Source organism: Acidovorax sp. ACV02, assembly GCF_014851475.1.
Taxonomy (GTDB): Bacteria; Pseudomonadota; Gammaproteobacteria; order Burkholderiales; family Burkholderiaceae_C; genus Acidovorax; species Acidovorax delafieldii.
Genome location: NZ_JACUZU010000001.1, coordinates 281,613 through 338,336, shown reverse-complemented (window position 1 = coordinate 338,336; position 56,724 = coordinate 281,613). Strand labels below are relative to the sequence as shown.

Annotated in this window: 52 protein-coding genes and 1 tRNA gene (2 of these 53 running past the window's edge); 22 read left to right on the top strand and 31 right to left on the bottom strand. The window is 65.7% G+C overall.

All coding sequences use genetic code 11. The annotated features are described in order from the left end of the window. Together IB236_RS01625 and IB236_RS01620 are read right to left on the bottom strand one after the other, a co-directional pair. Positions 1–1,346: the 5' portion of a methyl-accepting chemotaxis protein gene (locus tag IB236_RS01625; RefSeq protein WP_192418463.1), read on the bottom strand. It extends 421 nt beyond the left edge of the window; the window shows 1,346 of its 1,767 coding nt (coding positions 1–1,346); it begins with the start codon at positions 1,344–1,346; the stop codon falls past the left edge of the window. Between the two features lie 323 nt (positions 1,347–1,669). Then, entirely contained in the window at positions 1,670–3,457 is a 1,788-nt protein-coding gene (locus IB236_RS01620) for a methyl-accepting chemotaxis protein (RefSeq protein WP_192418461.1), read from the bottom strand. Positions 3,458–3,640: 183 nt separating this feature from the next. Between IB236_RS01620 and IB236_RS01615 the strand changes: the two genes are divergently transcribed. Beyond that, complete coding sequence (locus tag IB236_RS01615; protein ID WP_056060904.1) at positions 3,641–4,498, top strand: 3',5'-nucleoside bisphosphate phosphatase; 858 nt, start codon at positions 3,641–3,643, stop codon at positions 4,496–4,498. 97 nt (positions 4,499–4,595) lie between these two features. Then, positions 4,596–5,231 (top strand): L-threonylcarbamoyladenylate synthase, encoded by a 636-nt coding sequence (locus IB236_RS01610; RefSeq protein WP_056060901.1) that lies wholly within the window; start codon positions 4,596–4,598, stop codon positions 5,229–5,231. A 113-nt stretch (positions 5,232–5,344) separates the two neighbouring features. Here the strand turns inward: IB236_RS01610 and IB236_RS01605 are convergent, their stop codons facing one another. Then, positions 5,345–6,493, bottom strand: coding sequence for a methyl-accepting chemotaxis protein (locus IB236_RS01605; RefSeq protein WP_192418460.1), 1,149 nt, complete (start codon positions 6,491–6,493; stop codon positions 5,345–5,347). A 246-nt stretch (positions 6,494–6,739) separates the two neighbouring features. On the opposite strand from IB236_RS01605, the gene IB236_RS01600 reads away from it, so the two are divergent. The 7 genes from IB236_RS01600 to IB236_RS01570 all read left to right on the top strand — a co-directional run bounded on the left by IB236_RS01600 (position 6,740) and on the right by IB236_RS01570 (position 15,356). Continuing rightward, on the top strand, positions 6,740–7,408 hold the full coding sequence (locus IB236_RS01600) for a site-2 protease family protein (RefSeq protein WP_056060897.1): 669 nt from the start codon (positions 6,740–6,742) through the stop codon (positions 7,406–7,408). A gap of 63 nt (positions 7,409–7,471) precedes the next feature. Then, on the top strand, positions 7,472–8,770 hold the full coding sequence (locus IB236_RS01595; RefSeq protein WP_192418458.1) for a tryptophan--tRNA ligase: 1,299 nt from the start codon (positions 7,472–7,474) through the stop codon (positions 8,768–8,770). Between the two features lie 196 nt (positions 8,771–8,966). Continuing rightward, on the top strand, positions 8,967–9,227 hold the full coding sequence (locus IB236_RS01590) for a hypothetical protein (RefSeq protein WP_121943550.1): 261 nt from the start codon (positions 8,967–8,969) through the stop codon (positions 9,225–9,227). A gap of 47 nt (positions 9,228–9,274) precedes the next feature. Beyond that, positions 9,275–10,282 (top strand): formylglycine-generating enzyme family protein, encoded by a 1,008-nt coding sequence (locus tag IB236_RS01585; protein ID WP_192418948.1) that lies wholly within the window; start codon positions 9,275–9,277, stop codon positions 10,280–10,282. A 118-nt stretch (positions 10,283–10,400) separates the two neighbouring features. Further along, on the top strand, positions 10,401–11,099 hold the full coding sequence (locus tag IB236_RS01580; protein ID WP_192418456.1) for a response regulator transcription factor: 699 nt from the start codon (positions 10,401–10,403) through the stop codon (positions 11,097–11,099). A 74-nt stretch (positions 11,100–11,173) separates the two neighbouring features. Beyond that, positions 11,174–12,916, top strand: a complete 1,743-nt coding sequence (locus IB236_RS01575) for a FecR domain-containing protein (protein WP_146872155.1) — start codon at positions 11,174–11,176, stop codon at positions 12,914–12,916. 103 nt (positions 12,917–13,019) lie between these two features. Further along, on the top strand, positions 13,020–15,356 hold the full coding sequence (locus tag IB236_RS01570) for a CHASE2 domain-containing protein (protein WP_192418454.1): 2,337 nt from the start codon (positions 13,020–13,022) through the stop codon (positions 15,354–15,356). Here the strand turns inward: IB236_RS01570 and mnmH are convergent, their stop codons facing one another. Further along, positions 15,357–16,463, bottom strand: a complete 1,107-nt coding sequence (gene mnmH, locus IB236_RS01565; protein ID WP_192418453.1) for a tRNA 2-selenouridine(34) synthase MnmH — start codon at positions 16,461–16,463, stop codon at positions 15,357–15,359. Further along, entirely contained in the window at positions 16,448–17,515 is a 1,068-nt protein-coding gene (gene selD, locus IB236_RS01560; protein WP_146872158.1) for a selenide, water dikinase SelD, read from the bottom strand. The genes mnmH and selD overlap by 16 nt, the downstream gene beginning before the upstream one ends. 499 nt (positions 17,516–18,014) lie before the next feature. Between selD and IB236_RS01555 the strand changes: the two genes are divergently transcribed. The 6 genes from IB236_RS01555 to IB236_RS01530 all read left to right on the top strand — a co-directional run bounded on the left by IB236_RS01555 (position 18,015) and on the right by IB236_RS01530 (position 22,673). Then, positions 18,015–19,376 (top strand): integrase family protein, encoded by a 1,362-nt coding sequence (locus tag IB236_RS01555; RefSeq protein WP_192418451.1) that lies wholly within the window; start codon positions 18,015–18,017, stop codon positions 19,374–19,376. Between the two features lie 95 nt (positions 19,377–19,471). After that, positions 19,472–19,972 carry a hypothetical protein gene (locus IB236_RS01550; protein ID WP_192418449.1) on the top strand — a complete coding sequence of 167 codons (501 nt, stop codon included), beginning with the start codon at positions 19,472–19,474 and terminating at the stop codon, positions 19,970–19,972. 490 nt (positions 19,973–20,462) lie between these two features. Continuing rightward, complete coding sequence (locus tag IB236_RS01545) at positions 20,463–20,843, top strand: hypothetical protein (RefSeq protein WP_225580899.1); 381 nt, start codon at positions 20,463–20,465, stop codon at positions 20,841–20,843. Next, positions 20,836–21,942, top strand: coding sequence for a plasmid recombination protein (locus IB236_RS01540; RefSeq protein WP_192418447.1), 1,107 nt, complete (start codon positions 20,836–20,838; stop codon positions 21,940–21,942). Before IB236_RS01545 ends, IB236_RS01540 begins: the two co-directional genes overlap by 8 nt. Then, on the top strand, positions 21,933–22,397 hold the full coding sequence (locus IB236_RS01535; RefSeq protein ID WP_370539869.1) for a hypothetical protein: 465 nt from the start codon (positions 21,933–21,935) through the stop codon (positions 22,395–22,397). Before IB236_RS01540 ends, IB236_RS01535 begins: the two co-directional genes overlap by 10 nt. A 6-nt stretch (positions 22,398–22,403) precedes the next feature. Then, positions 22,404–22,673 (top strand): hypothetical protein, encoded by a 270-nt coding sequence (locus IB236_RS01530; protein ID WP_192418444.1) that lies wholly within the window; start codon positions 22,404–22,406, stop codon positions 22,671–22,673. A gap of 273 nt (positions 22,674–22,946) precedes the next feature. On the opposite strand, the gene IB236_RS01525 is transcribed toward IB236_RS01530, so the two are convergent. From IB236_RS01525 to IB236_RS01515, 3 genes are all read right to left on the bottom strand, one after another. Beyond that, positions 22,947–23,036: transfer RNA gene (locus IB236_RS01525), tRNA-Ser, on the bottom strand. 33 nt (positions 23,037–23,069) lie between these two features. Next, positions 23,070–24,386, bottom strand: a complete 1,317-nt coding sequence (gene serS / locus IB236_RS01520; RefSeq protein WP_192418442.1) for a serine--tRNA ligase — start codon at positions 24,384–24,386, stop codon at positions 23,070–23,072. 170 nt (positions 24,387–24,556) lie between these two features. Further along, on the bottom strand, positions 24,557–25,495 hold the full coding sequence (locus IB236_RS01515; RefSeq protein ID WP_192418440.1) for a threonine/serine dehydratase: 939 nt from the start codon (positions 25,493–25,495) through the stop codon (positions 24,557–24,559). Positions 25,496–25,663: 168 nt separating this feature from the next. Here IB236_RS01515 and IB236_RS01510 point away from each other — a divergent pair, with 168 nt between their 5' ends. Then, on the top strand, positions 25,664–26,392 hold the full coding sequence (locus tag IB236_RS01510) for an HPP family protein (RefSeq protein WP_056060861.1): 729 nt from the start codon (positions 25,664–25,666) through the stop codon (positions 26,390–26,392). A 129-nt stretch (positions 26,393–26,521) separates the two neighbouring features. On the opposite strand, the gene ispH is transcribed toward IB236_RS01510, so the two are convergent. Both ispH and IB236_RS01500 read right to left on the bottom strand, forming a co-directional pair. After that, a complete protein-coding gene (gene ispH / locus IB236_RS01505; RefSeq protein WP_192418438.1) occupies positions 26,522–27,517 on the bottom strand; it encodes a 4-hydroxy-3-methylbut-2-enyl diphosphate reductase in 996 nt (331 codons plus the stop codon). Then, positions 27,517–27,981, bottom strand: a complete 465-nt coding sequence (locus IB236_RS01500) for a peptidylprolyl isomerase (protein WP_056060856.1) — start codon at positions 27,979–27,981, stop codon at positions 27,517–27,519. Before IB236_RS01500 ends, ispH begins: the two co-directional genes overlap by 1 nt. Positions 27,982–28,069: 88 nt before the next feature. Here IB236_RS01500 and radC point away from each other — a divergent pair, with 88 nt between their 5' ends. Both radC and IB236_RS01490 read left to right on the top strand, forming a co-directional pair. Next, entirely contained in the window at positions 28,070–28,783 is a 714-nt protein-coding gene (gene radC, locus IB236_RS01495) for a DNA repair protein RadC (RefSeq protein ID WP_056060853.1), read from the top strand. Further along, complete coding sequence (locus IB236_RS01490) at positions 28,780–29,496, top strand: Smr/MutS family protein (RefSeq protein WP_121943561.1); 717 nt, start codon at positions 28,780–28,782, stop codon at positions 29,494–29,496. The genes radC and IB236_RS01490 overlap by 4 nt, the downstream gene beginning before the upstream one ends. Positions 29,497–29,593: 97 nt before the next feature. Here the strand turns inward: IB236_RS01490 and IB236_RS01485 are convergent, their stop codons facing one another. The 6 genes from IB236_RS01485 to IB236_RS01460 all read right to left on the bottom strand — a co-directional run bounded on the left by IB236_RS01485 (position 29,594) and on the right by IB236_RS01460 (position 35,231). Then, a complete protein-coding gene (locus IB236_RS01485) occupies positions 29,594–30,121 on the bottom strand; it encodes a midcut-by-XrtH protein (protein WP_158605779.1) in 528 nt (175 codons plus the stop codon). Positions 30,122–30,383: 262 nt separating this feature from the next. Then, positions 30,384–32,396: a bifunctional 2',3'-cyclic-nucleotide 2'-phosphodiesterase/3'-nucleotidase gene (locus tag IB236_RS01480; RefSeq protein WP_225580935.1), complete on the bottom strand. Its 2,013-nt coding sequence runs from the start codon at positions 32,394–32,396 to the stop codon at positions 30,384–30,386. 174 nt (positions 32,397–32,570) lie between these two features. After that, positions 32,571–32,804, bottom strand: a complete 234-nt coding sequence (locus IB236_RS01475; protein WP_015012904.1) for a hypothetical protein — start codon at positions 32,802–32,804, stop codon at positions 32,571–32,573. An 11-nt stretch (positions 32,805–32,815) separates the two neighbouring features. Next, complete coding sequence (locus tag IB236_RS01470) at positions 32,816–33,229, bottom strand: GFA family protein (protein ID WP_167514381.1); 414 nt, start codon at positions 33,227–33,229, stop codon at positions 32,816–32,818. Continuing rightward, the gene (locus IB236_RS01465) at positions 33,226–33,699 is read right to left on the bottom strand and encodes a RidA family protein (protein WP_192418434.1); all 474 of its coding nucleotides are present in this window, start codon (positions 33,697–33,699) and stop codon (positions 33,226–33,228) included. Before IB236_RS01465 ends, IB236_RS01470 begins: the two co-directional genes overlap by 4 nt. A gap of 110 nt (positions 33,700–33,809) precedes the next feature. Next, complete coding sequence (locus tag IB236_RS01460; protein ID WP_192418432.1) at positions 33,810–35,231, bottom strand: MFS transporter; 1,422 nt, start codon at positions 35,229–35,231, stop codon at positions 33,810–33,812. A gap of 103 nt (positions 35,232–35,334) precedes the next feature. Here IB236_RS01460 and IB236_RS01455 point away from each other — a divergent pair, with 103 nt between their 5' ends. Beyond that, positions 35,335–36,192: a helix-turn-helix domain-containing protein gene (locus IB236_RS01455; RefSeq protein WP_192418430.1), complete on the top strand. Its 858-nt coding sequence runs from the start codon at positions 35,335–35,337 to the stop codon at positions 36,190–36,192. 52 nt (positions 36,193–36,244) lie between these two features. Here the strand turns inward: IB236_RS01455 and IB236_RS01450 are convergent, their stop codons facing one another. The 3 genes from IB236_RS01450 to IB236_RS01440 all read right to left on the bottom strand — a co-directional run bounded on the left by IB236_RS01450 (position 36,245) and on the right by IB236_RS01440 (position 39,900). Continuing rightward, positions 36,245–36,667, bottom strand: coding sequence for a group II truncated hemoglobin (locus IB236_RS01450; RefSeq protein WP_121943567.1), 423 nt, complete (start codon positions 36,665–36,667; stop codon positions 36,245–36,247). A gap of 124 nt (positions 36,668–36,791) precedes the next feature. Continuing rightward, positions 36,792–38,981: a cyclic nucleotide-binding domain-containing protein gene (locus tag IB236_RS01445; RefSeq protein ID WP_192418428.1), complete on the bottom strand. Its 2,190-nt coding sequence runs from the start codon at positions 38,979–38,981 to the stop codon at positions 36,792–36,794. A gap of 34 nt (positions 38,982–39,015) precedes the next feature. Next, positions 39,016–39,900, bottom strand: coding sequence for a neutral zinc metallopeptidase (locus IB236_RS01440; protein ID WP_056747416.1), 885 nt, complete (start codon positions 39,898–39,900; stop codon positions 39,016–39,018). Between the two features lie 112 nt (positions 39,901–40,012). On the opposite strand from IB236_RS01440, the gene pcp reads away from it, so the two are divergent. The 3 genes from pcp (at position 40,013) to IB236_RS01425 (ending at position 43,494) form a co-directional block, all read left to right on the top strand. After that, complete coding sequence (pcp, locus tag IB236_RS01435) at positions 40,013–40,687, top strand: pyroglutamyl-peptidase I (RefSeq protein WP_192418426.1); 675 nt, start codon at positions 40,013–40,015, stop codon at positions 40,685–40,687. A 120-nt stretch (positions 40,688–40,807) separates the two neighbouring features. Beyond that, positions 40,808–41,797 (top strand): delta(1)-pyrroline-2-carboxylate reductase family protein, encoded by a 990-nt coding sequence (locus tag IB236_RS01430; RefSeq protein WP_192418424.1) that lies wholly within the window; start codon positions 40,808–40,810, stop codon positions 41,795–41,797. Next, positions 41,794–43,494 (top strand): diguanylate cyclase, encoded by a 1,701-nt coding sequence (locus IB236_RS01425; RefSeq protein WP_192418423.1) that lies wholly within the window; start codon positions 41,794–41,796, stop codon positions 43,492–43,494. The genes IB236_RS01430 and IB236_RS01425 overlap by 4 nt, the downstream gene beginning before the upstream one ends. Here IB236_RS01425 and IB236_RS01420 read toward each other — a convergent pair. The 12 genes from IB236_RS01420 to IB236_RS01365 all read right to left on the bottom strand — a co-directional run. After that, entirely contained in the window at positions 43,446–43,922 is a 477-nt protein-coding gene (locus IB236_RS01420; protein WP_192418421.1) for a hypothetical protein, read from the bottom strand. The genes IB236_RS01425 and IB236_RS01420 overlap by 49 nt on opposite strands. A gap of 136 nt (positions 43,923–44,058) precedes the next feature. After that, positions 44,059–44,631, bottom strand: coding sequence for a dCTP deaminase (dcd, locus tag IB236_RS01415; RefSeq protein WP_015012892.1), 573 nt, complete (start codon positions 44,629–44,631; stop codon positions 44,059–44,061). A gap of 80 nt (positions 44,632–44,711) precedes the next feature. Continuing rightward, complete coding sequence (guaD, locus tag IB236_RS01410) at positions 44,712–46,010, bottom strand: guanine deaminase (protein ID WP_056060818.1); 1,299 nt, start codon at positions 46,008–46,010, stop codon at positions 44,712–44,714. 112 nt (positions 46,011–46,122) lie between these two features. After that, the gene (locus IB236_RS01405) at positions 46,123–47,223 is read right to left on the bottom strand and encodes a BMP family ABC transporter substrate-binding protein (protein ID WP_056060815.1); all 1,101 of its coding nucleotides are present in this window, start codon (positions 47,221–47,223) and stop codon (positions 46,123–46,125) included. A 179-nt stretch (positions 47,224–47,402) separates the two neighbouring features. Next, entirely contained in the window at positions 47,403–48,977 is a 1,575-nt protein-coding gene (locus IB236_RS01400; protein WP_056060812.1) for a methyl-accepting chemotaxis protein, read from the bottom strand. Positions 48,978–49,194: 217 nt separating this feature from the next. Continuing rightward, positions 49,195–50,247 (bottom strand): adenosine deaminase, encoded by a 1,053-nt coding sequence (locus tag IB236_RS01395; RefSeq protein ID WP_192418419.1) that lies wholly within the window; start codon positions 50,245–50,247, stop codon positions 49,195–49,197. Continuing rightward, entirely contained in the window at positions 50,247–51,230 is a 984-nt protein-coding gene (locus IB236_RS01390) for an aromatic ring-hydroxylating dioxygenase subunit alpha (RefSeq protein ID WP_192418417.1), read from the bottom strand. Before IB236_RS01390 ends, IB236_RS01395 begins: the two co-directional genes overlap by 1 nt. Before the next feature lie 401 nt (positions 51,231–51,631). After that, positions 51,632–52,798: a BMP family ABC transporter substrate-binding protein gene (locus IB236_RS01385; protein ID WP_056060802.1), complete on the bottom strand. Its 1,167-nt coding sequence runs from the start codon at positions 52,796–52,798 to the stop codon at positions 51,632–51,634. Between the two features lie 109 nt (positions 52,799–52,907). Further along, positions 52,908–53,828, bottom strand: a complete 921-nt coding sequence (locus IB236_RS01380) for an ABC transporter permease (protein ID WP_056060799.1) — start codon at positions 53,826–53,828, stop codon at positions 52,908–52,910. Beyond that, positions 53,828–54,901 (bottom strand): ABC transporter permease, encoded by a 1,074-nt coding sequence (locus IB236_RS01375; RefSeq protein ID WP_056747405.1) that lies wholly within the window; start codon positions 54,899–54,901, stop codon positions 53,828–53,830. The genes IB236_RS01380 and IB236_RS01375 overlap by 1 nt, the downstream gene beginning before the upstream one ends. Continuing rightward, positions 54,894–56,489 carry an ABC transporter ATP-binding protein gene (locus IB236_RS01370; protein ID WP_056747404.1) on the bottom strand — a complete coding sequence of 532 codons (1,596 nt, stop codon included), beginning with the start codon at positions 56,487–56,489 and terminating at the stop codon, positions 54,894–54,896. Before IB236_RS01370 ends, IB236_RS01375 begins: the two co-directional genes overlap by 8 nt. A gap of 79 nt (positions 56,490–56,568) precedes the next feature. Further along, positions 56,569–56,724 carry the end of a LysR family transcriptional regulator gene (locus IB236_RS01365; protein ID WP_082522392.1) on the bottom strand. Its footprint extends 777 nt past the window's final position, so only the last 156 of its 933 coding nucleotides appear in the window; the start codon falls outside the window, past its right edge; its stop codon occupies positions 56,569–56,571.

Below are 56,724 nucleotides of genomic sequence, written 5' to 3'. Positions count from 1 at the left end.
CTCACCCGCTGTACGCTGGCAACGATCTCTTGCATGCTTTGCCCTGCCTGCGCCACCTGGGCCGAGCCCGATTCCACGTTCTCCACGCTGGCGCTGATCAGGGTCTTGATCTCTTTGGCCGCCTCGGCGCTGCGCTGCGCCAGGCTGCGCACTTCGCTGGCCACCACCGCAAACCCACGGCCTTGCTCGCCGGCCCGGGCGGCTTCCACCGCTGCGTTCAGCGCCAGGATGTTGGTCTGGAAGGCGATGCCGTCGATGGTGCCGATGATGTCGCTGATCTTGCGGCTGCTGTCGGTGATCTGCTGCATGCTGGTGACCACCTGGCCCACCACTTCGCCACCCCGCGCTGCGGCCTGGGCTGCCGTGCCGGCGAGCTGGTTGGCCTGGCGGGCCGTGTCGGCCGACTGGCTCACGGTGGCCGTGAGCTGTTCCATGCTCGCTGCCGTCTCTTCCAGGTTGGAGGCCGTCTGCTCGGTGCGCGCCGACAGGTCGTGGTTGCCGTTGGCAATCTCCACCGACGCCGACGAGACCGAATCCACCCCCTGGCGCACTTCGCTCACCACACCACGCAGCCGTGACGACATGGCCGACAGCGAACGCAGCATGTGGCCAAACTCGTCCTTGCGGGTGGATTGCAGCTCGCGCGTCAGATCGCCTGCTGCAATGGCATCGATGGTCTCGACCGCTTCGTTCAGCGGCAGGGTGATGGAGCGCACCAGCTTCCAGGCCAGGAACAGGCCCGCCGCCATCAGCACCATGGAGCTGATGATGCCGGTGATGGCGTATTCGATGCGGCGCTGGGTGGCTTCGGCACGGATCACGTCGCGGCGCTTTTCGAGCGTGGCCACAAACTCATCCTGCGCCTTGAGGTACTTGGTGACCAGGGGGGCAAACTCGTCGTCCGCATAGCGTTGGGTGGCGACGGCATCGCCTGCGCCCTTGAGCTCCCAGGTCTTGGCGGTGGCCGCCAGCACGGCCTTGCGCGCCTCCAGCACCTTGTCGAGCGAGGCTTTCTCCTCGGGCGCGGTGGCCGAGGCCACGATGCCTTCCTGCACCTTGTTGATGTTGCCAATGATCTCCTTGACCTTGGCGCCGTATTGCTCGGCCAGCACAGAATCGGTGGTCACCGCGCCGCCCATGACCATGGTGACAGCCGTTTCGGTGGCGCCCCGCCAGCGCACAGCAGCCGAGATGCGGGCCTCGATCTCGACCACGGCGTCCATGGCCGCCGACATCGAAGAGTTGCCCCGGTTCTGCGCAAACGCAGACAGCAGCAACATGGCAATCATGAGCCCCAGAAAGGCGCCCCACAGCTTGCGGGAGACGCGGATATTGTCAAATTGCATGGTTGGTTTTTCCTCGTGGATCGGTGATGTCTCCATGGTCTGCGCATGGCGTGCAAGACACATTCGATTACATCAACAACAGGCCATAGCCTACGCCAGCCCAAGGCACCGGCGGACTCATGCCCCACCGGGAAAAACCCGCATCCAAAATCCGCCAGGAATGCGCGAACGAAGACAGATCGAACAGGCGCTAGAACCCACGGCCTGACGGGGCCAGACCGGCACACAAGTCCCAGCCCGCCACACCCAAGCCTCTGGTCCCAGTATTGCGGGCCCTGACAGGCCTACGCCCCTGAGCCTTCAGGGCACGCAAGGGCCAGGAATCAGAAGCTTTCCCAGTCGTCGTCCCCGCCCTTGGCCGCAGCCTTGGGCGCAGGGGCTGCCGACTGTGTGACTGCGGGTGCAACTGGCGGCGCCAGCCGCGATGGGGCCTTGGGCGCGCTGGCGGCCGCCTTACTGGCGGTGGCAGGCTTGTTGCCCAGTGGGGCCTTGGCGGCCGGCGCAGGCCGTGGCGCAGGCGCCGGTGCTGCAGCGCGGGGTGCCGCTGCCGGCGCCCGGGTGGCCACCGCTCCCACGTTGAATACCGACACCACCTGCGCCAGGTGCTGTGCCTGGTCACGCATCGAGGCGGCTGCGGCCGTGGACTCCTCCACCAGCGCCGCGTTCTGTTGCGTCATCTGATCGAGGTGTGTGACGGCCTGGTTGACCTGCGCGATGCCGTCGCGCTGTTCTGTCGAGGAGGCCGTGATCTCGCCGATGAGGTCGCTCACCCGCTGTACGCTGGCAACGATCTCTTGCATGCTTTGCCCTGCCTGCGCCACCTGGGCCGAGCCCGATTCCACGTTCTCCACGCTGGCGCTGATCAGGGTCTTGATCTCTTTGGCCGCCTCGGCGCTGCGCTGCGCCAGGCTGCGCACTTCGCTGGCCACCACCGCAAACCCACGGCCTTGCTCGCCGGCCCGGGCGGCTTCCACCGCTGCGTTCAGCGCCAGGATGTTGGTCTGGAAGGCGATGCCGTCGATGGTGCCGATGATGTCGCTGATCTTGCGGCTGCTGTCGGTGATCTGCTGCATGCTGGTGACCACCTGGCCCACCACTTCGCCACCCCGCGCTGCGGCCTGGGCTGCCGTGCCGGCGAGCTGGTTGGCCTGGCGGGCCGTGTCGGCCGACTGGCTCACGGTGGCCGTGAGCTGTTCCATGCTCGCTGCCGTCTCTTCCAGGTTGGAGGCCGTCTGCTCGGTGCGCGCCGACAGGTCGTGGTTGCCGTTGGCAATCTCCACCGACGCCGACGAGACCGAATCCACCCCCTGGCGCACTTCGCTCACCACACCACGCAGCCGTGACGACATGGCCGACAGCGCCCGGGTGAGCACGCCCAACTCATCCTTGCGGTCATCTTGAATGTCTTGGGTGAGGTCCCCGGCCGAAATGGCTTCGGCCAGCACCACGGCCCGATCCAGCGGCCGCGTGATGGAGCGCACCAGCAGGGCCGCCAGCAGCATGCCCAGGGCCACCACCGCGATGGCTGCGGCAGCCCCGATCAGCACCAGGTTGCCGCGCGTGGCACGTGCGGCCTGCACCGCATCGTCACGCTGGCGCTCCTGCACGGCCACGAACTTGTCGATCGACTCCAGATAAGCCAACACCTTGGGCCGGTAAACCTTGTCCACATAGGCCTGCTTGGCGGCGGCATCGCCCGCATCGGTCAGCTCCTTGAGCTTGTCGGTCTGGCCCCGGACATCGGCACGCGCAGCGGCCACCGCGGCCAATGCCGCCTTGTCCTCGGGGGACACCGCCGCCTTGTTGATCTTTTCCTGCACCGGGGTGATGCGTGCGGTGAGCGCAGCCACCCGGGTATCAAAATCTGCCTTGAGCGCCTGGTCGGTGGTCACAAACCCGGCCATCGACATGGTGACCGCCACTTCCGCCAGGCCACGCCAGCTGACCGCCGTGGTGATGGCGGACTCGTATTTGTTGACGGACTCTTCGGTCGCAGCAGTGACCTGCCGCCCATACCACTGAGTCCAGACGGCGGCCACCAGCATCAGCGCCAGCAGGCCAAGAATCACGCTCCACATCTTGTGGGCGACGCGCAGGTCATTGAATTTCATGGTTGCTCCTGATGCTCTGCAAAAACCCCAAGGTTCCGCGTTGTTGTATCTTGCCCAAGGAAAACCACCACACTGCCGGCGTTCGACCCGGCTGAACACCCGCCAGCCAGGCGAAGTGTGCATGTAACAAGTGTTAATGGATTCCGTGGGGCGCGTTATCAGTACAAGCCCTAAAATGAATCGGTGACCTCCATACTCAACGCCGACCTGCACTGCCATTCCGTCGTTTCCGACGGAACCCTGACGCCCGAAGACCTGGCCGCGCGGGCCAAGGCCAACGGGGTGGAGCTGTGGGCGTTGACGGACCATGATGAGATCGGCGGCCAGCACCGTGCGGCCGCTGCCGCCCGCGCCCAAGGCATGGCCTACCTCACCGGCACTGAGATTTCGGTCACCTTTGCCGACACCACTGTCCACATCGTGGGTCTGGGCTTTGACCCTGACGACACCCAGCTGGCCCAGGGCCTGGCCGCCACACGCGGCGGGCGCGGCGAGCGGGCGCAGGAGATGGCGGCCCAGCTGGCCCAGGTCGGCATCAAGGGCGCCTACGAAGGGGCGCTGCAGTTTGTGGGCAACCCGGCACTCATCTCGCGCACCCATTTCGCGCGTTTTCTGGTGGAAACCGGCGTGTGCAAGGACACCTCCGAGGTGTTTCGCAAATTCCTGACCGAAGGCAAACCGGGCTACGTGCCCCACCGGTGGGCCAGCCTGGGGGATGCCGTGCGCTGGATCACACAGGCCGGGGGCATGGCGGTGATCGCCCACCCGGCGCGCTACAAGTTCAGCGCCAATGAAGAATTCGCGCTGTTCTCCGAATTCAAGCAGCACGGTGGCCGGGCGGTCGAGGTCGTCACGGGCAGCCACAGCGCAGCCGAGTACGTGACCTACGCCGACATGGCGCAGGAGTTTGGCCTGGCCGCATCGCGTGGCAGCGACTTCCACAGCCCCGACGAGTCGCACACCGACCTGGGCACGCTGCCCCTGCTGCCCGGCGCATTGACCCCCGTGTGGGAACTGCTGTCCGACCGAATTTTGCGCTGACCCCGCGCTGCCGCAGCCGCGCCAGCCGCCCCCTGGACGATCTGCCACCAGGCAAGGCACCCAAGCGCAGCGCCACGCATCACTGAGAACCTGCCCCATGGCCCAGTATTTCGAAGCCCATCCCGACAACCCGCAGCCCCGGCTGCTCAAGCAAGCCGCACTGCTGCTGCAAAAGGGCGGCATCGTGGCCGTGCCCACGGATTCGAGCTACGCGCTGGTCTGCCACCTGGACGACAAGGACGCGGTGGACCGCCTGCGCCGCATCCGCCAGGTGGACGAAAAGCACCACCTCACGCTGCTGTGCCGCGACCTGTCGGAGCTGGCCAACTACGCACGGGTGGACAACCGGCAGTACCGCCTGCTCAAGCTGGGCACGCCAGGCCCGTACACCTTCATCCTCGAAGCCACCAAGGAAGTGCCCCGCCGCGTGAGCCACCCCTCGCGCAAGACCATTGGGCTGCGGGTGCCCGACCGCAAAGGCCTGCAGCTGCTGCTGGAGCTGCACGGCGCCCCGCTGCTGGCGACCACGCTGATCCCTGCGGGTGAGACCGAGCCCCTGAACGACCCGCAGGAAATCCGCGAACGTTATGAAAAGCTGGTGGATGCCATCGTCGATGCCGGGGCCTGCCCGCTGGAGCCCACCACGGTGGTGGACCTGACCCCCATGGGCACCGGCGGCGACCCGGTGGTGGTGCGCGAAGGCCGGGGCAGCCTGCAGGCGCTGGGGCTGTAAGAGCCCGCCGAAGCGGCGCCACCCCCAATACATTCGCTGCGGTGCAGCGGGCTTCGCTCAGCCGCCGGTAGCGCACCTTGGAGGGGAGAGCCGCGCAGCGGCTCAGGAATTCGTCAGAGCTTGAACGCCCCCACCGCCTGCTCCAGGTCGCGGGCTTGTGCCGACAATGCCGACGCCGTGCTCACCGCATGCTGCACCAGCGAGGCCGTCTCCTGCGTGCTGCCGTCCATGTGCGACACGGCCACGTTGACATGGCTGATGGCTTCGCTCTGCTCGCGCAGGGCAGTGGAGATTTCGCCCAGCAGCGCGCTCACCTGGCCCACGGCGCCGACGATCTCTTCCATGGTCTTGCCCGCCTTGCCCACCTGACCGGCGCCGCTTTCCACCTGTTCGACCGACGCGCTGATCAGTGCCTTGATCTCGCGCGCCGCCACCGCGCTGCGCTGGGCCAGGTTGCGCACCTCGCTGGCCACCACGGCAAAACCCCGGCCCTGTTCGCCGGCACGCGCGGCCTCCACGGCAGCATTGAGTGCCAGGATATTGGTCTGGAAGGCGATGCCCTCGATCACCTGGATGATGTCCACGATCTTGCGCGAGCTGCCGCTGATGGCCTGCATGGTCTGCACCACCTCGCCCACCACCGACCCGCCCTGCTCGGCAATCGCCGACGCCTGCACGGCCAGGCCGCTGGCCGAATGGGCGCGCTCGGCGTTCTGGCGCACGGTGGCTGTCAGCTGCTCCATGCTGGCTGCCGTCTCGGTCAGGGACGACACCTGGTCTTCCGCCCTGCGCGACAGGTCGGTGTTGCCATGGTCAATGTCTGCCGCAGAGGCGGTGATCGAATCGGTGCTTTGCTTGATGCGGGACACCAGGTCGGTCAGCGTGTCCTCCATGGTGCCCAGCGCGCCCAGCAGGCGGCCAAAGTCGCCCTCCAGGTCGGAGTTGAACTCCTGGCTCAGGTCGCCGGACGCCACGGTTTCGGCAATCAGGATGGCCTGGTTGAGCGGCGCCACGACGCTGGCGCGCAGGCTGAGCGTGGCCACCACAGCCAGCAAAAACACAACCACACTGCAACCGATCACCCAGGTGCGCGCGCTTTGCAACTGCGCCAGCGCCGCCTGGGCCGGGGGTGTGGTGCCCTGCAGCGCCTGCTCGGCACCGCCGATGCCGGACAGTGCCATCACCATCAGCAGCAGCACGACGAGTGCGAGGCCACCAAACGCCAGCAACAGGCGCGTTCCGATCTTCAAGTTGTTCCACATGGCTTCAATGTCTCCAGGCCTGTTGTATGTCGTTGTGGGAGGGGCCGCCGCGCAGCACTGCGCGCCAAAGGGCACGAACTGGCACGGGCCGCAGGCAAGAGGCCGATGCTAGCAACGAACACCCCCGCATGGAGGCCCATCGGCATACGTATAACCCACAACACCCGCCAACCCCTGGGCGCATGAACACCCGCCGGGTCACCCTGGCAACGCCGGGGACAGCGGAGCGTCTGAGACAATCCCGGCGTGGACACCTCCAATCTCATCCAAACCGTTCTGATCTACGCCCTGCCGGTGCTGTTTGCCATCACCGTGCACGAGGCGGCCCATGGCTACGCGGCGCGCCACTTTGGCGACAACACCGCGTACATGATGGGGCGCATCACGCTCAACCCTTTCAAGCACATTGACCCGGTCGGCACCATCCTGATGCCGCTGCTGCTGTACTTTGCGACCTCGGGCGCCTTCCTGTTTGGCTACGCCAAGCCGGTGCCGGTCAACTTCGGCAATCTGCGCAACCCCAAGAAGCACATGGTGTGGGTGGCCCTGGCGGGGCCCGCGTCCAACTTCATCCAGGCCATCGCCTGGGCCGTGCTGCTGGTGGTGCTGGTGGGCACGGGGATCGAGGAGCGCTTCTTCCTGGAAATGGCACGCGCCGGGGTCATGGTCAACCTGGTGATGTGGGCCTTCAACCTGTTTCCGCTGCCGCCGCTCGATGGCGGGCGCATTCTGGTGGGCCTGCTGCCCTGGAAACAGGCCCATATGGTGTCGCGCATCGAGCCCTGGGGCTTTTTCATCGTGATGGGCCTGGTGATCGCCGGGGTGGTGGGCACGCTGTGGCTGCGTCCCCTGATGGCCGTGGGTTACACCGCCATCAACCTGTTGCTCACCCCGCTGACGGCCTTGCTGCGCTGAGCGCAGCACAGCTTGTGAGCCCGCCACTACCTGTTCATTTGATCTGCTGAGTTTTTGTTTCCCATGAGCACCACCCGTTTTCTCACCGGCATCACCACCACCGGCACCCCCCACCTGGGCAACTTCGTCGGCTCCATCCGCCCGTCGGTGGCGGCCAGCCTCACGCCCGGCGTGCAGAGCTTTTATTTTCTGGCCGACTACCACGCGCTCATCAAATGCGAAGATCCGGTGCGCATCCAGCGCTCCACGCTGGAGATCGCGGCCAGCTGGCTGGCTGCAGGGCTCAACCCTGAAAAGGTCACCTTCTACCGCCAGTCCGACATCCCCGAGATCCCCGAGCTGACCTGGCTGCTGACCTGCGTGACCGGCAAGGGCGTGCTGAACCGTGCCCACGCCTACAAGGCCAGCGTGGACAAGAACACCGCCGCCGGGCGCGAGCACGACGATGGTGTCACCGCAGGCCTGTTCATGTACCCAGTGCTGATGGGCGCGGACATTCTGATGTTCAAGGCCCACAAGGTACCGGTGGGCCGCGACCAGATCCAGCACATCGAGATGGCCCGCGACATGGCGGCCAGCTTCAACCACCTGTACGGCGAGCACTTTGTGCTGCCCGAGGCGGCCATCGACGACCACGTGGCCACACTGCCCGGGCTGGACGGCCGCAAGATGAGCAAGAGCTACGACAACACCATCCCGCTGTTCAGCTCGCGCGCCCAGCTGCAAAAGCTCATCGGCGGCATCCTGACCGACTCGCGGGCGCCCGGCGAGGCCAAAGAGGTCGAAGGCTCGGCCCTGTTCCAGATCTACCAGGCCTTTGCCACGCCCGAAGAGACCGAGGCCCTGCGCAAGGCCTATGCCGACGGCATTGCCTGGGGCGACGCCAAGCACCTGCTGCTGGAGCGCGTGGACCAGGTGATCGCCCCCATGCGCGCGCAGTACGAAGAACTCATCCACAACCCCGCCCGCATCGAACAGACCCTGCTGGCCGGTGCCGAGCGCGCCCGCGCGCTGGCCACGCCGTTCATCCGCGAACTGCGCAGCGCCGTGGGCCTGCGCAGCCTGGTGCAGGCCAGCACAGCCGCCAAACCGGCCAAGGCCGCCAAGGCCGCCCTGCCCGCTTTCAAGCAGTACCGCGAGGCCGACGGCAAGTTCTACTTCAAGCTCGTGGCCGCCGACGGCCGCCTGCTGCTGCAGAGCACGGGCTTTGACGCCCCCAAGGAGGCTGGCCAGGCGATTGCCCAGTTGCAGAAGGACAGCGCAGCCCTGCAGACCCTGGCCCCGCGTTTGGCGCCCGTGGACGGCGTGGAAGCTGCCGAAGTGACGGCCGCCCTGCAGGCGCTGGCCGAGGCAGCGGCATAAACCAGGCAGGTGGCCCGCGCCAGCGCCCTGCACGCACACGCTCATTTTTCGATAGCAAAGAAGACATATACTGATTGCGCCTTTGGCCTGAAATGGCAAAAATCGCGTCGTACATCGACTCTGAAGGGCGCGCAGCATGCCCGGCGTGCAGGGCATGTGCGTAAACTGGGTTCCCTGATCTGCTCGGGAGACTCCCATGAAACTGCTGTGTGCCTCGATGTCAGTGCTGGCCCTGCTGGCCGGCTGCAATGCCACCAACCCCTACGGCCCATCGGGCCCCATGGCCTCGGGCCGCGACCGCACCTTCAGCGTGCCGGTCTACGGGCCCGACACTTCCCAGGCGTATGCGGCGGCCAGCCGCGAATGCCAGCGCATGGCCTTGCACGCCAAACTGTTGCGCAACGATGGCTCGCGTCTGGTGTTTGAATGCGTGAGCGAGTTGCAGGACAAGCCTTGAGGCCAGCCGCCCCACCAGCGTGCCGCAGCTGGGCGAGCGGTGCGGCCTTGCTGGCGCTGTCCGCGCTGCTGGCAGGCTGCCAGCACACACCGTCCACCCAGGCGGGCACGGTGACGTCGCCCTGGGTCAACAGCCTGGGCATGGCCTTTGTCCGTGTGCCTGCGGGCACCTTCTGGATGGGGGGCGTGCCCCCCGTCGAAACGCTGGAAAAGAACTTCCCGCTGCTGGAGCGCAAGCGCCTGACCGACCTGGCAGATGAATCGCCAGCGCACGAGGTGCGGATCACCCGCGATTTCTACCTTGGCCAGCACGAGGTCACGGTGGGGCAGTTCCAGCGCTTCCTGGAGGCGTCCGGCTACCGGCCAGAGTCTGAGGCTGACGGCACTGGGGGTTATGGCTACAACCCCGCCTACGACCCGGCCACCACGCGGCGCGGCGATGCGTTCGAGGGGCGCGACCCGCGCTACTCGTGGCGCAACCCGGGATTTGCGCAAGGGCCGGATCATCCGGTGGTGAACGTGACCTGGAACGACGCGCAGGCCATGGCCCAGTGGCTCAGCCGCACCGAGGGCCACCGCTACCGGCTGCCCACCGAGGCGGAGTGGGAATACGCCTGCCGCGCGGGCGGCCGCAGCCTGTACCCGCATGGTGACAACCCGCAAGAACTGGTCTCCGCAGGCAACACCTTCGACCAGGCCGCGGCACCTCAGTGGTCACGCTGGCGCCAGCATGCGCTGGCGGGCAACGACGGATACGCGTTTACCGCGCCGGTAGGCCGCTTTGCCCCCAATGCCTTCGGGCTGTACGACATGCTGGGCAACGCCTGGGAGTGGACGGGCGACTGGCATGGCGACACCTACTACGCCGAGTCTCCACGCAATGACCCCACCGGTCCGGCCGAGGGCAGTGTGCGTGTGCGCCGGGGCGGCTCGTGGCACACCTGGGCGCTCTATGCACGCTGCGGCTACCGCAACTGGAACAGCCCGGAGACCCGCTACACGCTGGTCGGCATGCGGCTGGTGCGTGAGACTACGGCAGAGCCCCCCGCGCAGTGACCACCACAGGCCGGGAGGGTTAACAAATGTCAAATCCCCTCGCGCTCCGCTCGGCGCGAGCCCGCGCCGTGGTAGTTATGGCCAATAATCCGCAGTTCGATTTTGGATGGGGAGAACCATGCGCATAGCCGCTTTGGACGACGATGCGCTTCAGCTGGATCTGATCATGCAGGCCACGGAGGCGATGGGCCATGTGTGCCATACCCACCTGACGGGTGCGGAGCTGATGCGCACGCTGCGCCGCGAAACCTTTGACCTGCTGATCGTGGACTGGCACCTGCCCGACACCACCGGGCCCGAGGTGGTGCGCTGGGTGCGCCAGAACGTTGCAGCCCGCGTGCCCATCCTGTTCGTCACGCACCGCCAGGAGGAGCGCGATATTGTGGAAGGCCTGGGCAGCGGGGCGGATGACTTCATGGTCAAGCCCGTGCGCATCGGCGAACTCAATGCCCGCGTGGCCGCCCTGCTGCGCCGCGCCTACCCCGACAACACCGGCGGCGTGATGGAGTTTGGCCGCTACCGCTTCCTGCCCGAAACCCGGTCCATCGAAATGGACGGAGTGGCGGTGGAGCTGAAGAACCGCGAATACGACCTCGCATTGTTCCTGTTCCAGAACATGGGGCGACTGCTGTCGCGCGACCACCTCAAGGAAGTCGTCTGGGGCCAGGTAGCCGATGTGATGTCGCGCTCGCTGGACACCCACATCTCGCGCCTGCGCACCCTGCTCGACCTGCGCCCCGCCAACGGTTTCATCGTGACAGCGGTGTATGGCGTGGGCTACCGTTTTGAAGCCGTCGAAGCCCTGCACAAAGGCTGAAGGCCGCGATAGAGTCCGGCGGGCTCTGCCACCAGCACGCCTGCCCGTACCGTGCCCCATGAAGGAGACATGACTTGATCACCCCCCTGCCGTTTCGCATGCACTCGCTTGCTGCAGCCCTGTTGTGCCTGGCGGCGAGCACGGCCTTCTCGGCCCAGCCGGTCGCTACCCCGGCAGCCCCCCAACAAGGCGATGAAATTGCCCACGCCGTGAAAGAGGGCGACACCCTGGAAGGACTGGCCCGCAGCTACCTCGCCAACCCACGCCAGTGGCCGTTGCTGCAAGCTCGCAACAAGGTGGCCGACCCCAAGCGTCTGCAGCCAGGCTCGTTGATCTTCATCCCCGTGCGGCTGCAGCCCAGCGAATCGGCCACCGTACAGTTTGTGCAGGGCGAGGTCACGGCGCAGGCGCGGGGCAGCGGCACGCCCGCCCCCATTGCGACCGGCAGCAAGCTGGAAGAAGGCACCGAGCTGAAGGTGGGCCCCGAGTCGTTCGTGGCAGTGCAGCTGGCCGATGGCACCGTGGTGCGGGTGCAGGCGCAGTCCGAGCTGCAGCTGCGCCAGCTGCGTCGGCGGGGGCGCGCTGGCAGCGTGCAGTCAGTGCTGGAGATGCACAAGGGCGGCGTGGAATCGACCGTGCCCCCCAGCGCCGAGCCCCTGCGCCGCATGGAGATCCGCACACCGCTGGCGGTGACCAGCGTGCGGGGCACGCAGTTCAGCGTGGCACTGGCCGATTCGGGCCAGACCACGGCGTCGGTAGAGCATGGCTCTGTCGCGGTGCAATCGCGGCGTGACACTGACAGCGAGCCCGGCGCTGCACTCAAGGCACCGACCGCGCTGCTGGCTCCGGGCCAGGGTCTGGCAGTGGCCACGGATGGCACGGTGGGCGCCCCCCGTCCTTTGCTGCCCGCCCCCGATACCTCCGGCATGCCCACCACACTGGGCGATGCGGGACTGCTGGCCATCGACCTGCCCATGGCCTCCGGGGCCACCCGGTATGTGGCGCAGGTGGCGCAGGACCCGGCGTTCACCCAGGTGCTGCGCCATGGCAGCTTCCCCGACGGCCGCCTGCGCTGGAAGGCGCTGGACGATGGCCGCTACTACCTGGCCGTGCGGGCGCTGGACGATGCAGGCATCGCGGGCCTGCCTGCCGTGCAGCCGTTCACCGTCAAGACACGCCCGGTCGCACCGCTGTACCAGCACCCTGCGCCCGGCGCCGTCGTACCCAGTGGCGCGGCCGAGCTGCGCTGCACGGAAGTCCCCGGCGTGCGCTGGTACCGCGTGCAGGTGGCCGCCGACGCCCAGTTCACCCAGCCCCTGCGCGACGAGCAGCGCCTGACCGAATGCCGCCTGCCCCTGGGGGCGCTGCCCGCAGGCAGCTACTTCTGGCGCATCGCCAGCCTGCTGGCACTGTCCGACGGGCAGGCAGACCAGGGGCCGTTTGCACCGCCACAGCCGTTCACGGTGGCCGACCGGCCGACCGCCTTGTCCCTGCAAGCCCTGCAGGCGGAGGACGGAGACCCGACGGTGCGCCTGCACTGGCCCGCCCAGGCCGGCCAGCGCTTCCGGCTGCAGCGCACTGTGGCTACCGATCTGGACTTTGCCAAGGTCGCAGAGGACACCGTGCTCGACGCCCCGACCTGGACGGCCAGCAACCTCGCTGCCGGCGAGTACCTGGTGCGCATCCAGGTGCTGGACGCCAGCGGGCTGGAGAGCGATTTCTCCCCCCCGCGCAAGATCCGCGTGGGCACTGGCATCCGCACCGGTGCGGGTTTGCCGGTGTCCACCAGCAGCGGCACGCCCGTGGGGCGCCCTTGAGCGGGGCATGGAGCCCGTCCAGCCCAGCCGTGCGGGTCGCACCAGCACGCGCAGCGGCCCTGGCATGCGCTGAGCAGACGCCCCGCATCCCACCACCCCTTTCATGCTGACCATCGCCCACCTGCGCCGCCGCCGACGCCGCCTGGAATGGGCGCTGCTGGCCTGCGCGCTGATGGCGCTGGTGGCCTGGCTCAGCACCGCGGATAGTCTGAGCCGCGTCAACCACCTGGTGCAGGATGCAGGCATGCGACTGGTCTCGCGGCCCGCACACCCCGACATCGTGATCGTGGCCATCGACGACGCCAGCATTGCCGCCATCGGCCGCTGGCCCTGGCGCCGGGCGCTGCATGCCGAGCTGATCTCGCGCCTCACCGCCCAGAACCCCCGTGCCATCGGCATGGACGTGCTGTTCAACGAAGCCGACCTGGACTATCCCGAGGACGACGTGCTGCTCACCGACGCCATCCGGCGCAGCGCCCGTGTGGTGCTGCCCGTGCTGCGACGCGGCTATGGCCCGGTCAGCAACCAGACCGACCTGCCCTGGCCCGCCTTTGCCGAGGCCGCCGCAGGCCTGGGCCATGTGCATGTGGCGCCCGACAGCGATGGCGTGGTGCGCAGCCTGTACCTGCAGGAAGGCCCGGCAGCCGCCCCCTGGCACCACTTCAGCATGGCGCTGCAGTGCGTGGCAGACCGTCAATCTGTGGCCGCCTGCGCGCCCTCGCCTGCCAGCGCATCGGATACCAGCCCCTGGCAACGCAATGACCCCACGCTCATCGCCTACGCCGCCGGGCCATCGCCCTTCACCACCTACTCCTACATTGATGTGCTGCGTGGCCAGGTGCCAGCCGGAGCACTGGAGGGCAAGTACGTGCTGGTCGGCGCTGCAGCCTCGGGTCTGGGCGACATGTTTGCCACGCCCGTCAGCCAGCAGTCGCGCCTGATGCCGGGCGTGGAGGTGGTTGCCCATGTGCTGGATGCCCGCCTGGCCGGCGAACACATCGTGCGCGCACCGCAGGCCTTGAACATCGCCTTCAACCTGGTGCCTGTGGCCTGTGCGCTGGTGGCCTTGCTGCTCATCGGCCCCCTGGCCGCCTTGCTGACCAGCGCCGGGCTGGCCCTGGCCACCTTGCTGCTGAGCATGGCCCTGCCCTGGTGGGCAGGTCTGCAGTTCGCTCCGGCCGCCGCCTTGCTGGGCCTGGCGCTGGCCTACCCGCTGTGGAGCTGGCGGCGCCTGAGCGCGGCTGCGCACTTTCTGCGGCTGGAGATGGAGAACCTGCAGCGCCAAGGCCTGGCCATGCGGTTGCGTAGACGGCCCGGAGACTCCGCCGACTTTCTGGAACGCCGCATCAACGCCGTGGAGCGCGCATCCCGCCAGCTGCGTGACCTGCACCAGTTCGTGAGCGAGAGCCTGCAGCAGTTGCCCTCACCCACCATCGTCTGCGCCCCCGACGGTGAAATCCTGCTGGCCAACCAGGCGGCCCGCCAACACCTGGGTGGGCCCGCCCAGCCCTCCTTGCAGGGCCTGTCCGTGGTGGACCTGCTGGCCGACCTGGTGCAGACAGGGACTCAAGAGCCGATCGTTACCCAGGCAGCCTTGCACCATGCTGTCTTGCCAGAACAGACCGAGGGCACCGACGCCCGGGGCCGCAGTCTGCTGGTGCAGTGCAAGCCTTTCACCAACCTGGCCAATGCAGGCTGGCTGCTGACCCTGGTGGACCTGACCGAGATGCGCCGTGCGCTGCAACAACGCGACCAGGCGATGCACTTCATCTCGCACGACATCCGCGCGCCCAACGCGTCCATCCTGACGCTGCTGGAGATGCAGCGTGCCTACCCCGGCCGCCTGTCGGACCAGGAGTTGCTGGAGCGCATCGAACGTTATGCACAGGCTTCGCTGGGCATGGCCGAAAGTTTTGTGCAACTGGCCAGCGCGCAGACGCAGGAATACCGCATGGCGCCGCTGGACCTGGCTGCCCTGCTCTCTGAAACCACCGACGACCTCTGGACCCTGGCCCGCGACCGCAACGTGGACGTGCGCACGGTGTCCACCCCAGACACTGCGCCCTGCCTGGGCGACCGCGCCCTGCTGTCCCGCGCGCTGACCAACGTGATCCACAACGCCATCAAGTTCAGCCCCGATGGCGGCACGGTGCAGTGCGCCATCGTGGCGCGGGGTACGCACTGGGTGGTGTCGGTACGGGACCAGGGCCCGGGCATTGCCCCCGAGCAGCAAGGCCGCCTGTTCACGCCCTACCAGCGGTTGCACGACCACAGCCACCCGGCCATAGCAGGGGTCGGCCTGGGCCTGGCACTGGTGCAGACCGTCGTGCTGCGCCACGGCGGGGCGCTGGAGGTGGACAGCGACGTAGGGCGGGGGGCCGAGTTCCGGCTGGTGCTGCCGCAGCGGCTGGATGCGCCGCCGGACGACGACGAGCAATAGCTAGCGGCGAGGGGCTGACTGCGACTGCAGAAAATCGAGCACCGCCCGGTGGTCGCCCTGGAAAACGATGCGATCAGCCCGGCTTTGCCGCTGGTAGGCATACATCGGGTCGTAATAGTCGCGCATGAGTGCAGCAATCCAGCCGCGGTGCAGCGACAGGTCACCCTGATTGCGTTGCTGTACCAGCGCTGCCTGCATCGACCCACGAAGCGCCTGGTAGCGGTCGCCCCCAAGGCGCTTGGCGAGTTTGCCCAGGCTGTCGAGCAGCCGCGCTGCAAACAGGTTGAGACCCGCTACCTCGCCATGGAAGGCCACAAAATCTGCGCACTGCTGCCACACATAGTCGCGCAAGATGCGCTCCACACGGGCATCGAAAGCGTCCTCCAGGCAGACGATGGGCACCTGCTCCAGCCGCTGCCGCAGCTCCAGGGGCACCGAGCAGCTGCCCACATGGCGCCCCTCGTCCTCCAGCACAAAAGTCGCATGGCCCTGTGCTCGTTTCTTCAGCACGTCGATGGCCAGCCGGTTCTCAAAATCGATCTGCGTCGGCTGGCCGCTCACGCGCTGGCCAAAACTGGAGCCACGGTGGTTGGCATGGCCTTCCAGGTCCAAGCCGTTGGCCAGCTGCGCAATCACCTCGGTCTTGCCGGTGCCGGTCAGGCCACTGAGCACCACAAACCCACACTCCGCCGCCGCAGCCTGCGTGGTGCCGATGAGGAAACCCCGCATGGCCTTGTAGCCCCCCACCACGCGGGGGTAGTCCATGCCCGCTTCGTTCAGCAACCATTGCTGCACGATCTGCGAGCGCAGCCCGCCACGAAAGCAATACAGCACGCCTTGTGGATGCGCTTGCGCAAACTGCGCCCACGCCTCAATGCGCTGGCGCTTGATGCCGCCAGACACCAGCTGGTGCCCCAGCGCAATCGCGGCCTCCTGGCCCTTGTGCTTGTAGCAGGTGCCCACCTGCTGACGCTCGCCATCGTCCATCAGGGGAAGGTTGGCAACCCCAGGAAACGCGCCCTGCCCAAATTCCACCGGCGCGCGCACATCCATCATGGGCACATCGTTCAGGAAGATGTGCCGGTAGTCCGTCAGGTTGTCGGGCATGAGCGCAACTCGACGGCAAAGGCCTGTCGCGGGGTGAGCTGGCCGATGGGCTGCAGCGCCAGGCCCAGTTCCGCGGCCACCTGCAGGAACTCGGCCTCGCCCTCCGGACTCACGGCCACCAGCAGCCCCCCACTGGTCTGGGGGTCGCACAGCAGGTGCTTTTGCACCTCCGTCAGGGGCGCAATCTTGGCGCCATAACTGTCAAAGTTGCGCACCGTGCCGCCGGGCACACAGCCCTGATCCATGTAGTAGTCCACCCCCTCCAGGCGGGGCACGGCTGCGTAGTCAATCACGGCGCTCAAGCCGCTGCCCTCGGCCATCTCGACCAGGTGCCCCAACAGGCCGAAGCCGGTCACATCCGTCATCGCTTGCACGCCGGCCAGCCGGCCGAATCGGCTCCCTGGCCGGTTGAGCGTGCACATCAGGTCGCGCGCCACGCCCACATCCTCGGGCCGCAGCTTGGCCTTTTTTTCTGCGGTGGTCAGGATGCCGATTCCGAGGGGCTTGGTCAGATACAGCCGGCAACCCGCCGTGGCCGTGTCGTTGCGTTTGAGATGGCGCTTTTCGACGATGCCCGTCACCGCCAGACCGAAAATGGGCTCCGGCGCATCGATGGAGTGACCGCCTGCCAGGGGAATGCCTGCTGCGTCGCACACCGCACGCCCCCCGCGCACCACCTCACGCGCCACCTCGGGCGGCAGCACATTCACCGGCCACCCCAGGATGGCAATGGCCATCAGCGGATCGGCACCCATGGCGTAGATGTCGCTGATCGCATTGGTGGCAGCAATGCGCCCGAAGTCGTACGGGTCATCCACGATGGGCATGAAGAAATCGGTGGTGGACACCACGCCGCGCTCGGCATCCAGGGCATACACCGCCGCATCGTCCCGCGAGGTGTTGCCCACCCAGAGCCGGGGGTCCAGGTGCTGCGCTCCACTGCCCGCCAGGATCACGTCCAGCACCTTGGGGCTAATCTTGCAGCCACAGCCCGCGCCGTGGCTGTACTGGGTCAGGCGGATGGGGGATGTTGTCAGGGTCTCAGGAAGCATGCGAGGTTCTTTCGTGGCGTCACGCGCGGGGCGCGCTACCCGTATTCTGGCGCTGCGCGGAACGCGGCCATGCATTGCAACGAATACCCTACCCCTCCTGCGCCCGCACAGCGATATGAACACCATGGCGAATCTGCGAGCCGCTTCACCTGGGACATCCGAAGCGGGCCAGCGAGCCGCCTGAGTTGTTCCAACGGACCCAAAGAAAAAGGCCCTGTGCTATTAATTAGATAGCTACAGGGCCTTGATGCTGGCGGAGAGGGTGGGATTCGAACCCACGGTAGTGTTGCCACTACGCCTGATTTCGAGTCAGGCCTTCGAATCATTTAGCAGTGTTGATTGGCGCTGATAGAATCATTACAAATCAACATCTTACCAAATAATCACTGGAAAAAATCACAGTGACTGTGTTGATTGAAATTCCCCAAAATTGGGATTTTTTGGCTACATGGTGGCTACATGAGTGATCCGTGTAGCCAGAAATGCCGGAGACATCAGCATGGCCCGCCCTAAAAAAGCCGACACGCCCGACCTGTCCGAACGGGTGAACTTGACCGCCGGGGCAATCGAGCGCCTGACCTGCCCCAACGGCAAGCAACAGGCCTTCATGCGCGACACCGAAGCGCCGGGCCTGCGCGTGCGTGTGACTGCGGCAGGTGCCAAGTCGTTTGTCTATGAGGCGAAGCTGAACCGCCAAACAATTCGCCGCACCCTTGGGGATGTAAAGCTGTGGAGCATTGAAGAGGCACGCATCGAAGCCCGCCGCCTTGCCGTGGTGCTGGATAACGGACAAGACCCCCGAGAGATAGAGCGCAAGCAACGCGCCGATAAGGACGCAGCCAAGGCCGCCGCCGCTGCCAAGGCTGTGACCGTTGGCGAGGTATGGGCCATTTACTTGGACGCCCGCCGCCTGCGCTGGGGAGAGCGCCACTACAGCGAGCACCTTTTGCTGGTGAAGCCCGGCGGAGTTGCATCTAAGCGGGCTGCTGGTGGCGTGACTGCACCCGGCATCCTGCATCCGCTGGTGGGGCTTGCGCTCCGTGACTTGACCGCGCCCGTTATTGAGGCCTGGGCCGCGCGCGAGACACAAACCCGCCCGGCGGCTGCCCGCCTTGCGTGGCGATGTCTGAAAGCATTTCTAAGCTGGTGCGCGGAACAGCCGGAATATGCGCCAGTGCTGCCCAGCTCAAACCCTGCCAAAACAAAGAAGGCCCGCGAGTCACTGGGTAAGGCAGGAGTGAAGCAAGACGCATTGCTCAAAGAGCAATTGCCCGCATGGTTTGACGCCGTTCGACAGCAACAAAACCCAGTAGTGGCCGCATATCTGCAAACGCTGCTTTTGACGGGTGCCCGCGCTGGTGAAGTGCTGGGCCTGCGCTGGGAGGATGTGAACACCAAATGGCGCGGCTTGACCATCCGCGATAAGGACGCCAGCAAAGGAGGTGTGGACGGCGTGCGCGTCATTCCCTTGACGTCTTACGTTTGGCATCTGCTGCAAGCCCTGCCGCGCCGCAATGAATGGGTTTTCTCAAGCGCCAGCGCCAAAGGTGGCCGCATTGTCATCGCCCGAAATAACCACCATGACGCCTGTGCTGTAGCCGGTATTGAAGGGCTGACCATCCACGGCTTGCGCCGGTCGTTCAAGAGCCTGACCGAGTGGCTAGAAATCCCCGCTGGTGTCGTGGCTCAAATCATGGGCCACAAGCCCAGCGCGACCGCTGAAAAGCACTACACGGTGCGTCCGCTGGACCTTCTGCGCGTACACCATGAGCGCATCGAGACGTGGATTCTGGAACAGGCGGGCATCCATTTCGATGTCCAAGCCCAACCCGGTGGGCTGCGTGTAGTCGCCGCCGCGTAGATCAGTTTGCCCCAGCTAGGCCCGCGAACCGAAAAGCGGGTTTCCCTGCCCGCCTGCTGGGGCTCCTATTCAGGGTTGCACTGAGGGGGTGCCCATTGGACATTGATAAAGAAGGATGGAGCCTCAGCGATTGGAAAACATTCGCGCTGGCCGTCCGGGATGCACACCAACACGCGCTGGATGGATGGGGCACCACGGTTGCTGAACTTGAAGCGCACTCAAAGCTGGTTGCAGAACTGCGCGAGAGCAACGCAATGCTGCGCAACCACATCGACCTTTTGCATAACGCGTTGACCATGATTCCCACGCAGCCGACCATAAAGCGCGGGAGAGGTCGCCCGAAAAAGCACGGGGAATTCAATTTGGCGGAATGGTACGAGCGCGAGTGCCTACCGAAATTCAAGGAACGCAATCAAGGCCGCTCGCCTGGGGTACAAAAAGTTCTTACATGGCACTTTCAACAACTCTTCCGGGAGCTTGGACTTAATCCCTTAAAAGTTACGTCGAAGGAGTACCAACAAAAGCTCAAAACAATGAGGAACGTGATTAGCGACCAGAAGCCCCAGAAGTGGGGCAGAAAACTTCCTGAAAAATAGCCCATTTTTCGGGACAGATGCGAATCTACATTTAAGACAACGGTTCAACGCAGCGATGCGCCAACCGTACCCCGCGCCATGGTGGCCGGGGCAACCCTAACGCCGAGATGGCGCAGGAGATTAGCAATGCAATCTACGACCACGCGACAGCCGCATGTACTGGACGCACCAGAGCACAGCGGCACTACCCAAACCGCCGCACCCATTCAAAAGCAGTTCCCACCGTTGGAACAAGTCAACCGCCCCACGGTTCCGACTGAGCAAGCCGCCTATTACCTCCTGCGTCGCCCGCAGACACTGAGGGGCTGGGCCTGCTCTGAGACTTTCCCCGAAGGCTTGCGGCCTGTGCGCATCAATGGCCGCCTGGGCTGGCCTGTGGCTGGGATCAAATCAGCGTTGGGGGTGCTGTAATGATCACCGCAATCAACCGCCTGCTGCTGGCGCTGTGGTGCGCTACCCCTTCCCGCTGGTTTCGGAAAGGGGGGCGCAAATGAAAAAGCCTGCCGTTCCGTCAAAGATTCAAGTGGGCTTTTTCCCCGAGGCCGCAGCCCACGATTCCAGTGAGCACCCCGCAACGTTCCGGGGCACGGATAACCCGCGCGAGTTGCGCGCGCTGGACTTCCTTTTGCGCCGTCCATCCGTACCCCGTGAGGCTTTTGATCGGGAGGTGGGTTGCGCAAACGGCCCCGACCTGATCCGGCGACTGCGTGAATATGGTTTGGGTAAAGCGCACTTGCCTTGCACACGCATCGAGGTCATCGACCGTGACGGCTGCATTGCACGCCCTGGCATTTACTGGCTGACGCCGCAAGGCCGTCGCGCAGTTCTCCAGTGGCTCGCCAAGCGCGAGCAAGGGGGCGCACATGGCTGAAAGCATCGCCCACTTTGCCGTGAAGAGCATCGGCCTGTCCCGCGTGAATGGCCGCAAGCCCTGCACCCTGATGGAAGCCGCCCGGCACAACCTGCGCGAGATACAGGCAGAGCAAGGCGCTACGGGCCACATAGACCCGGCGCGCAGCCACGGCAACACCGTTTTGCATGGGCCTGCTACGGCTGCCGAGGTATGCGCCCAGGCGGAGGCATTAAAGGCCGGTGCGGGAATCGTGCGCGGCAGTCTGCGCCGTGACCATTGCCAAGCCATAGAGGCGGTCTTTAGCCTGCCGCAACTGGCCGCAGTTCCCGACCCTGCCGACTACTTCGCAAGGTGCCTTGCCTGGCTGGCTGGTGCGCTGGCCCTGCCAGTGCTGAGTGCGGTAGTCCACCGCGACGAGGCCGCGATGCACCTGCATGTACTGCTGCTGCCTGTGAAGGATGGCGCACACGTAGGCAGCGCACCTATCGACCGCGCAGCCTTGAAGCGCCTGCGTGAGAGGTTCTTCGCAAAGGTGGCCGGGCCTGCTGGCCTGAAACACACGGGTGCAAAGCTGCGCGGAGTTGCGAAGCAATGGGCCATTGCCGCCGTGCATCGGCGCTGTGAGGTGCTGGGGCTGCCCGCCGCGAACGGGCTGCTGTGGCCCTATGTGGTGGCCTGCATCGAGCGTGACCCGACCGCAGCAATGTTGGCATTGGGAATCGACGCGAACACCATCCGCCCATCGGACAAGCCGCCGCACAGCGAACCCCCGCGAAGCCCCATAGGGATTGAATCAATCCCCATAGGGTTTCAAAACGAGGGGGAGAAATATCAAACCCTATCCTGTGTAGGGTTCGCCCATTCCCCATCCTCAAATGAGCCCCTGCCTGCCATCACATCGCCGGGGAAGCTTTGGAACATCGTGGGCCGCCGTTCGCAATGGACGGCACCACATCAAGACCGCCTGCGTGTTGCCCGCGCTGCGCAGCAACAGGCCATTGCACGGCACTCGCACAAGTCGCCCAGGCAAGGACCGGCGCCCGCCCTGCGCATTGGTGACGACGGCCTGACCCGAGAGCGCGACGAGTACAGCCACGACCTGAGCGCGTGGGACTGACGCCCATGCAATCGACCGCAACCAAACAAGCCACGACCATGCAAAACAAACTCACCCACCACCACCTGACCGCCGAAGCTGTGAACGACCAACACGGGCGGGCCATCCTGCTGACGCAACAAGACGGCATCGACGAGCCACACCATGTGCTGGTGCATCCGTTCCAGCTTCGCGCAGTCTGCGAGCAGTTCGGAATCATCGCCAGCGACCCGCAAGCGGCAAAGAGCATCGCTACCCTGCAAAGGAGGATTCAGGGCCTGCATGAGCGGATAGAGGCCCTTGCCGATTGGATGATGCAGCACAGCGACCAGCGACACGCAGACCTGACCTATGAAATCACGCAGCTACAGGCCCTGCAAGACATTGCACGCGAGTGGTGCGCAGACTTCACAAGCGAGGAGGCTGCGCCGGGCATGGGGGCTGATGCGACCGCCGTGCAAGGTTCGTTGCTCTGAAAAACAATGAAAGCAATCAAAGCGAATCAAACGACCGCAAGGGCTGGCCGGATGCGGGTGGACTACATGCCGGGCGCGGCTGCCGTGCAGGCGCTACAGGCCGCGCAGGGGCTTTACCCGAACAGCAACACACAGGCACTGATAGACCGGCTGATCATCACGGGGCTGTCTGCGCTGGTGCAAGGCCACTGGAGGCCGCCGCCGCTGTATGGCCGCGACCGCGATGCCTGGAAGCTGCCGGACGACCTGCGCAAAGGGCCGGGGAATGGGGCTTAAAGAAACCGCCTGAAAGCCCAAGGTTCCGGGAGAGCCGACCTAAAGTACCGCGAAGTACGGAGGTAAACCCGGAACGTTCCGCGCGCGTGCGCGAGCCCCCTGTTATGTCAGACCCTAAAGAGCCCCCGCTGTGGGGCTTTTTTGTTGCTTTATCCGGTGGCTACATGCTGGCTACACGGTACGAAACTGCGCACCACTGGCTACATGGTGGCTACACGGCCACACCAAAAGAAAAACCCCGCTACCAAATTGCTAGCGGGGTTTCCTTTGTACTGGCGGAGAGGGTGGGATTCGAACCCACGGTAGTGTTGCCACTACGCCTGATTTCGAGTCAGGTACATTCGACCACTCTGCCACCTCTCCTATGTGTCGAAGCCTTAGATTATAGCCAGATTTTCAAGGCTTGAGCACCGCGGCGCCGCCCAGGTAGGGGCGCAGCACCTCGGGCACCATCACACTGCCATCCGCCTGCTGGTAGTTTTCGAGCACTGCCACCAGCGTGCGACCCACGGCCAGGCCCGAGCCGTTCAGGGTGTGCAGCAGCTCGTTCTTGCCTTGGGCATTCTTGAAGCGGGCTTGCAGGCGGCGGGCCTGGAAGGCTTCGCAGTTGCTCACCGAGCTGATCTCGCGGTAGGTGTTCTGCGCGGGCAGCCACACTTCCAGGTCGTAGGTCTTGGCGGCGCCAAAGCCCATGTCGCCGGTGCACAGGCTCATCACGCGGTAGGGCAGGCCCAGTTTTTGCAGCACGGCTTCTGCGTGGCGGGTCATTTCCTCCAGCGCTTCGTAGCTCTTGTCGGGGTGCACGATCTGCACCATCTCGACCTTGTCGAACTGGTGCTGGCGGATCATGCCGCGCGTGTCACGGCCGTAGCTGCCGGCTTCGGAGCGGAAGCACGGCGTGTGGGCCGTGAGCTTGATGGGCAGATCGGACTCGGCCACCACCACGTCGCGCACAAAGTTGGTCAGTGGTACTTCGCTGGTGGGGATGAGGTAGAGGGCCGCGTTGTCGGGCACGGGCTCGCCGTCCTGGCCGCCCTTCTTGGCGGCAAACAGATCGCCCTCGAACTTGGGCAACTGGCCGGTGCCCTTGAGGGAGTCGGCATTCACGGCGTAGGGCACATAGCATTCGGTGTAGCCGTGCTCCTCTGTCTGCACATCCAGCATGAACTGGCTCAATGCGCGGTGCAGGCGGGCGATGGGGCCCTTCATCACGGTGAAGCGCGAGCCCGACAACTTGACGCCCATGTCGAAATCGAGGCCCAGCGGGGTGCCGACATCGACATGGTCCTTCACTTCGAAATCGAACTTGGCAGGCGTGCCCCAGCGGCGCACTTCCACGTTGCCAGCTTCGTCGCTGCCCACCGGCACGGACTCGTGCGGCAAGTTGGGCACGGCCACCAACATGGCCAACAGTTCGGATTGGATCTGCTCCAGGCGTGCGGCGGATTGCTCCAGCTCCACCTTGCCTGCGGCCACCTGGGCCTTGACGGCTTCGGCGCCGTCCTTGTCACCCCGGCTCATCAGCATGCCGACCTGCTTGGACAGCTGGTTGCGCTGGGCCTGCAGCTCTTCGGTGCGGGTCTGCAGCGTCTTGCGCTCGGACTCCAGGGCCTGGAAAGCGGAGACGTCCAGGAAGGCCTGGGGCTTTTTTCGGGTTTCCAGCCGCGCGATGGCGGTGTCGAGGTCTTTGCGGAGGAGAAGAATGTCAAGCATGGGGTCGATTTTAGAGGGCTGGCAGAAAAGCCAAGTTCAAAGCAACGGCACAGCTGTCGTGCAGAGCCCTGGCCACTGGCACGCACTAGATCAGTGCCCCCGCACAAGGGCCGCCCCGCCGCGCTGGGGGCGACCCCCTTGAGGGGGAAGACGCGCAGCGGCTCAGGGGGCTATAGATTTGCCGGATCAAAGTTGGCGCCGCAGAGAATCAGGGCCACCATTTCTTGTGGCTGGGGCTTGTAGGCGCCGGTTTGCAGTGCGGCCAGGCCCAGCGCGGCGGCGGGTTCCACAGCCAGTTTCAACTCCTTCCACAGCCACAGCTGGGCCGCGCGGATGGCGTCATCGGGCAGCAGCAACGCATCGTGCACATGGCGCTGGCTCACTTTCCAGCCAATGGCGCCGATGCGCTTGGCACCCAGCGAGTCAGCGGCCACGCCACCCACGTCCACATCCACCGGCTGGCCCGCAGCCCGCGCGGCGTACAGCGTGGGCGCGCGTTCGGGCTCCAGTGCCACCACATGGGCGCGACTCTCCACCCACGCGGCCACACCGCCAATGAGGCCGCCACCACCCACGCTGACCAGCACCGAGTCGGGCAGGCGGCCACCCTGCTCTTCGATCTCCAGCGCCAGCGTGCCCGCGCCTGCCACCACTTCGGGCTGGTCATAGGCATGGGCCTGCAGCGCACCCGTGGCCTTCTGACGGGCCACGCAGGCTTCAAAGGCTTCGGAATATGCGGCGCCAGTGACGACCACCTCGGCCCCCAGCGCGCGCAGGCGGGCACGTTTGGCCTCGGGCGAGACCTCGGGCACAAAGACCTCGCAGCGCACCCCCAGGGCCTGGGCGGCCGCCGCCACAGCAATGCCGGCGTTGCCGCCGGAGGCAATGATCACGCCGCTCTCGGGCACCGGGTTGGCCAGCAGGCGGTACAACATGCCGCGCGCCTTGAAGCTGCCGCCCACCTGCAAATGCTCCAGCTTGAGCCAGACCTCTGCACAGTCCACGCCCAAGGACTTGCCGGACAGGCGCATCAGCGGCGTGGTGCGCAGAAAGTCGGGCTGGGTGGCCAGTTGGCGGCGGGCAGCGGCAATGGCGGCGCGGTCGATCATGCAGGGGCTCCGAATGGCAGATGGTGTCAAAAGAAGGGGGCAGTGTAGGGGCTGCCCGCAACATGCAGACACAACGCTGACTGCACGCGCGCCGCACAACTGCCGATAACATGGGCAGAGCAGTCCCCACCCCACCGCGCTGGCCGGCCTGCGCGCAGGAGAAAAATCATGTTCTTTGTGTTCGGCCCGTCAGGCCAGATGTACCGGGGTGGCCCCGAAAACCTGGCACGTATTTCTGCGGTGCGCAGCGTGCAGCGCCCGCAGGCCCTGCGCACGCGGGCCATGGACGCACAAGATGGCCAGCCAGGCCCCGTCTTCACGGCCCCGCCCCGCCCCACTGCGGCCGACACCAACGCTGCTGCGCCTGCGGCTATCGTCAACCTGCGCATGCACGACGCGGTGAGCGCCTACGCACAGACCGAGCAAGGCCCCCAGGCCAGCACCCGCCAGCCGTTGACCAAGGTGAGCGATGTGATGACCACCGGCGGCGTGAGTGTGGCGCCCGACGTGCGTGTGAACGATGCCTGGCAGACCCTGGCCGAGCACAAAGTGGCGCAGGCGCCCGTCGTCGATGTGCTGGGCCGCGTGATCGGACTGCTGCTGAGGGCCGACATGGCGCCACTGGACTTGCTGCCCGAGCCCGGCGCCGTCAAACAGGCCATCGACCTGGCCCGCCGCCCGGTGGCCGAGGTGATGGTGAGCCCGGTGCCCACGGTCTCCCCCGACACCGAGCTGCGCCGCGTGGCTGCCGTGCTGCTGGACACGGGCCTGCCCGGCCTGCCGGTGACGGACGAGGCGGGCGTGCTGTCGGGCTTTATCTCGCGCACCGACATCCTGCGCGCCGTGGCGGCCGACCCGCCGCTGGACCTGTGGAGCGGGCCCGCCGTGCCCTTGTAAGGGGATATTTGAATAAAAATGGCCGCTGGCGCTAGAAGAATATGCGCCAGCCGCTATCAATTCAGGAGTTAATAAAAAGTGCGCCTGTTGGCGCCCTTGCACGATCACCGGCGGCCCTTCACGCCACCGTCAGTGGGCCGATGGACCTGTCTCTGGCGTGCGCTCACGAATCTCCAGCCCCGTGGCCGCGTCGATCTTGAGCCCCTTGGGCAGCGGGAACTTGATGGTTTCCTCGATGCCCGCCATGGTGCGGACCGACACAGCGCCCAGCGCCTTGATGCGGTCGATGACCTGCTGCACCAGGATTTCAGGCGCCGATGCGCCCGCCGTGAGCCCCACGCGCGAACGGCCCTTGAACCAATCGCCCTGCAGCTCGTCAGCACTGTCCACCATGTAGGCGGTGGTGCCCAGCTTGGCCGCCAACTCGCGCAGGCGGTTGCTGTTGGAGCTGGTGGGGCTGCCCACCACGATCACCACGTCCACCTGCGGGCTCAGCACCTTCACGGCGTCCTGCCGGTTCTGGGTGGCGTAGCAGATGTCCTGCTGCTTGGGCTCGCGCACGCTGGGGAAGCGCGCGCGCACGGCGGCAGATATCTCGGCCGCATCGTCCACACTCAGCGTGGTCTGTGTGACCACGGCCAGCTTTTCGGTCTGCGCGGGCTGCACGCGCGCCACGTCTTCCACATCTTCCACCAGGTGGATGCCGTGGTCGAGCTGGCCCATCGTGCCCTCCACCTCGGGGTGGCCCTTGTGGCCGATCATGATGAACTCGTAGCCCTCTTTGGCGAGCTTGGCTACTTCGACGTGTACCTTGGTCACCAGCGGGCAGGTGGCATCGAAGATGCTGAAGCCACGCGCCTCGGCCTCTTGCTGCACGGCCTTGCTCACGCCGTGGGCGCTGAAGACCAGCGTGGCGCCAGGCGGCACGTCCGACAGCTCTTCGATAAAGATCGCGCCCTTGGCCTTGAGGTCGTTCACCACGTAGGTGTTGTGCACGATTTCGTGGCGCACATAGATGGGGGCGCCAAACTTCTGGATGGCGCGCTCCACGATCTCGATGGCGCGGTCCACACCGGCGCAAAAGCCACGCGGCTCGGCCAGCAGGATTTCTTTCGGCGCCAGCATCACAGGATCCCGATCAGCTGCACTTCAAAAGTCACGGGCTGGCCCGCCAGCGGGTGGTTGAAGTCGAACAGCACGGCGCCGTCGTCACGCACCTGCATCACGGCCCCGGCGTAGCTGCCCTGGCCGTCGGGCGTGGGGAACTGGACCACGTCGCCCACGTTGTATTTTTCGTCGGGGTCACCCAGCTCGTTCATCAGCTTGCGCGCCACCCACTGCTGCATGTCGGGGTTGCGCTCGCCAAAGGCCTCGCCCGCAGGCAGCTCGAACGTGGTGCGCGTGCCCTCGGCCAGGCCTAGCAGGCGCTGTTCCATGGCGGGCGACAGCTCGCCCGTGCCCAGCGACAGGGTGGCGGGTTTGTCGGTAAAAGTGTTGATCACATCCCCCGCCGGGCCGGCCAGGCGGTAGTGCAGCGTGAGGAAGGAGCCCGGCTGAACAGTGGGAAGGGAGGTGGAAATAGAGGTCATGAGAGTCCCGATAAACTGCCGCGATTGTAGAAAACCGGGCAAACCCCTAGCGCAGCCACCGCTGCTGGCGCGTCCCACCTCCTCTTCCATGGCCATCAAAGACCTGCCCGCCGACGCCCAGCCCCGCGAAAAACTGCTGGCGCGCGGCCCCGCCGCGCTGGCCGATGCCGAGCTGCTGGCCATCCTGCTGCGCACGGGCATCGTGGGCAAGGGCGTGCTGCAGATGGCGCAGGAGCTGCTGGACCCGCCCGGCATTGACCCGGACACGGGCGCCGTCACCGGCGGCTTTGGCGGCATTGCCGGGCTGTTGCACACCAGCGCGGCCGACCTGGAACGCATCAAGGGCCTGGGCCCCGCCAAACGCGCCGAGCTGGTGGCCGTGCTGGAGCTGGCCCGCCGCGCCCTGGCCCAGCAGCTGCGCGAACGCGAGGTGTTCGACTCGCCCGATACCGTCAAGCACTATTTGCAACTGCACCTGGCCGCCAAGGGACACGAGGTGTTTGCGGTGCTGTTTCTGGACGCACAAAACCGCCTGTTGGCGCTGGAGGAGCTGTTTCGCGGCACGCTCACGCAGACCAGTGTGTACCCGCGCGAGGTGGTGCTGCGCGCCCTGCACCACCAGGCCGCCGCTGTGGTGCTTGCCCACAACCACCCCAGCGGCAGCGTGCAACCCAGCCGCGCCGACGAGGCGCTGACCCAGACCCTGAAGACCACGCTGGCCCTGGTGGATGTGCGCGTGCTCGACCATGTGATCGTGGCGCCGGGCCAGGCGCTGTCGATGGCAGAAAAGGGCCTGGTATGAGCCCTCGGCCATCTCGTTCCTCCATCGCTGACACCTCGGTGGCCAATGCTGCCAATGTCATACATTCGCTGCAAGACCTGAAGCAGATCCGCAAGCAACTGGAACAAGACCGCGCCGAGGCCGCCGCACACGAGAAGGCCCGTCAGGAGGCCGATCGCCGCGCCCGCGATGCCCACCGCTTTTTCGAACTGGCTGTGGGCCCGGTGCACCGCATGCGCCCCCCCGGCACCGTGGAGCATGAGCCCAAGTTGCCCCCTCCCATCCCCGTGCAACACCAGTTGGACGAACAGCGCGTGCTGCTCGAATCCATCAGCGACGACTTTGATGTGAGCTCTCTGCTCGAAACTGACGAGGCCCTGAGCTTTCGCCGCCCCGGCGTGGGGCCGGACATCACGCGGCGACTGCGCAAGGGAGAGTGGACACTGCAGGCACAACTGGACCTGCACGGCCTGCGCACCGACGAAGCCCGCGAGGCCCTGGGCCAGTTCCTGCGCGACGCGCAAAAGCAAGGCAAGCGCTGCGTGCGCGTGGTGCACGGCAAAGGCCTGGGTTCACCGGGGAAAAGTCCGGTGCTCAAAGGTCGGGTACACAGCTGGCTGGTGCAGAAAAACGAAGTCCTGGCCTTTGTGCAAGCCCGGGGGGATGAAGGTGGAGCAGGTGCGTTGGTGGTGCTGCTACGCTCAGCGCGGAAGATGCTGCGAAATAGGCCCTAGCGCTTGCCAGAAAAGCACTGATCGCTATATATTTCAGAGCAACCGTACGGCATCACCCGCACGATACTCTTCTAAGATTTGACCGTAAAGCTTCCGCTCAAACCGGACCACCCTGAACCCGGACGTAGCAAAAGGGAATGGCGCTATGGGCTGGGATCTTCATTCCTACCTGGCATTGGGGCAGGGTATTGGGCGTCACGACCGTATAACCGGGAGTCGCCTGAATGCTCAGGATAAACACATCTTTATCCCCGGCGTTGTAGACCACCTCGTCAATATTGGCCGGGAAGTTGTACGAAGACCCAATGTAGTTGGCAGCATTGATGCTGCCATTAGAGTAGGCATTGCGTGCGCCAAAGACACTACCCAATACCAGGGTCACCGCCACCGCCGCAGCCAACAGAGAGTAGAACTTGGCTCCGTGCCCCGCACGGCGGAAGGCATTCCAGGCAAACAGTCCCAAGGCACCGACCAAAGCCATCATCCCCCAATCCGACAAGGTGGGAATGGAGGAACCCAATCCGAAGCTGATGACTCCGCCGGAAGCCGGCTGGGCCAGCACCGCAAACGAGGAAAACAGCCCCAACCCTGCGCAGGCCGATTGGCGGATGGCGATTTGGTTCATAGTGACTCCAAAAGAGAATTGCGGGAGATGGGCCCCGATGGGGAGCCATGGTTCGCCCATGACGGTCACTCTAACACGTAACACTTTGTCTCCAAGAGACGGTGTTTGTGCCCATCATCAGCCGCCGCTGACAACACCGTCAAGGAGATTCCGTGCACCGAAACTGCCGTTCGGCCACCCATAGGCAGTCGCAGAACAGCCCCGCCCTCGGCCAAACCGGAAAGCGGGAACTGGGGAGAGCGCCCGCCCCTTCACTCCCGCATTACTTCGAGAGGTCGATCCCGTACTTAGACGTGCCCTTGCCCGAGCCGTCATCGGCCGCCAGCAGCGACACATTGCCCAGCCCGGCCGCCTGCGCCACGCTGAGGGCATTGGCGCCTGAGCTGAACACCACCGGACCCGCCACCGTGGCCTTGGCAAAGCGCCAGCTCTTGGCAGCGCCGTTGGCCGCGCGCGTCACTGCCGGGTTCTTGCGGATGTAGTCGATCACCACGTCGCGGTTGGCGTCGGGCGAGGCCCAGATGGTGCCCGAGCCGTCGAGCTTGTCGATGAAGCTCTTGCCGCTGGTGGCGCGGTAGTTGTTGGTGGCGATCACGAACTCATGCGCCACATCGATGGGCTTGCCCAGGTACGTCAGGTTCTTGATGCGGCTGCCCACGGGCTGGGTCACGTCGATCTCGTACTGCATGTCCGCCGTGGTGAACATGTCGAAGTTGTACCCAGGGAAGGTGCTGATGAGCTGTTGCTCGGTGGTCTTGGCCGGGTCGATCTGGTTGAAGCGCTTGGCGGCGGCTTCGAGCCAGTTCTTGATGTCGCCACCGTTGACCTTCACCGCGTAGACGGTGTTGGGGTACAGGTACAGGTCGGCCGCGTTGTTGATGGCCAGCGGGCCCACGGCCACGTCGGTGTAATCGGCCCCGCCCTGAAAGCCGCTCTTGAACGGTGCGCTCACCGACAACACCGGCAGCTGCGCATACTGCGGCAGGCTGGCCTTGATGTAGGCCGCCACATAAGCCTGCTGCGCCTGGTTCACGATCTGGATCGCGCCGGGGTCGCCCACGTCGGCAAACAACGTGCTCATGCGGAAGTCGGTCTGGCCGATGGGTGTCTTCACGTACTGGATCGCGGCCTGGTGCTGGGTCTCGATCAGCGGGGCGATGGCGGGGTCGGCGTCCACGGTCACCGTGGCGCCTGCGGCATTCTTGTTCTGGATGTTGCGCAGCTCGCTCTTGCTGGCGGACTTGTTGACCACCCACTTGCTGCCGTCCCATTGCAGCGCCAGTTGCACCACACCCAGGGCCTTGCCCCAGGAGCTGGCCATGACGGCAGGCACGCCGTTGATGGTGCCCGCCTTGTGGTCCACACCGGCCAGGTTGAAGCTGGGCGTGGCGGCCGTGTCGGGGAACACGCCATGCTGGTGGCCCATCACCATCGCGTCGATACCCGCCACCTTCGACAGGTACAGGCCCGGGTTCTCCATGGTGGCCGAGTAGGCGGCACTGTCGAGCCCGCCGTGCAACAAAGCCACCACGATGTCAGCCCCCTTGGCGCGCAGCTCGGGCACGTACTTGTTGGCGGACTCAACGGCGCCTTCGGTGTAGACCTTGCCTTCCAGGTAGCGCTTGTCCCAGTTCATGATGCCGGGGGTGGTAAAGCCGATCACGCCGATCTTGATCGGCAGCTTCACTTCCTTGCCATCCGTACCCTTGGCCACCAGCGTGCGCTCCAGCAGCGTGTAGGGCTGCACCAGCGGCTTCTTGGTCTTATTGCTGTACACGTTGGCCAGCACGGCGGGGTAGCCAGCGCCTGCGCATTTCTTGGAGTGGTCCACGCCGTCCACATCCAGCCCGCCGCCCAGCACCTGGTTCAGGAAGGGCAGGCCGTAGTTGAACTCGTGGTTGCCCAGCGTGCCCGCATCAAAGCCCAGCGCGCCCATAGCCTTGTACATGGACAGCTGCTGCGTGCACGGGATAGGGCTGATGCTGGCCTCGTAGTCGGCCAGCGCAGTGCCCTGGATGGTGTCGCCGTTGTCCACCAGCAGCGTGTTGGCAAACTCCTTGCGGGCCGCGCGCACCAGCGTGGCCGTGCGCTCAAAGCCGTAGCTTTTGTCTTCGGCCAGCTTGAAGTAGTCGTAGCTGCGCACGTTGAAGTGCAGGTCGGTGGTCTCCAGCACGGCCAGCGTGGCCGTGGCGCCCGCGTTGCTGCTGGCGTTGTCGCTGCTGCCGCCGCAGGCAGCCAGCGACGCGGCCAGCGCCACCATGCCCCATGCAGCCATGCGGCGTGAAACATGCGAAGGAGAAATCAGAAAGCCCAGAGTGCGTTCAGACATGAACAGTCCCGAATTGAAACAAGGGACCGAGTGTCTGGGCCGGGTTTGACAGCGGTGTGACGTGGCAACGTGGCCGCAACACTTGTGCCTCGTGCTGCGGTCAGTGCGCCTTGCTGCGACTCAATCGATACGGTACACGTCGCCGTTGTGCGGCGAGGCGCTTTCGTGGAACAGGTCTTCCAGAAACTGTGCCAGCTCATGCTCTTGGACAAAGTCGGGGATCACAAAGCCCGACGGCGAGCGCTTGCCATCTGCGCCCACGCGGTAGGCCTGCCACAGCGCACCTTCGCGGCGCACTTCGACGATGCGACCGAAAACATTAAAACGGGGGTGAGCGTTCAACGGTGCTGCCATGGGGTACCGATCTATCCTTCGGCCTCTTGCCGAAAACCATCACAGATCACTACCCATGCGGCTTTGGAGGCCACATGGATGTGCTTTTGGGGCGGGGTCTCGTAGGCGGTGTCCAAGGTACCCAGCGGCACGGCCACCCACTCGCTATAGGGGCCTTCGCTGTGCCACAGCAAGGGCGAGCCACACACCGAGCAAAACGTGCGCGTGACCAGGGGCGAAGACCGGTAGGTGCGCGTCAGCCCTTGCCCAGACACGAAGCGATGGTGCACACGCAACACGCTGCCATAGCTGCCAAACGCCGCACCATGCGCCTTGCGGCACATCGAACAGTGGCAGTGCGATGCACCCTGCAATGGCGCCGTGGTTTCGTAACGCACGCCTCCACACAGGCAGCTGCCTCGCTGCACAGCAGCAGGCGTCGTCATGGCGCCACCGACGCGATCAAGTCCACCTCCACCGTCGCGTTCTTGGGCAGCTGCAGCACACCCACCGAGGTGCGGGTGTGGGCACCAGCCTCGCCCAGCACGGCAAACAGCACCTCGGAGGCACCATCGGCCACCTCGCTTTGCTGCGTGAAGGCAGGCGCCGACTGCACGTATACGGTAATGCGCAAAATGGATTGCACGGCATCGAGCGAACCCAGCGAGCGCTGCAACAAGGCCAGCGCCCGCATCACACACACCTTCGCGGCTTTTTGCGCATCGGCCAGCGTGGCGACCGCCCCGGCAGCGCCCGTGACCACCACGGTGTCGCCCACGCGCGGGATCTGCCCGCTCAGGTAGATGTGGTGGCCGTCCCGCACGAGCGGAACGTAGTTTCCACCAATCTTGATCTCGCCATCAAAGCGGTAGCCCAGCGCCTGGGCTTGTTCCTGAAAACGGGCATCGCGTGACATGGCGGAAGTTCTCCTGAAAATGGGTGGCGAAGTGGGGACGCGATACCAGCCGAACGACGGGCGGAACACGAGCAACCTCCATCATAGGCAGGCACCAGCACGCCACACCCCTACCCCCTGTGCAAACCCATGGACACCCATCCACACAAGAGGCTGAGAACGGCCGTCAAGCCAAACGCCACATGGTAACCCGCCAGCAGGGCGGCCTGCGGCACCACCGCTTCTACCCCTTGCCCCACGGACCCGGCCAGTGTGGCCACACAGGCCACTCCCAACGCACCCCCCAGTTGCCTGGCGGTATTGGCCAGCCCCGATGCCAGGCCCGCATCCTGCGGCGGCACGCCCCGCGTCACAGCCAGGGTGGCCGACAGAATCAGCGCGCCCAGACCACAGCCCACCAACAGCACAGGGCCCAGCACGTCCGCCAGGTAGTCGGGCTGCGGCGGCAACGCACACAGCCACACCAGCCCGGCTGCAGCCACCAAGGAGCCCCACAGCGGCAGTCGCCCGGCCTTGCCAGCCGCCATGGGCCCCGCAAAACACTGGCGCATGGCCGCCAGGGCCAGCGCCATGGGCAGCAGGGCCAGGCCCGTATCCAGCGGGCCGTACCCCACCCCATGCTGTAGCGCTGCCGATAGCAGATAGACGGACGCCGCCAGCGTGGCCCCCAGCACCAGCATGAGCACGTTGCCAACGCGCAGCCCGGGCAGATCAAACACCGACAGGCGCACCAGCGGGTGGGCGCTGCGCCGCTCCACCACCACGAAACATGCACACAACAGCACCGCAGCCCCCAGGCTACCCAACACCCACGGGTTGCCCCAGCCCCGCTGCGCCGACTGCGTGATGCCCCATACCAGAGCTGCACAACCCAACGTAGAGAACAACGCGCCCGGCAGATCCAGCCGCTGGACCTGGCCAGCGCGCAGGGGCGGCAGCAGCCCCCAGGCGACACCCGCCATCAAGGCAAACCCTACGGGCACGTTGACGAACATGACCCAACGCCAGCCCAAGGCTTCGGTCAGCAGGCCCCCAGTCACCACGCCCAACGCAAACCCAGCAGAGTTCAGCGCCGCCCACAGCGACAGCGCGCGGGCGCGTGCCTGCGGGTCGTGATGGGTCGCCGCCATCACCAGTGTCATGGAAGAAGTGGCCAATACGGCGGCGCCCATACCCTGCACAGCGCGCGCAGCCAGCAGCATGGGAGCACCCTGAGCCCACCCGGCAGCCAAACTGGCCACAATGAACAGCGCCAGCCCCCACTGCAGCACGGGCCGGCGGCCATAGAGGTCGCCCGCGCGGGCTGCCAGAAGCATGCAGCCGCCCAGGGTGAGCAAGTAGGCGTCGATCACCCATTGCTGCGTGCCATGCGCCAGGCCCAGGTCACGCTGCATGGCGGGCAGGGCCACGTTGACGATGGAACCGTCCATCACCACCATGAACGAGGCAATGCAGGCCATGGCGACGATGAGCCAGGCAGGAAGCCCCGGGCGCAGCAGCGCGGCGGGAACGGGAGGGGAAACGGAAGACATGGCAGTTGCTCCAGAAGTCAAACAGAAGAAGCCTGCAGTCTCCCGCCAGCACGCGGTATCGTGATAACGTTGTCCAGACCAAAAACAATGCATTTGGGCCACAATGCCAGAACCCCCATCGCGCAATCCATCCAGTCCGGTGAACGCGGCTCTGCGTGAACTCAGCGAGCGGGGGGACGGACCGCCGCTGTATGCAGTCTGGGGCGACCATCGGCCTTCTAGCGACTTTCAGCTCGGAACACGCGAGACCGACTGGCACAGCCACCTGCGTGGCCAGATGTTCTGCATCGAAAACGGGCTGATCCATGTACGCACGCACCAGGGCTCGTGGCTGCTTCCCCCGCACCGCGCGGGCTGGATCCCACCCGGCATGCCCCACACCGCCAGCATCAGTGGCGTGACGCGCGGGTGGAATGTGGTAATCACCCCCGAGGCATCGCGCAGCCTGCCGTCGCAACCTTGCGTTTTTGGAGTGAGCGAACTCCTGCGTGCGCTGGTGCGCCGTGCCACGGACTGGGACGCACATGACACACCGACACCCGCACAGCGCCGACTGGTGAAGGTTCTTCTCGACGAAATCCAGGCGGCACCCCACGAGCCGCTGCACCTGCCCATGCCCACCGACCGACGCCTGCTGCGTGTGGCCCAGGCCGTGCTAGCGGCGCCGGGCGACACGCGCACCTTGGCCGACTGGGCCGCATGGGGCGGTATGTCACCGCGCACACTCAGCCGCCTGTGCCAGGCCGAACTGGGCTCCAGCTTTGCGCAGTGGCGCCAGCAGGCGGGGCTGGTGCATGCGCTGGAGGCCCTGGCACGCGGAGAGACGGTGGCCCAGGTGGGCGACACCCTGGGCTACGCCACGCCCAGCAACTTCATCGCCATGTTCCGTCGCGTGTTTGGTACGTCACCCGCCCGCTACTTTGCCCAGCGCGGGGATGAGGACAACGGCAAGACGGCCTGAGTATTCACGCTTCAGTCAACGGTCTGTTGCCTGGCGCCACCTCACTGGCGGGCTACACCCCTTTGTTGCGCATCCAGTCCGCCGTGCCCATGAAGCTTTCTTTCAGCCGCACGCGCAGGTCGGCGGGCACGCCGGTCTCGCCCATGGCCTGGTCCATGCAGGCCACCCATTGGTCGCGCTCCTTGATGCCGATGGCAAACGGCATGTGGCGCGCGCGCAGGCGCGGGTGGCCAAACTGGTCGGTGTAGTACGAGGGGCCACCCAGCCATCCGCACAGAAACATGAACAGCTTTTGCCGCGCCTGGCCCAGGTCGCTGCCATGGGCGGCACGCAGCTCGGTGTAGCCGGGCTCCAGGTCCATCAGGTCATAGAAGCGCTCAGTCAAGGCGCGCACGCGTTCTTCGCCGCCGATCCATTCAAAAGGGGTGGTGGCCACGGGGGCATCTGCGGCGGAGGACGAGGGGGTGGATTCCATGGGGTTGGCAAGGAGAGGTTGCCAGGCGGTGTCGGGAAGCCTTTGATTATAGAAATCAAGGGCCTTTCATTCGCCTTGTGGGACCTTGGGACAGCCGCACTCCCACACCCGATGCCCTGCCCTGCTACTCCAGCACCGCCCGCAGCTGCCGCGTGGTCACCGCCAGGCGCCGGGCGCCGATCTGGGCCAGGTTGTTCATCACCGTGAGGGCCGCCTCGGGGTACTGCCTTGCCCAGGCATCAAAATGCGCGCGCGACAAACGCACCAGATGCGCCGGGCCACGTTCGGCGCCCGCGCAGGCACTGCGGGCCGCACCATTGAGGAAGGCCATTTCGCCAAACGCCATGCCGGGGCCTACGGTGGCCAGGCGCAAGCCCTTGTCGGGCGGCCATTGGGTGACCAGCGTGATGTGGCCGGACTTGACCACGAGGAGGTCATGGTCTGTATCCCCCGCATGAAACACCACGCTATGGGGCGGGACGGCCTGGGACACCAGCAGCGCCTGCAAGGCCTCGGCAGCGGCCTTGGGCACGCCCTCGCCCACCTCGCCCAGCACATCGCGCTCGGGGTGCACGGGGCGTTGCTCGATGGGCCGCTGCGACAGGATGCCCACCTCGGCCCATTCCAGCGCCCGGTCCAGATCGGCAAAGGCGCGCACATGCTCCCCCGCATGCTCGGCGGCCATGGGGTCCAGGGCTGCCACGGCCGCGGCGATGCCCTGCTGGTCCAGATCGCGCACCAGCGCTCGCAGTTGGGCCATTGCCGTGCTGTCCCACGCGGGCACGCGGCCCGCGTCCAGAATGACCCAGCGATGGCGCGGCAGCAGCAGCATGCGCACCTGCTCGGCCAGGTGGGCAGCCACGCCAAAAGACATCACGCCTTGCAGTTCAAACACCGCCACCTGGTTCATGCGCGGCGTCAGCCAGCTGTCCGACCCGGCACGGCGCAAGCGCCGCGAGCGCAGCTCGCCATCCAGACGCACATGGCGCAGCACCGTGGCGGCAGAGTCGTGCAGCAGCACAAACGTGGCCACCACCAGGCCAGCCACCAGCGCCCCCACGCCCCCCATCACGGCAAACACCAGCGCCACCAGCCAGCTTTGCGCCCAGGTCACCCGGGACCGGCGGGCATAGCCCAGCGACCACATGAGGCCCGGCACCTGCATCAGCCCCGCCAGCACCAGCCCCCCGGCAAGACAGGCCATGGGCACCCAGTGCAGCCACCAAGCCCCGGTGAGCGCCACACCCAGCATGATGGCTGCGTGCCAGCGCGGGGCATCGCGCGAGGCCCCCGCCTGCGCCAGCACAATGCGCGAACGCGACGCGCTGGTGGATGCGGGAATCATGCCCATCAGCCCACACAGCGCACCCAGCAAACTCTCGCGGCGCAGCGCCAGGTTGGCGTTGCCACGCAGGCCATGGTCCAGCTCCAGCTCCTGGTTGAATACCAGAATCTCCAGGCTGTTGACCAGCGCCATCAGTACTGCCAGCACCACCAGAGCAGAGCCCTGCTGCCGGGCCAGGGCCATCCAGGGAATGCTCGTCCAGTCGGGCAGCATGGGCCAGGCAAACACGCTGGGCGGCACGGCCGGCACAAACACACTGCCCAGCCCCACACCCCATACCCCCGCCAGCGCCACGGCCAGTGCCACCAGGGCCACGGCCGACAGCAGCCCCGGCATGCGGGGCCAGCGCCAGCGCAGCCCCCAGGCCAGCCCCACCACGGCCAGCGCAGCAAGCAGGTGCCAGCCGGTGCGTGCGTCCCACAGCGCATCAGCACCCGCACCAAAGCCATTGCGCACCTGTCCCACCACCATCGACAAGCCCACACCGGCTGCAAACCCGTGGGTGACCGAGATGGGAAGAAACCGCGCCACCGACGCCAGCCGCAACACCCCCAGCAGCCACTGGAACACAAAGGCCAAAGCCACCGTGGCACCGCTGACCGCCAGCACCTGGCGGGCGCTCAGGCCCAGGCTCGGGGCCGCACCGTGGGCAGTCGCCAGCACGGCGGCAAACAGCAGGGCCACCACCGTGGTCGGTGCATACACCACCCCGGCACGGGGTGTCGCCAGGGTCAGCAGCAGGCCGGGCAATGCAGCCGACCACAAAGCCAGCGCGGCCAGCGAATGTTCGCCCGCCAGCGGCGCAAATGCCAGCAGCCCCAGCCCCACGGCGTGGGGCACGGTGACCGCTGTCGCAGACCACGCCGCTGCTGCGCCCGAGGGCTGCGGCGCCGACGGCCCGACCTCAGCCCCCGCCGAAGGCCCGGCACGGCGATGCAGCGAGGCAGTCACGGGTGCGGTCGGCGGCATGGAGAAGGTCTAATAATCCCTGGGCATTGCGCGCCTACAGGCTGCGCGCCGCAAAGGTGTCGCAGGTCTTGACACTGCCACTTTGCAGGCCGCTGTTGAACCATCGCTGCCGCTGGGCGCTCGTGCCATGCGTGAAGCTCTCGGGCACCACCGCGCCGCCATTGGCCCGCTGCAGCGCATCGTCACCAATCTTGGCGGCGGCGTTCATGGCTTCTTCCACATCGCCCTGCTCCAGGATCTGACGGGACTTCTGGGCGTGGTGGGCCCACACCCCCGCAAAGCAGTCGGCCTGCAGCTCCAGCCGCACCGACAGCGCGTTGTATTCCACCTTGCTCACACGGCCCCGCATCTGGTCCACCTTGGCGCTGATGCCCAGCTGGTTCTGCACGTGGTGGCCCACCTCATGGGCAATCACGTAGGCCTGGGCAAAGTCGCCCGGGGCACCCAGCCGGGTCTTGAGAGTCTCGTAGAAACCCAGGTCGATGTAGACCTTCTGGTCAGCGGGGCAGTAAAACGGCCCCATGGCTGCCTGTCCCGTACCACATGCGGTGGGCGTAGCGCCCCGGAACAACACCAGCCGCGGGTCCTGGTAGCGCCCGCCGCCCTGGCGGAACACCTCGCCCCACACGTCCTCCGTGTCGGCAAGCACCGTGGACACAAAACGTGCCATGGTGTCATCGGCTGGTGGGCGGTGGGCCGGAGCATGGGGTTGCGTCTGCACCTGGGGCGCTGGGCCGCCGCCGCTGAGCAGCCCCAGGATGGTCAAGGGGTTGATGCCCAGCACCCAGCCCCCCACCAGCGCGATCACGATGGTGCCAATGCCGATGCTGCGCCCACCAAACACCGGCGATCCACCGCCGCCGCCCTCGTCACGGCGGTCTTCCACGTTGTCGGACTCGCGATTGCCTTCCCATTTCATTGCGTCTCTCCAGCGCCCTCCAGGTGGGGCGGCCAAGCCTGCATGTTACGCGCGGGACCGCCCTGGCGCGGACGATTTACGATGTGTTCCACCCCGCTTTTGCCTGCCTTTCATGACATCTGCCGCACACCATAGCGCGCCCCATGCCGGGCCCACCATTCTTCTGACCGGTTTTGATCCGTTTGGTGGTGGCGCGCACAACCCCAGCTGGCTCATTGCGCAAGCGCTGCACGGGCAACGCATCGCAGGACACCAGGTGGTGGCTGCGCAATTGCCCACGGTGTTCGGGCAGTCGTTGCAGCGGCTGCAGTCGCTGTTGCTAGAACACCGGCCCACCGTCACGCTGTGCCTGGGCCTGGCAGGTGGTCGGGCAGCGCTGTCCATCGAGCGCATCGGCATCAACATCAACGATGCGCGCATTCCAGACAACGGTGGCGCACAGCCCATAGACACCCCGGTGCAGCCCGGCGGACCTGCCGCCTACTTCGCCAGCCTGCCCATCAAGGCCATGCTGCGCGCCGTGCAACGCGCTGGCGTGTCCTGCGAGGTGTCGCAAACCGCTGGCACCTTTGTCTGCAACCATGTGCTGTACGGCCTCATGCATCTGCTGGCACAAGGCATAGGCCCAGAGGGCGCACGGGGCGGTTTTGTGCATGTGCCCTGGCTCAGTGGCCAGGGGGACCCCCATCTGCCCCTTCGCGACATGGTGCGCGGCATGCATGCCGCCCTGTGGGCTGCGGTGCTGACGCCGCAGGACATCGCGCTGCAGGCGGGGGCCACGCATTGATGGGCATGGCAGCCATGGCGAACCTGCCCCCCGCCCAGCACACGCTGGGCTACCTTGGGCACTGCACAGGTGAGGGCTTCTCCGCTCCCACGAGAGCGGCATGCTGTGTACAGTCCGCCTATGCTTTTTGCCCCCTCTTCAGCCCCCTCGGGCGTGCTGGATGCAGCAGCCACCGCTGCGCGGTTGCCCTGGTCCGATCTGGCTGATGAAATAGCGGCCTTGCTCAAAGACCCCACAGTCGTGGTGCCGCAACGCGCCGTGCTGCCGCTGGCGCAAGGCGGCAGCTTGTTTGTGATGCCCGCCACGGATCAATCGGTGGCCATGACCAAGCTCATCACCTTCACCGCGGGCAACGCGGGCACAGGACGCCCGTCGATCCAGGGCGATGTGGTGGTGTTTGACATCGCCACGGGCGAGCGTCGGCTGGTGCTGGACGGGCCCACTGTCACCGCACGGCGTACCGCCGCGGTCTCTCTGCTGGCCGCCAGGCATCTGGCGCAGGTGCCACAGGGCCCTTTGCTCATCGTCGGCGCAGGGGTGCAGGGTCTGGCACATGCCGAGGCATTCATCCACGGCCTGGGCGTGCGCGAGGTGTGGATTGCCTCGCGCAGCAGCGCCAGCGCCCAGGCCCTGGCAGCGCAGGTGCGCGGCCTGGGCGCCCACGTGCGGGTGGTGGCCGATGCCGATGCCGCCGTGCCCCACTGCCCGCTGATAGCGACCTGCACCACGGCCAGCGCACTGGTGCTGAGCGCCCCGCCCCGGCCCGACGCATTTTTGGCGGCCGTGGGCGCTTTCACGCCCGCCATGGCAGAGCTGGCCCCAGCCCTTTGCCAGCATGTGGCGCGGCACGGACGCATCCTGGTGGACACCAGCGATGCACTCCATGAAGCGGGCGACCTGCTGCAGGCGGGCCTGGATGTGGCGGCGCTGCCGACGCTGGGTGAGATGGTCCGGAGCCTCGGTGCCGCAGACCCCGAGCGGCGTTCGGGCCCGGTGCTGTTCAAGAGTTGCGGCTGGGCCGGCTGGGACTTGGCAGCAGCCCGGCTGGCCCTGCGCCGCGCCAGCACGGCACCGGCCGCGACGGCACACTGGGCAGACCCATCCGCATGATGCTCATCACACGTTTTTCAGACCACAGCCTGCGCATGCAGATCGCGCTGGTGTTTGGCACGCTGGTCGTGACCCTGTCAGTGCTGCTGTCGCTGGGGTTTGGCGAGTTGCTCAAGCACCGCATTCAGCGCGATGCAGGCAGTTCCTTGCAGGTGGTCGCCGAAAACGCAGGCAAGCTCCTGGCCCTGGGCCTCATGCAGCGCAGCCTGGAGGCCGAGGTGATGGCCAGTGCCGAAGTGGTGTGGTCCAAGGGGCTCGACTCTGCCGAGGCCCAGCACATGCTGGCCCGCAGCCAGGCCATGCAGCCCACCAACATCTGGATCGGTGTGGCCGATGCGCAAGGCGTGGTGCGCAATGCCACACGCGGCCTGCTGGTGGGCCAGAGCGTGGCCCAGCGGCCCTGGTTTCAACACGGACTCGAAGGGGTGCATGTGGGCGACGTCCACCCCGCCAAGCTGCTGGAGTCCCTGCTGCCCCCCACCGCCACTGGCGAACCACACCGGTTTGTGGACTTTGCAGCGCCCATTCGCGTCGGCCCCACCACGGTGGGCGTGCTGGGCATCCACGGCAGCTGGCAGTGGACACGCGAGGTACTGGAGAGTCTGACCCCTGCGTCATCCGATGAAAGCGCGCTGGAACTGTTCATCTTTGACCGCGAAGGCCAGTTGATTTTTGCGCCTGGCGGACAGACCGAGGTGATGCGGTCTGCCGGGCAGCGACTGCCCGAGGACATCAGTGTCAACAACAACCGTGATGGCGACCGCACGCAGACCACCGTGGTGCGGTGGAGGGATGGCAAGCGCTACCTGACCGCAGCCACGCAGCTGCAGCCGCGCAACGCGGCCAGCGATCTGGGCTGGCGCATCGTGGCACGCCAGCCTGTGGAATTGGCTTTCGCGGAGGCAGACAACACCGTACAACTGGCACTGGTGATTGGCCTGACGGCCGCGCTGCTGGCATCGGCCCTGGCCTGGCTGGCCGCCCGGCGCCTGAGCGTGGACCTGTATGCACTGGCCGACGCGGCCAGTGCGGTGGAGGCCGGGCTCCCCGGCAGCGACATTCCGACCATGCAAAGCAGCCGCGAAGTACAACAGCTGTCTCAGTCTCTGGGCCGCATGACGCACCGCCTGCTGGCCGCCCGCGAGGCGATGGAAGAAAAAGTGCGCCTGCGTACGCTGGAGCTGGAGGCCGCGAACCGCGCGCTGGACCTGCAGGCGCGCACCGACGCCCTCACCGGGTTGCTGAACCGGCGCGGCTTCGAGACACAAATGGCCTTTGCGGTGGCGCTGGCTCGGCGCAGCAGCCGTCCGCTGAGCCTGATCACCGTGGACGTGGACCACTTCAAGCGGGTGAACGACACCTACGGGCATGAAGCCGGAGACGAGGTCCTGCGGCGACTGGCACGCACGCTGGAGTCCCGCCTGCGTGGCTCCGATGTGGTGGCGCGACTGGGGGGAGAAGAGTTCGTGGCGTTGCTGCCCGACACCGACCTGGACGGCGCCCAGTCCATTGCGCAGGCCCTGGTCACCGCCATGGCAGAGCAACAGAACCCGGTCGTGGGCACCATCACCGTCAGCGCAGGTGTCGCAACCATGCGCAGCGCAGACGACAACGGCGCCGCCATGCTGCGTCGGGGCGATGCCGCGCTCTACGAGGCCAAGGGCCAGGGACGCAACAGGGTCTGTGTGGAGGCGTGAGGGCTGCCCGAGCCCGCAGTGGCGCCGTCCCCCGGTGTTGCGGGCCGTGGCTCCGGGCTTTCGGCTTGCAGCACGGGTGCCTCAAAATACGGCTGCAGCTGGGCCGACAGCTCTTGCAGGCCAGCGTCCGGAGCGCCAGCCGCCAACGCCAATCGCTCCAGGGCATAGGGCCGGTGGCCCAGCATCATCGACATGTTCACGCAGTGGCCGTGTGCTGCCATGCGCAGCACAAAGGCATTGAGCAACTCACAGGGCCAGTAGGTGTGGTGTGCCTGGCAGTCGGCGTCGGCGGAATGCGGCGCAGCGTCTGGGCGCCGGGGCGGCGGGATGTCAGAAGGCGCAGGGGCAGGAGCGGGATCGGCCAGCGCTGGCGCCAGAGCGCGGATGGGCGCAAAGAACAAGGTTGAGGCGGCAGCGGACATCAGCATGGTGAAACTCCATCAGCCTCCATCTCCCGGGAGGCGTGTCACCGATGCTAGAAAACTTACCGATGCTTGCATTTCAGCCAAGGCGCATGGCGCGTGTAGGACACAACCCCTGCCACCGCCCGCCATGTGCGCGTGGTCAGGCCTTGGGCAGTGTCACGCCCACCTGGCCCTGGTACTTGCCGCCCCGGTCTCGGTAGCTGACCTCGCACACGTCGTCCTTGTCGCTCTCGAAGAACAGCACTTGTGCGCAGCCCTCGCCTGCGTAGATGCGCGCTGGCAGCGGCGTGGTGTTGCTGAACTCCAGCGTCACATAGCCTTCCCACTCGGGCTCGAACGGCGTCACGTTGACGATGATGCCGCAGCGGGCATAGGTGCTCTTGCCCAGGCAGATGGTGAGCACATTGCGCGGGATGCGGAAGTATTCGACCGTGCGGGCCAGCGCGAAGCTGTTGGGCGGGATGATGCAGCTGTCACCCTCGAAATCGACAAAGCTCTTTTCATCGAAGTTCTTCGGGTCCACCACCGTGCTGTGGATGTTGGTGAACACCTTGAATTCGGGCGCACAGCGGATGTCGTAGCCGTAGCTGCTGGTGCCGTAGCTGATGATCTTGCGGCCTTCGACCTCGCGAACCTGGCCGGGCTCGAAGGGCTCGATCATTCCGTGCTCGGCCGCCATGCGGCGGATCCATTTGTCGCTCTTGATGCTCATAGCAGAACTCCCTGCGCTGTGGCCCGCTCAGTGGTGGACTGCCGGGCGCTATTAAATACGTAGCTGTTAGCGCATGAATATCAAGCGCTAGAGCCGTATTTTGCTTGAGAAATCACCGTTTGCTGCACCACACGGTCGTCGCCGAGCACGATCAGCGCAAACAAAAGCTCATCGAGGTTGCGCGCCTGGCGGGTCTTGCGCGCCAAAAGCGGCGTGGCTGCGGGGTTCAGCACCACAAAATCGGCCTCGCAGCCCGGCTGCAGATTGCCGACCACACCCGCCAGGCCCAGCGCCCTGGCCGCGCCCGCCGTGTGTTGCCACCACAGTTGCTGGGGTGACAGACTCAGGCCCTGCTTGGTCTGGCCCTCACGCCCCACGTAGTACGCCGCCAGCATGGTGTGGAACGGGCTGAAGCTGGTGCCTCCGCCCACATCGCTGGCCAAGCCATAACCAAACCCCACGCGGTCGGCACCGGCGTAGTCGAAGAACCCGCTGCCCAGAAAGAGGTTGCTGGTGGGGCTGACCGCCGCCACCGCGCCGGTGTCGCGCATCAGCGCGCGGTCGTCGTCATCGAAGTGGATGCAGTGCGCATACACCGCACGTTCGCGCATCAGGCCAAAGTCGTCGTACACGCCCAGGTAGCTGCGCGCGGCGGGGAACAGCTCGCGCGCCCAACGGATCTCGTCGCGGTTCTCGGCCACGTGGGACTGGATCCACACATCGGGGTAGCGCGCAGCCAGCTCACCCGCGCCGCGCAATTGTTCATGCGTGCTGGTGGGCGCAAAACGCGGGGTGATGGCATACCCCAGGCGGTCCACGCCGTGCCAGCACTGGATCAGCGCCTCGGTGTCGAGGAGGCTCTGCTCGGTGTCGTCGCGAACGCCATCGGGCGAGTGACGGTCCTGCAGCACCTTGCCGGTGATGAGGCGCATCCGCTGGCGCTGGGCCTCGGTGAACAGGGCATCCACCGACGCGGGGTGTGAGGTCGAAAACGCCAGGGCTGTGGTCACGCCGTTGCGCAGCAGCTCGGCCACAAAAAATTCGGCCACCTGTGCGCTGTAGCCGGGGTCTACAAATCGGGATTCGTGGGGAAAGGTGTAGTTCTCCAGCCAGGGCAGCAGGCCATCGGCTGGCGAGCCGATCACGTCCGTCTGCGGGAAGTGGATGTGCATGTCCACAAACCCCGGCGCCAGGATGCGCCCCGGCAGATGCACCACAGGCTCCCCGGCAAATTGTGGCGCGAGAGTCTGCCAAGCGCCCGCCGCCAGCACACGCTGGCAGCCCTGAGCGTCAGGGCCAACGGCCAGCAGGCCATCTTCGTCATAGAGGGCGCTGCCGTCGTCGGCAAAACGCAAAAGAGCGGAACGGTAAACAGGCATGGCGCCAAGCTTAGCGGCAGGGGGCGCCGTTTGTATATGCAGCACCCCATAGTGGCTATGGGGTTCGGGGAGCGCCGACCAGTGAAAACGATGGGCGATATGCCCTGCAGGATCAGCGGGACACCTTGCCCACCACGCCTTCCACCAGCCAGTTCATCTGCAATATCTGGGCATCCGGCAGTGCCTGGCCAGCAGCAATGCGCTCCTGCCCTTCGTTGTCGCGCACCGGCACTTTGCCCGCACGGAAGGGCTGGAGCTTGCCCGCGCCCACAGCCTTTTGGGCATTCAGCACCTCCTGCTGGACGGCCGCTGGCACCCGGGTGCCAAAGTCACCGACGCGGATCATGCCCTCGCGCACGCCGCCCCACACATTGGCACTTTTCCAGGTGCCGTTTTGCACGGCGCGCACGCGCTCGGTGTAGTAGCTGCCCCACTGGTGCGTCACGGCCACGATCTGCGCGTCCGGGCCCGTCTTGCGCATGTCCGAGTGATAGGCCACGGCCATCTTGCCGCGCTCTTGCGCAGCCGCCATCACGGCAGTGGAGCCAGTATGGAAAGCAATCACATCCACGTCCTGGTTGAACAGTGCCATGGCGGCATCCCGCTCCTTGGGCGGGTCGAACCATACGTTGAGCCACACCACCTTGACAGTGGCCTTGGGGTTGACCGAGCGCATGCCCAGCGTGAAGGCGTTGATGCCCTGCAGCACTTCGGGGATGGGAAACCCGGCCACGAACCCTGCCACGCCGGTCTTGCTCATGCGGCCCGCAGCGATGCCAGCCAGGTAACGCCCCTCGTAGTAGCGCGCATTGGCGGCGGCCACATTGGGGGTGGTCTTGTAGCCGGTGATGGACTCGAACTTCACCTGCGGATAGTCCTGCGCCACCTTGAGCGTGGGCTCCATGTAGCCAAAGCTGGGGGTGAAGATGATCTGATGGCCGGTGGCGGCCAGGTCGCGGATCACGCGTTCTGCATCGGCGCCTTCGGCCACGTTCTCGACCAACGTGGTCTTCACCTGGCTGCCCAGCGCGGCCTCGACGGCCTTGCGGCCTTCGTCATGCTGGCGCGTCCAGCCTGCCTCGGTGATGGGTGAGACATAGACAAAACCGGCTTTGACGGGCTCGGCGACGCTGCCCTTGGCGGACGTGGTCTGGGAAAAAACGGGGGAGAAAAAACAGGCGGCCACGAGCGTGGCAGCGAGGTTTTTGTACATGGTGTTCCTCTACATGGCCCTGATGGAATGGACCGGAAGCACCGCAGGACGACGGTGCCACCGGGAAGGTCAGACTGTGCGAAAACTACATGAAGCGATGTTGCAAAGATTGTCGGAAAAAAAGCGCTTTCAAGCACGGGCGGAGCGCTGCAGCAGCGCACAGAGCCCCGCCATCAATTTCAATTCAGCCGCAGCGCCTGCGGGCCCGCGCCCAGGCGGAAAGCACCGACGACTTCGGCCAGGCGCGACGCCTGATCCTTCAGGCTTTCGGCGGCAGCGGTGGACTCTTCCACCAGGGCTGCATTTTGCTGGGTCATCTGGTCCAGCTGGGTCACCGCCACATTCACCTGGCCAATGCCCTGGCTCTGCTCCGAAGCGGCTGCGCTGATCTCGCCAATGATGTCGGTCACGCGGCGCACGGAACTCACGATCTCGCCCATGGTGGTGCCGGCGTTCTGCACCAGGGCAGCACCCGACTCAACCTTTTCCACGGACACGCCGATCAGCGTCTTGATTTCCTTGGCCGCCTGGGCCGAGCGCTGGGCCAGTGAGCGCACTTCGCTGGCCACCACGGCAAAGCCACGGCCCTGCTCGCCCGCACGGGCGGCTTCCACGGCGGCGTTGAGGGCCAGGATGTTGGTCTGGAACGCGATACCGTCGATGGTGCCGATGATGTCGGCAATCTTCTTGCTGCTGGTGTTGATCTCGTCCATGGTGGTCACCACCTGTGCCACCACATCGCCACCGCGCTGGGCCACCTGCGCCGCCGACACGGCCAGCTGGTTGGCCTGCACGGCCGAATCGGCGCTCTGGCGCACGGTGCTGGTCAGCTCTTCCATCGAGCTGGCGGTCTCCTGCAGGCTGCTGGCTGTCTGCTCAGTGCGCGCGCTCAGGTCCTGGTTGCCAATCGCGATCTGGGTGCTGGCGGTAGAGATGCTGTCCACCACGCCCCGCACTTGCTGCAGCGAACGGTGCAGCGCGCTGCGCATGGCATCCAGCGCGCGCAGCAGGTGGCCGGTTTCGTCATTGGCGTAGCTCGCCTGGGGGGCACCCGTCAGGTCCATGTTGGCGATGGTCTCTGCAATGGCCTCTGCCTTGCGCAGCGGGCGCGTGATGCTGGTGGTCAGCAGCCAGGCCAGCAAGGCGCCTAGCAGCAGCGACACGCCGGTGCAGATCTGCAGCAGCAGCGTGGTCTGGGCACGCAGCTCTTCGCTGCGCTTGCCGGCCGCATCGAGCTCGGCGCGCTGGCCATCCACCATCTGCTGCACACCCGCCAGATAGCTGCGGGAGGTGGGCTCAAACCGCTCGGTGAAAACCTTGTTGGCGTTCTCGGCATCGCCCGCCTGCTTGAACTTGCTCACTTCCTCGCGGGCCGCCAGGTAGTCCTTGCGCAGGTCTCCCACCTTGGCAAAAAGCTGCTTCTTCTCCGCCGTGTCCATCTTGGACTCGATGAATTTCTGCAGCTCGTTGGTATCACGGATCGACGCGGCCGTGGCGGGCGCAAAGTATGGGATCAGGCTCGCGTCGCTGCTCTTGGCAATAGCTGCCGCGCGCTGCACGCCCGATGTGGTGTGGCGCAGCCAGTCCGAGCCCGCGCGCTCGGTCTTGATGTTGTCGTTGACCATGGCGTCGATCTCCCTGCCCAGCTGGCTGAGCTTGACCACGGCCACCACGCTGCTGGCAAAAAACAGCGCCAGGATGAGGCCAAGCACCAGGGTCAGGCGCTTGCCAATGGAGATTTGACTGAGAAACATGGAAGGCTCCAAAAAAGGGGGCAACACGGCACCCGTGCACTCCACAAGGGAGCGCAGGGTAAGGGCCATGGTGGTGGATCACCCCTTGGGCCTGGGCCGGACGCAATTCGAACGAATACTTACTATTTTAAGGGTTTACCCAGATCATGCCCCTGCCGCACTGGCGACAGTCCCTCTGGCGCCATTTCCCCAGCCCACTGCGTGCGCTACCCGAAGCTCAGTAGTCGTGCTCCACGCACCGCTCGAACGCTTCCTTGAGCTTGTGCTCCCACACCCGCTTGTCAGCATTGCCTGCAAAGCTGGCTTCAAAACTATTGAAAGCCAACTGGTAAGCATGTTTGGCCGTGAGCCCCGTGGCCGCAAACACCTGGGTGAAGTTCTCGTTGATGTAGCCACCAAAGTAGGCAGGGTCGTCCGAATTCACGGTGGCAGCCAGCCCGGCATCGAGCAGCTTGCCGAGGTTGTGGTCCGCAAGGTTGGGGAAGACGCACAGTTTCTGGTTGGACAGCGGGCACACCGTGAGCGCAATGCGGTCTTGCGCCAGGCGCTGCATCAGGGCAGCGTCGTGTACCGCCTGCACGCCATGGTCGATGCGCTCGACCTTGAGCACATCCAGCGCACTCCAGATGTAGGCGGGAGGACCCTCCTCCCCCGCATGGGCCACCAGGTGCAGGCCCAGCTCGCGGCAGCGGGCGAACACGCGGGCAAACTTCTCGGGCGGGTGCCCCAGTTCGCTGGAGTCCAGACCCACACCCACCATCTTGTCGAGCAGCGGCATGGCCTGCTCCAGCGTTTCGAACGCCGACTCCTCGCTCAGATGGCGCAGGAAGCACAGGATCAGCGTGGCGCTGATTCCGAGTTCGGCGCGGGCATCCTGGCAGGCACGGTGCAGACCGTTGATGACGGTCTCCATCGCCACGCCGCGTGCGGTATGGGTTTGCGGGTCGAAGAAGAGTTCGGTGTGCAGCACGTTGTCGCGCGCCGCACGACCCAGGTAAGCGCGCGCCATGTCGTAAAAATCCTGTTCATGCAGCAGCACACTCGCACCGGCGTAGTAGATGTCCAGAAAACTCTGCAGATTGGTGAATGCATAGGCGCTGCGCAAGGCGTCCACGCTGGCATAGCTCAGCGTCAGACCATTGCGCTGCGCCAGCGCAAAGATCAGCTCGGGCTCCAGCGAGCCCTCGATGTGGATATGCAGCTCGGCCTTGGGCATGGCACGCAGCAGGCTGGGAAGGCGCTCGGCGGAGATGGGGGGGATCTTGAACATCAGCAGACTCCAAAGGTGATGCCACTCTGGCGCAGAAAGCGGCGATACGCAGATGATGCCTTGTCGGCAGCGGTATGCAACTCCGCGCGCAGGTCAAGCGGCAGGCACTGTGGCGTCTGCGACTCCAGCACGGGCTGGTCCTGCGTGAAGATGGTGTGCTGGAAGGCCTGCAGTTTCTCGTCCGGCGAATCGAAATCCGCCACGGCCAGCCGAAACCACACCCGGCTGCGCACCGGCGTCACCGGACAGATGAACAGCGCAATGGACTCGCGCCAGCCATCGACCGCCGTGGTGCCCGCCTCGGGCACCTTGGTCAGCACGGCCGCATAGGGCGCGGTGACTTCGTAGGTGTATTCGACCTGGGCGGCCGCCGTGGAATGCAGGTTGGATTGCGGTTGCCAGGCCTTGCAGCCCGTGGCCAGGAGGCCCGTGGGCGTGGGCTCCACGCGGTAATCGTCGATGGCCGTCGCCTCACGGCTGCCGAGCCAGCCTTCGTGCAAAAAGCCGAAATGCGACATGTCCAGAAAGTTCTCGACGATGCGCGGCGCGCTGGCCGCCACGTCGTAGGGACCGCAGTTGAGCTTGCGCAGGCGAGCATCCCCCTCCGCCGCAAACACGGGCAGTCCCTGCTCGCCTGGTGCGATGCGCACCCACACAAGGCCATAGGCCTCCTGCACCTCGAAATGGCGGGCGCAGTGCGTGGCCGGGGGCACAAAGGTGGGTAGTGCAGGCACGTGCGTGCATTGCCCACCGGCCGCAAACTGCCAGCCATGGTAGGGGCACTCCAACTGGCCCTGGGGCGTCACGCGGCCCAGCGACAAGCGGGCGCCCCGGTGCGGGCACTGGTCGGCCAGCGCGAGCACGGCGCCTTCGCTGTCGCGCCACAACACCACGGGTTGCTCCAGCAATTGCACCGCCAGCGGTGCCTGCCCAGCCACGGCCCCTGACAGGGCCACAGGATGCCACAAAGTTGATTCCACCATCGTCCTTGCTCCTTAGAACCTGTTCAAAGTCTTTTTGGAGATTGCATTGGAGTGCAATCGGGATGGGTGGATGCTTCGGATGCGCCGCATGGGCTCGTGCCCATGCAAGCAGCCGGGGCGCCAAAACTCCGAGTTCATCGGCCCGATTTCACTCCAACCCTTCGGGCAAGTGCCTTGCCGGGCGGTCTGCGGCGTTGCGGCGCTTGCCAATAGCACGGGCTATTGGCAGCGCACCGCGCCTTGCATCCCATCCCGGCAAGGTACTTGTGCGACTCCAAAAAGACTTTGAACAGGTTCTTAATGCTGCAGGTCACAAAATGCCCCTGCAAAACAAAAGGGCCACCCCAGGGCGGCCCTTTGTCACAGCAGCTCGCAAGAACTGCTGATGCGCGCGGCGCGAATTACTTCTTGTCGCCGCCAGGGATCTTGCCTTCCACGCCCTTGACGTAAAAGTTGATGCCGCCCAGGAACTTGTCGTCGGCCACAGCGTCCTTTTCCAGCACGGGCTTACCGTCCTGACCCACGATGGGGCCCTTCCAGATGCTGAAGCTGCCGTCGGCCAGGCCCTTCTTCACGGCTTCGACCTTGGCCTTGGTGTCAGCAGGCACGTCTTCGGCGATGGAGACGATGTCGATAGCGCCTTCCTTCACACCCCACCAGCTTTGGCCCGAAGCCCAGGTGCCGTCCAGCACGTCCTTGGTGGCCTTGACGTAGTACGGACCCCAGTTGATCACCGCCGATGCCAGGTGGGCCTTGGGGCCGTAGGCGGTCATGTCGCTGTCCCAGCCGAAGGCGCGCTTGCCCTTTTCCTGGGCGGTCTTGAGCACGGCGGGAGAGTCGGTGTTCTGGAACAGGATGTCGGCGCCACCGTTGATCAGGCTGGTCGCAGCTTCGGTTTCCTTCGGTGGGCTGAACCATTCATTCACCCACACCACCTTGGTCTTGATCTTGGGATTGACCGACTGCGCACCCAGCGTGAAGCTGTTGATGTTGCGGATCACCTCAGGAATCGGCACCGAGCCCACCACGCCCAGCGTGTTGGACTTGGTCATGGCGCCAGCGATGATGCCGGCCATATACGCGCCTTCGTAGGTGCGGCTGTCGTAGGTGCGCAGGTTTTCGGCCGTCTTGTAGCCGGTGGCGTGTTCGAACTTCACACCCTTGTTGTCTTCCGCAACCTTGAGCATGGACTCCATGTAGCCGAAGGTGGTGCCGAAGATCAGCTTGTTGCCCTGGCCGGCCAGGTCGCGCAGCACGCGCTCTGCGTCAGCAGACTCGGGCACGCTTTCCACAAAGCTCGTCACGACCTTGTCGCCAAATTCCTTCTCGATGGCCTTGCGACCGTTGTCGTGCGCGAACGACCAGCCGCCGTCGCCCACCGGGCCGACATAGGCAAACGCGATCTTCAGTGGCTCGGGCTTGGGTGCCGGTGCTTCTGCGGCAGGGGCCGGTGCAGGCGCAGGGGCCGGTGCCGGTTCTTCCTTCTTGCCACAGCCCACCAGGGCAGCAGCAGCCACAGCGGAGAGCGCTGCCACCTTGAGCAGGGAGCGTTTCTGCAGATCAGTCATGTCGGTTTCCTTATCGAAGAAGTAGGACTTGCAAAGGTTGGGGGACGAAAACAATGATTATGGTGCGATCTACCGCAGGGTAACCAGATTTTCCGGTGGGCTAGCCCTTTCAGGAGCCCGGATAAAACGGTTTGCCCAGCGATGCCGGCATGTTGATGCGGATCCACGCCGGATTGCGCGAGATCAGCGCCAGCACCACGATGGTGGCCACATACGGCAACATGCTCAGCAACTGGCTGGCCACCTGCACGCCGGTGGCCTGCAAATGGAACTGCAGCATGGTCACGCCGCCGAACAGATAAGCACCAAGCAACACCCGTGCCGGGCGCCAGGTGGCAAAGGTGGTGAGCGCCAGCGCAATCCAGCCGCGCCCGGCCACCATGCCCTCGACCCACAGCGGGGTGTAGACGGTGGAGATGTAAGCCCCGGCCAGCCCGCACAGCGCCCCGCCCACCACCACGGCCGCCAGCCGGATGCGCCGCACCGGGTAGCCCAACGCATGGGCTGACTCAGGCGATTCGCCCACCGACCGCAGCACCAGCCCGGCGCGCGAGCGGTACAGAAACCAGATCAACCCCGCCACCAGCAGCATGGTGAGATACACCAGCGGGTGCTGCTGGAACAGCGCTGGCCCGAGGAGCGGCACATCGCCCAGCACGGGAATGGCGTACTTGGGCAGCTCGGGCAGCTTTGCCTGCACATAGCTGATGCCCGCAAACGCGGAGAAGCCCACGCCGAACAGACTGAGCGCAAGCCCCGTGGCGTACTGGTTGGTGTTGAGCCAGATCACCAGCACACCAAAGATGGCGGCCAGCACTGCACCTGCCGCCATGCCTGCCGCAAAGCCCAGCCAGGTGTTGCCCGTGTGCACCACGGTGGCAAAGCCGGCAATGGCGGCGCAGAGCATCATGCCCTCGGCCCCCAGGTTGACGATGCCCGCCTTTTCGTTGATGAGCAGGCCCAGGGCCGCAATGGCCAGCACGGTGCCCGCGCTGAGCGTGGCGCCGATGAGCAGTGCATAAGACTCCATCAGACACCTCCTTTCTTGCTGCCGACCCAGCGGATGCGGTAGGCAATCAGCGTGTCACAGGCCAGCAGCGTGAACAGCAGCAGGCCCTGGAACACGCCGGTGAGCGACTTGGGCAGGCCCAGGCGCGACTGCGCCAGTTCACCACCGATGTAGAACATGCTCATGAGGATGGCGGAGAGGATCATGCCCACCGGGTGCAGCCGTCCGACGAAGGCCACGATGATGGCCGCGAAGCCGTAGCCCGCAGGCACATAGGGGGTGAGCTGGCCGATGGGCCCTGCCACCTCCAACGCACCGGCCAGGCCAGCGGCGCCGCCCGAGATCAGCAGCGCCGTCCACAGCGCCCGGCGCGACGAAAAGCCCGCGTAACGCGCCGCTGCCGGTGCCAGCCCGCCCACCTGCTGTGCAAAGCCCGCCCGCGTGCGGAACAGGAACACCCACAAGGCCCCAGCGCCTGCGAGCGCCAGCAGCAACCCGATGGACACGCGCGAGCCCTGCATCAGGCGCGGGATCTGCGTGACCTTCTCGAACGTCTTGGTCTGCGGAAAGTTGTAGCCCATGGGGTCCTTCCACGGGCCATAGACCAGGTAGCCCAGCACCAGCGTGGCCACATAGACCAGCATCAGGCTGACCAGGATTTCGTTGGCATTGAACTTGTCTCGCAGCAGCGCCGTGAGCCCCGCCCAGGCCATGCCGCCCAGCACCCCGGCGAGCAGGATGGCGGGCACGATCCAGGGGCCCGTGGTCTTGTCAGCCAGCAGCGCCACGCCACCCGCCACCACGGCGCCGATGACAAACTGGCCTTCGGCACCGATGTTCCACACGTTGGAGCGGAAACACACGGCCAGCCCCAGCGCAATCAGCAACAGTGGCGTGGCCTTGACCATGAGTTCGCCAATGGCGTACTGCGTCTTGATGGGCTCCCAGAAGAACACCTGCAGCCCGCGCACCGGGTCTTTGCCCAGCGCAATGAACAAGGCCACACCGATCAGCACGGTAAAGGCCAGCGCCAGCAGGGGCGAACCGTAGGTCCAGACCTTCGACGCCTGGGGGCGTGGTTCCAGCTTAAGCATGCTGCACCTCCGCTGCCCGGCTCTGTTGTTGTTGCTGCGCCAGGTGCGCCTGCACATCGGCATGCCACAGCCCGCTCATCCATTCACCGATGCGCTCCACCGTGGCCTCGGCGCGCGGCACCGAGGGCGACAGGTGCCCCTTGGCCACCACATGCAGCCGGTCGCAGATTTCAAACAATTCGTCCAGCTCCTCACTCACCACCAGCACGGCGCAGCCTGCGTCACGCAGGGCCAGGATGGAGCCCCGGATCTGTGCGGCGGCGCCCACATCCACGCCCCAGGTGGGCTGCGAGACGATGAGCAGCTTGGGGTTGGCGTCAATCTCGCGCCCCACGATGAACTTCTGCAGGTTGCCACCCGACAGCGACTTGGCCGCTGCGTTGGGTCCACCCGCCTTCACATTGAAGCGCCGGATGATGTCCTCGGCATGTTTTTGCAGCGCACCCACCTTGATCCAGCCACTGCCGCCGACCGAATTGGTGCGGGTGAGCAGCAGGTTGTGCGCCAGCCCCATGGTGGGCACGGCGCCCCGGCCCAGGCGCTCTTCGGGCACAAAATGCAAGCCCAGCGCCCGGCGCTGGCCGGGACCCATGCGGCCCGCGTTCTCGCCAGACACCTGGATGCAGGCCGCGTCAGCCCGCTGGTCTTCGCCCGACAGCGCGTAGAGCAGCTCTTTTTGCCCATTGCCCGACACCCCGGCAATGCCCACCACCTCGCCCGCCTTCACCTCAAACTGCAGGTCGATCAAATCCACGCCGAACTGGTCGGCGCGCGGCAGCGACAGGCCCTGCACGCGCAGCACCGTCGCGCCAGTCTGCACCGCGCGGTGTTCCAGCGCGGGCGGTTCGGCGCCGATCATCAGCCGCGACAGGGACGCATTGGATTCCTCGGCCGGGTTGCACACGCCCGTCACCTTGCCGCCACGCAGCACGGTGCAGGCGGTGCACAGCGCGCGAATTTCGTGCAGCTTGTGGCTGATGTAGAGGATGCTGCAGCCCTCGCTGGCCAACTTGCGCAGCACCACAAAAAGCTTTTCGACCGCCTGGGGCGTGAGCACCGAAGTGGGCTCGTCCAGGATCAGCACCTTGGGGTTGGTGAGCAGCGCGCGAATGATTTCTACCCGCTGCATCTCGCCCACGCTCAACGTGTGCACGGGGCGCAGGGGGTCGATGTCCAGGCCGTATTCGGCGGCCTTGGCGGTGATGCGGCCGGTCACTTCAGCCAGCGTCAGGCTCTTGTCCAGGCCCAGCCACACGTTCTCGGCCACCGTGAGGGTGTCGAACAGGCTGAAATGCTGGAACACCATGGCAATGCCCAGGGCCCGCGCTTCTTGCGGGTTGCGCACCTGCACGGCCTGGCCGTTGAAGAACACGCTGCCTTCATCGGGCTTGACCGAGCCGTAGATGATTTTCATCAGCGTGGACTTGCCCGCGCCGTTTTCGCCCAGCACGGCGTGGATTTCACCCGGCAGCACCGTGAGCGACACGCCGCTGTTGGCCACCACGGCCGGGTAGCGCTTGGTGATGCCCACCAGCTGCAGCCGTGGCGGCGCCGCACCAGGCGCTGAAGGATTGGGGGGAGAACTCATGCGGGGATTGTCTCTCAGTTTTACAACTTGTTATAAGAATGAAAATACCTCATGGCGCTTGTTCAGCATGCTCAAGCAGCTATTCTTTTCGTAGCGAAGCAGCCACAGTTTTCACGCAATCTCGCAGCCAGGCGGCCGCCGCCGAGTGGTGCGTGCGGGCATGCCACAACTGGTAATACATGAGCCGGGGGAAGGGCACCGGGCACGGCAGGATGGCCAGCGGCAGCTGGTCCAC

What these genes read in the sequence shown, in the direction of transcription:
- IB236_RS01620 (WP_192418461.1), bottom strand. Translation starts at nt 3,457, where the DNA reads ATGAAATTCAATGACCTGCGCGTCGCCCACAAGATGTGGAGCGTGATT.
- IB236_RS01610 (WP_056060901.1), top strand. Translation starts at nt 4,596, where the DNA reads ATGGCCCAGTATTTCGAAGCCCATCCCGACAACCCGCAGCCCCGGCTG.
- IB236_RS01605 (WP_192418460.1), bottom strand. Translation starts at nt 6,493, where the DNA reads ATGTGGAACAACTTGAAGATCGGAACGCGCCTGTTGCTGGCGTTTGGT.
- IB236_RS01595 (WP_192418458.1), top strand. Translation starts at nt 7,472, where the DNA reads ATGAGCACCACCCGTTTTCTCACCGGCATCACCACCACCGGCACCCCC.
- IB236_RS01590 (WP_121943550.1), top strand. Translation starts at nt 8,967, where the DNA reads ATGAAACTGCTGTGTGCCTCGATGTCAGTGCTGGCCCTGCTGGCCGGC.
- IB236_RS01580 (WP_192418456.1), top strand. Translation starts at nt 10,401, where the DNA reads ATGCGCATAGCCGCTTTGGACGACGATGCGCTTCAGCTGGATCTGATC.
- IB236_RS01570 (WP_192418454.1), top strand. Translation starts at nt 13,020, where the DNA reads ATGCTGACCATCGCCCACCTGCGCCGCCGCCGACGCCGCCTGGAATGG.
- mnmH (WP_192418453.1), bottom strand. Translation starts at nt 16,463, where the DNA reads ATGCCCGACAACCTGACGGACTACCGGCACATCTTCCTGAACGATGTG.
- selD (WP_146872158.1), bottom strand. Translation starts at nt 17,515, where the DNA reads ATGCTTCCTGAGACCCTGACAACATCCCCCATCCGCCTGACCCAGTAC.
- IB236_RS01555 (WP_192418451.1), top strand. Translation starts at nt 18,015, where the DNA reads ATGGCCCGCCCTAAAAAAGCCGACACGCCCGACCTGTCCGAACGGGTG.
- IB236_RS01545 (WP_225580899.1), top strand. Translation starts at nt 20,463, where the DNA reads ATGAAAAAGCCTGCCGTTCCGTCAAAGATTCAAGTGGGCTTTTTCCCC.
- IB236_RS01540 (WP_192418447.1), top strand. Translation starts at nt 20,836, where the DNA reads ATGGCTGAAAGCATCGCCCACTTTGCCGTGAAGAGCATCGGCCTGTCC.
- IB236_RS01530 (WP_192418444.1), top strand. Translation starts at nt 22,404, where the DNA reads ATGAAAGCAATCAAAGCGAATCAAACGACCGCAAGGGCTGGCCGGATG.
- serS (WP_192418442.1), bottom strand. Translation starts at nt 24,386, where the DNA reads ATGCTTGACATTCTTCTCCTCCGCAAAGACCTCGACACCGCCATCGCG.
- IB236_RS01515 (WP_192418440.1), bottom strand. Translation starts at nt 25,495, where the DNA reads ATGATCGACCGCGCCGCCATTGCCGCTGCCCGCCGCCAACTGGCCACC.
- IB236_RS01510 (WP_056060861.1), top strand. Translation starts at nt 25,664, where the DNA reads ATGTTCTTTGTGTTCGGCCCGTCAGGCCAGATGTACCGGGGTGGCCCC.
- ispH (WP_192418438.1), bottom strand. Translation starts at nt 27,517, where the DNA reads ATGCTGGCGCCGAAAGAAATCCTGCTGGCCGAGCCGCGTGGCTTTTGC.
- IB236_RS01500 (WP_056060856.1), bottom strand. Translation starts at nt 27,981, where the DNA reads ATGACCTCTATTTCCACCTCCCTTCCCACTGTTCAGCCGGGCTCCTTC.
- radC (WP_056060853.1), top strand. Translation starts at nt 28,070, where the DNA reads ATGGCCATCAAAGACCTGCCCGCCGACGCCCAGCCCCGCGAAAAACTG.
- IB236_RS01490 (WP_121943561.1), top strand. Translation starts at nt 28,780, where the DNA reads ATGAGCCCTCGGCCATCTCGTTCCTCCATCGCTGACACCTCGGTGGCC.
- IB236_RS01485 (WP_158605779.1), bottom strand. Translation starts at nt 30,121, where the DNA reads ATGAACCAAATCGCCATCCGCCAATCGGCCTGCGCAGGGTTGGGGCTG.
- IB236_RS01480 (WP_225580935.1), bottom strand. Translation starts at nt 32,396, where the DNA reads ATGGCTGCATGGGGCATGGTGGCGCTGGCCGCGTCGCTGGCTGCCTGC.
- IB236_RS01475 (WP_015012904.1), bottom strand. Translation starts at nt 32,804, where the DNA reads ATGGCAGCACCGTTGAACGCTCACCCCCGTTTTAATGTTTTCGGTCGC.
- IB236_RS01470 (WP_167514381.1), bottom strand. Translation starts at nt 33,229, where the DNA reads ATGACGACGCCTGCTGCTGTGCAGCGAGGCAGCTGCCTGTGTGGAGGC.
- IB236_RS01465 (WP_192418434.1), bottom strand. Translation starts at nt 33,699, where the DNA reads ATGTCACGCGATGCCCGTTTTCAGGAACAAGCCCAGGCGCTGGGCTAC.
- IB236_RS01460 (WP_192418432.1), bottom strand. Translation starts at nt 35,231, where the DNA reads ATGTCTTCCGTTTCCCCTCCCGTTCCCGCCGCGCTGCTGCGCCCGGGG.
- IB236_RS01455 (WP_192418430.1), top strand. Translation starts at nt 35,335, where the DNA reads ATGCCAGAACCCCCATCGCGCAATCCATCCAGTCCGGTGAACGCGGCT.
- IB236_RS01450 (WP_121943567.1), bottom strand. Translation starts at nt 36,667, where the DNA reads ATGGAATCCACCCCCTCGTCCTCCGCCGCAGATGCCCCCGTGGCCACC.
- IB236_RS01445 (WP_192418428.1), bottom strand. Translation starts at nt 38,981, where the DNA reads ATGCCGCCGACCGCACCCGTGACTGCCTCGCTGCATCGCCGTGCCGGG.
- IB236_RS01440 (WP_056747416.1), bottom strand. Translation starts at nt 39,900, where the DNA reads ATGAAATGGGAAGGCAATCGCGAGTCCGACAACGTGGAAGACCGCCGT.
- pcp (WP_192418426.1), top strand. Translation starts at nt 40,013, where the DNA reads ATGACATCTGCCGCACACCATAGCGCGCCCCATGCCGGGCCCACCATT.
- IB236_RS01430 (WP_192418424.1), top strand. Translation starts at nt 40,808, where the DNA reads ATGCTTTTTGCCCCCTCTTCAGCCCCCTCGGGCGTGCTGGATGCAGCA.
- IB236_RS01425 (WP_192418423.1), top strand. Translation starts at nt 41,794, where the DNA reads ATGATGCTCATCACACGTTTTTCAGACCACAGCCTGCGCATGCAGATC.
- IB236_RS01420 (WP_192418421.1), bottom strand. Translation starts at nt 43,922, where the DNA reads ATGCTGATGTCCGCTGCCGCCTCAACCTTGTTCTTTGCGCCCATCCGC.
- dcd (WP_015012892.1), bottom strand. Translation starts at nt 44,631, where the DNA reads ATGAGCATCAAGAGCGACAAATGGATCCGCCGCATGGCGGCCGAGCAC.
- guaD (WP_056060818.1), bottom strand. Translation starts at nt 46,010, where the DNA reads ATGCCTGTTTACCGTTCCGCTCTTTTGCGTTTTGCCGACGACGGCAGC.
- IB236_RS01405 (WP_056060815.1), bottom strand. Translation starts at nt 47,223, where the DNA reads ATGTACAAAAACCTCGCTGCCACGCTCGTGGCCGCCTGTTTTTTCTCC.
- IB236_RS01400 (WP_056060812.1), bottom strand. Translation starts at nt 48,977, where the DNA reads ATGTTTCTCAGTCAAATCTCCATTGGCAAGCGCCTGACCCTGGTGCTT.
- IB236_RS01395 (WP_192418419.1), bottom strand. Translation starts at nt 50,247, where the DNA reads ATGTTCAAGATCCCCCCCATCTCCGCCGAGCGCCTTCCCAGCCTGCTG.
- IB236_RS01390 (WP_192418417.1), bottom strand. Translation starts at nt 51,230, where the DNA reads ATGGTGGAATCAACTTTGTGGCATCCTGTGGCCCTGTCAGGGGCCGTG.
- IB236_RS01385 (WP_056060802.1), bottom strand. Translation starts at nt 52,798, where the DNA reads ATGACTGATCTGCAGAAACGCTCCCTGCTCAAGGTGGCAGCGCTCTCC.
- IB236_RS01380 (WP_056060799.1), bottom strand. Translation starts at nt 53,828, where the DNA reads ATGGAGTCTTATGCACTGCTCATCGGCGCCACGCTCAGCGCGGGCACC.
- IB236_RS01375 (WP_056747405.1), bottom strand. Translation starts at nt 54,901, where the DNA reads ATGCTTAAGCTGGAACCACGCCCCCAGGCGTCGAAGGTCTGGACCTAC.
- IB236_RS01370 (WP_056747404.1), bottom strand. Translation starts at nt 56,489, where the DNA reads ATGAGTTCTCCCCCCAATCCTTCAGCGCCTGGTGCGGCGCCGCCACGG.